This is a genomic window from Streptomyces sp. WM6386 (assembly GCF_000972385.1).
Classification (GTDB): Bacteria; Actinomycetota; Actinomycetes; order Streptomycetales; family Streptomycetaceae; genus Streptomyces.
The window spans coordinates 1-55930 of record NZ_JXTE01000035.1; the positions used below are offsets into that span (position 1 = coordinate 1).

The 55930-nt window shown below is 70.3% G+C and carries 54 protein-coding genes and 1 tRNA gene (1 of these 55 cut by a window edge); 27 read left to right on the plus strand and 28 right to left on the minus strand.

The window, feature by feature from the left end; translation table 11 throughout:
* Positions 1 to 416, minus strand: a 416-nt coding sequence (locus TN53_RS21735; RefSeq protein ID WP_046260258.1) for an SLATT domain-containing protein, incomplete at its 3' end; no start/stop codon positions are given.
* Positions 417 to 660: 244 nt separating this feature from the next.
* On the opposite strand from TN53_RS21735, the gene TN53_RS21740 reads away from it, so the two are divergent.
* The 3 genes from TN53_RS21740 to TN53_RS21750 are packed head-to-tail and all read left to right on the plus strand — an operon-like array spanning position 661 to position 2309.
* On the plus strand, positions 661 to 999 hold the full coding sequence (locus TN53_RS21740) for a YbaB/EbfC family nucleoid-associated protein (protein WP_046260322.1): 339 nt from the start codon (positions 661 to 663) through the stop codon (positions 997 to 999).
* A gap of 58 nt (positions 1000 to 1057) precedes the next feature.
* On the plus strand, positions 1058 to 1657 hold the full coding sequence (gene recR, locus TN53_RS21745; RefSeq protein ID WP_046260259.1) for a recombination mediator RecR: 600 nt from the start codon (positions 1058 to 1060) through the stop codon (positions 1655 to 1657).
* On the plus strand, positions 1650 to 2309 hold the full coding sequence (locus TN53_RS21750; RefSeq protein ID WP_046260260.1) for a DUF5063 domain-containing protein: 660 nt from the start codon (positions 1650 to 1652) through the stop codon (positions 2307 to 2309). Before recR ends, TN53_RS21750 begins: the two co-directional genes overlap by 8 nt.
* An 85-nt stretch (positions 2310 to 2394) precedes the next feature.
* Here TN53_RS21750 and TN53_RS21755 read toward each other — a convergent pair whose 3' ends face one another.
* Positions 2395 to 3114: a sulfite exporter TauE/SafE family protein gene (locus tag TN53_RS21755; RefSeq protein WP_046260261.1), complete on the minus strand. Its 720-nt coding sequence runs from the start codon at positions 3112 to 3114 to the stop codon at positions 2395 to 2397.
* 249 nt (positions 3115 to 3363) lie between these two features.
* Between TN53_RS21755 and TN53_RS21760 the strand changes: the two genes are divergently transcribed.
* The 3 genes from TN53_RS21760 (at position 3364) to TN53_RS21770 (ending at position 5595) form a co-directional block, all read left to right on the plus strand.
* Complete coding sequence (locus TN53_RS21760) at positions 3364 to 4509, plus strand: NB-ARC domain-containing protein (RefSeq protein ID WP_052745275.1); 1146 nt, start codon at positions 3364 to 3366, stop codon at positions 4507 to 4509.
* A 237-nt stretch (positions 4510 to 4746) separates the two neighbouring features.
* The gene (locus tag TN53_RS21765) at positions 4747 to 4929 is read left to right on the plus strand and encodes a hypothetical protein (RefSeq protein ID WP_046260262.1); all 183 of its coding nucleotides are present in this window, start codon (positions 4747 to 4749) and stop codon (positions 4927 to 4929) included.
* Positions 4930 to 5088: 159 nt separating this feature from the next.
* On the plus strand, positions 5089 to 5595 hold the full coding sequence (locus TN53_RS21770) for an SgcJ/EcaC family oxidoreductase (RefSeq protein ID WP_046260263.1): 507 nt from the start codon (positions 5089 to 5091) through the stop codon (positions 5593 to 5595).
* Here the strand turns inward: TN53_RS21770 and TN53_RS21775 are convergent.
* From TN53_RS21775 to TN53_RS21790, 4 genes are read right to left on the minus strand one after another with little or no spacing between them, the layout of a single operon-like run.
* Positions 5561 to 6949: a sensor histidine kinase gene (locus TN53_RS21775; protein WP_046260264.1), complete on the minus strand. Its 1389-nt coding sequence runs from the start codon at positions 6947 to 6949 to the stop codon at positions 5561 to 5563. The two genes, TN53_RS21770 and TN53_RS21775, sit on opposite strands and share 35 nt — an antisense overlap.
* The gene (locus TN53_RS21780; RefSeq protein ID WP_046260265.1) at positions 6946 to 7635 is read right to left on the minus strand and encodes a response regulator transcription factor; all 690 of its coding nucleotides are present in this window, start codon (positions 7633 to 7635) and stop codon (positions 6946 to 6948) included. Before TN53_RS21780 ends, TN53_RS21775 begins: the two co-directional genes overlap by 4 nt.
* Positions 7636 to 7695: 60 nt before the next feature.
* Positions 7696 to 8886 carry a cytochrome P450 gene (locus TN53_RS21785; protein ID WP_046260266.1) on the minus strand — a complete coding sequence of 397 codons (1191 nt, stop codon included), beginning with the start codon at positions 8884 to 8886 and terminating at the stop codon, positions 7696 to 7698.
* Positions 8873 to 9595 (minus strand): tRNA-dependent cyclodipeptide synthase, encoded by a 723-nt coding sequence (locus TN53_RS21790; RefSeq protein ID WP_234441666.1) that lies wholly within the window; start codon positions 9593 to 9595, stop codon positions 8873 to 8875. The genes TN53_RS21785 and TN53_RS21790 overlap by 14 nt, the downstream gene beginning before the upstream one ends.
* Before the next feature lie 284 nt (positions 9596 to 9879).
* Here TN53_RS21790 and TN53_RS21795 point away from each other — a divergent pair, with 284 nt between their 5' ends.
* From TN53_RS21795 to TN53_RS21810, 4 genes are all read left to right on the plus strand, one after another.
* The gene (locus tag TN53_RS21795; protein WP_046260267.1) at positions 9880 to 11157 is read left to right on the plus strand and encodes an aspartate kinase; all 1278 of its coding nucleotides are present in this window, start codon (positions 9880 to 9882) and stop codon (positions 11155 to 11157) included.
* Entirely contained in the window at positions 11157 to 12221 is a 1065-nt protein-coding gene (locus TN53_RS21800; protein WP_046260268.1) for an aspartate-semialdehyde dehydrogenase, read from the plus strand. The genes TN53_RS21795 and TN53_RS21800 overlap by 1 nt, the downstream gene beginning before the upstream one ends.
* 406 nt (positions 12222 to 12627) lie before the next feature.
* Positions 12628 to 13305: a SigE family RNA polymerase sigma factor gene (locus TN53_RS21805; RefSeq protein WP_095046635.1), complete on the plus strand. Its 678-nt coding sequence runs from the start codon at positions 12628 to 12630 to the stop codon at positions 13303 to 13305.
* Between the two features lie 125 nt (positions 13306 to 13430).
* Positions 13431 to 14477, plus strand: a complete 1047-nt coding sequence (locus TN53_RS21810; RefSeq protein ID WP_046260270.1) for a hypothetical protein — start codon at positions 13431 to 13433, stop codon at positions 14475 to 14477.
* Between the two features lie 48 nt (positions 14478 to 14525).
* On the opposite strand, the gene TN53_RS21815 is transcribed toward TN53_RS21810, so the two are convergent.
* Positions 14526 to 15323: an SURF1 family protein gene (locus TN53_RS21815; protein ID WP_046260271.1), complete on the minus strand. Its 798-nt coding sequence runs from the start codon at positions 15321 to 15323 to the stop codon at positions 14526 to 14528.
* A 43-nt stretch (positions 15324 to 15366) separates the two neighbouring features.
* A complete protein-coding gene (locus TN53_RS21820; RefSeq protein WP_046260272.1) occupies positions 15367 to 15741 on the minus strand; it encodes a nuclear transport factor 2 family protein in 375 nt (124 codons plus the stop codon).
* Between the two features lie 109 nt (positions 15742 to 15850).
* Between TN53_RS21820 and TN53_RS21825 the strand changes: the two genes are divergently transcribed.
* Positions 15851 to 17674, plus strand: a complete 1824-nt coding sequence (locus TN53_RS21825; protein ID WP_046260273.1) for a S9 family peptidase — start codon at positions 15851 to 15853, stop codon at positions 17672 to 17674.
* A 323-nt stretch (positions 17675 to 17997) separates the two neighbouring features.
* On the opposite strand, the gene TN53_RS21830 is transcribed toward TN53_RS21825, so the two are convergent.
* Positions 17998 to 19911 carry an NAD-binding protein gene (locus tag TN53_RS21830; RefSeq protein ID WP_046260274.1) on the minus strand — a complete coding sequence of 638 codons (1914 nt, stop codon included), beginning with the start codon at positions 19909 to 19911 and terminating at the stop codon, positions 17998 to 18000.
* 223 nt (positions 19912 to 20134) lie between these two features.
* Here TN53_RS21830 and TN53_RS21835 point away from each other — a divergent pair, with 223 nt between their 5' ends.
* Together TN53_RS21835 and TN53_RS21840 are read left to right on the plus strand one after the other, a co-directional pair.
* On the plus strand, positions 20135 to 21184 hold the full coding sequence (locus TN53_RS21835) for a permease (RefSeq protein WP_046260275.1): 1050 nt from the start codon (positions 20135 to 20137) through the stop codon (positions 21182 to 21184).
* Positions 21181 to 21882, plus strand: a complete 702-nt coding sequence (locus TN53_RS21840) for a TIGR03943 family putative permease subunit (protein WP_046260276.1) — start codon at positions 21181 to 21183, stop codon at positions 21880 to 21882. The genes TN53_RS21835 and TN53_RS21840 overlap by 4 nt, the downstream gene beginning before the upstream one ends.
* 3 nt (positions 21883 to 21885) lie before the next feature.
* On the opposite strand, the gene TN53_RS21845 is transcribed toward TN53_RS21840, so the two are convergent.
* Positions 21886 to 22731, minus strand: a complete 846-nt coding sequence (locus tag TN53_RS21845) for a helix-turn-helix domain-containing protein (RefSeq protein ID WP_046260277.1) — start codon at positions 22729 to 22731, stop codon at positions 21886 to 21888.
* A gap of 99 nt (positions 22732 to 22830) precedes the next feature.
* Here TN53_RS21845 and TN53_RS21850 point away from each other — a divergent pair, with 99 nt between their 5' ends.
* Complete coding sequence (locus TN53_RS21850) at positions 22831 to 23592, plus strand: NAD(P)H-dependent oxidoreductase (RefSeq protein WP_046260278.1); 762 nt, start codon at positions 22831 to 22833, stop codon at positions 23590 to 23592.
* Between the two features lie 12 nt (positions 23593 to 23604).
* Here the strand turns inward: TN53_RS21850 and TN53_RS21855 are convergent, their stop codons facing one another.
* The 5 genes from TN53_RS21855 to TN53_RS21875 all read right to left on the minus strand — a co-directional run bounded on the left by TN53_RS21855 (position 23605) and on the right by TN53_RS21875 (position 26936).
* Positions 23605 to 24285 carry an O-methyltransferase gene (locus tag TN53_RS21855; protein ID WP_046260279.1) on the minus strand — a complete coding sequence of 227 codons (681 nt, stop codon included), beginning with the start codon at positions 24283 to 24285 and terminating at the stop codon, positions 23605 to 23607.
* Positions 24286 to 24341: 56 nt separating this feature from the next.
* A complete protein-coding gene (locus TN53_RS21860; RefSeq protein WP_046260280.1) occupies positions 24342 to 24626 on the minus strand; it encodes a zinc-ribbon domain-containing protein in 285 nt (94 codons plus the stop codon).
* Positions 24627 to 24775: 149 nt separating this feature from the next.
* A tRNA-Pro gene (locus TN53_RS21865) sits at positions 24776 to 24849 on the minus strand.
* 42 nt (positions 24850 to 24891) lie between these two features.
* A complete protein-coding gene (locus TN53_RS21870; protein ID WP_046260281.1) occupies positions 24892 to 25689 on the minus strand; it encodes a Pr6Pr family membrane protein in 798 nt (265 codons plus the stop codon).
* A 320-nt stretch (positions 25690 to 26009) separates the two neighbouring features.
* Positions 26010 to 26936, minus strand: a complete 927-nt coding sequence (locus tag TN53_RS21875) for a metallophosphoesterase (protein ID WP_046260324.1) — start codon at positions 26934 to 26936, stop codon at positions 26010 to 26012.
* A 110-nt stretch (positions 26937 to 27046) separates the two neighbouring features.
* Between TN53_RS21875 and TN53_RS21880 the strand changes: the two genes are divergently transcribed.
* A complete protein-coding gene (locus TN53_RS21880) occupies positions 27047 to 27514 on the plus strand; it encodes a GatB/YqeY domain-containing protein (protein WP_046260282.1) in 468 nt (155 codons plus the stop codon).
* Between the two features lie 84 nt (positions 27515 to 27598).
* On the opposite strand, the gene TN53_RS21885 is transcribed toward TN53_RS21880, so the two are convergent.
* Complete coding sequence (locus tag TN53_RS21885) at positions 27599 to 29854, minus strand: transglycosylase domain-containing protein (protein WP_046260283.1); 2256 nt, start codon at positions 29852 to 29854, stop codon at positions 27599 to 27601.
* A gap of 514 nt (positions 29855 to 30368) precedes the next feature.
* Here TN53_RS21885 and wblA point away from each other — a divergent pair.
* Positions 30369 to 30707, plus strand: a complete 339-nt coding sequence (wblA, locus tag TN53_RS21890; RefSeq protein ID WP_046260284.1) for a transcriptional regulator WblA — start codon at positions 30369 to 30371, stop codon at positions 30705 to 30707.
* Between the two features lie 32 nt (positions 30708 to 30739).
* On the opposite strand, the gene TN53_RS21895 is transcribed toward wblA, so the two are convergent.
* Together TN53_RS21895 and TN53_RS21900 are read right to left on the minus strand one after the other, a co-directional pair.
* Entirely contained in the window at positions 30740 to 32068 is a 1329-nt protein-coding gene (locus TN53_RS21895; protein ID WP_046260285.1) for an ArsA family ATPase, read from the minus strand.
* Complete coding sequence (locus tag TN53_RS21900; protein ID WP_046260286.1) at positions 32065 to 33042, minus strand: ArsA family ATPase; 978 nt, start codon at positions 33040 to 33042, stop codon at positions 32065 to 32067. Before TN53_RS21900 ends, TN53_RS21895 begins: the two co-directional genes overlap by 4 nt.
* A gap of 127 nt (positions 33043 to 33169) precedes the next feature.
* Here TN53_RS21900 and TN53_RS45340 point away from each other — a divergent pair, with 127 nt between their 5' ends.
* From TN53_RS45340 to TN53_RS21915, 4 genes are read left to right on the plus strand one after another with little or no spacing between them, the layout of a single operon-like run.
* A complete protein-coding gene (locus TN53_RS45340) occupies positions 33170 to 33328 on the plus strand; it encodes a DUF4177 domain-containing protein (protein WP_003967454.1) in 159 nt (52 codons plus the stop codon).
* Entirely contained in the window at positions 33325 to 33792 is a 468-nt protein-coding gene (locus TN53_RS21905) for a RidA family protein (RefSeq protein ID WP_046260287.1), read from the plus strand. The genes TN53_RS45340 and TN53_RS21905 overlap by 4 nt, the downstream gene beginning before the upstream one ends.
* Before the next feature lie 54 nt (positions 33793 to 33846).
* On the plus strand, positions 33847 to 34716 hold the full coding sequence (locus TN53_RS21910; RefSeq protein WP_046260288.1) for an NUDIX hydrolase: 870 nt from the start codon (positions 33847 to 33849) through the stop codon (positions 34714 to 34716).
* Entirely contained in the window at positions 34713 to 35543 is an 831-nt protein-coding gene (locus TN53_RS21915; protein ID WP_046260289.1) for an MBL fold metallo-hydrolase, read from the plus strand. Before TN53_RS21910 ends, TN53_RS21915 begins: the two co-directional genes overlap by 4 nt.
* Before the next feature lie 36 nt (positions 35544 to 35579).
* Here TN53_RS21915 and TN53_RS21920 read toward each other — a convergent pair whose 3' ends face one another.
* Positions 35580 to 36401, minus strand: a complete 822-nt coding sequence (locus tag TN53_RS21920) for a nucleotidyltransferase domain-containing protein (RefSeq protein WP_046260290.1) — start codon at positions 36399 to 36401, stop codon at positions 35580 to 35582.
* A gap of 238 nt (positions 36402 to 36639) precedes the next feature.
* Positions 36640 to 37314: a Crp/Fnr family transcriptional regulator gene (locus TN53_RS21925; protein WP_046260291.1), complete on the minus strand. Its 675-nt coding sequence runs from the start codon at positions 37312 to 37314 to the stop codon at positions 36640 to 36642.
* 276 nt (positions 37315 to 37590) lie between these two features.
* Between TN53_RS21925 and nth the strand changes: the two genes are divergently transcribed.
* The 3 genes from nth to TN53_RS21940 all read left to right on the plus strand — a co-directional run bounded on the left by nth (position 37591) and on the right by TN53_RS21940 (position 40564).
* Entirely contained in the window at positions 37591 to 38535 is a 945-nt protein-coding gene (nth, locus tag TN53_RS21930; RefSeq protein ID WP_046260292.1) for an endonuclease III, read from the plus strand.
* Between the two features lie 91 nt (positions 38536 to 38626).
* Positions 38627 to 39316 carry an NUDIX hydrolase gene (locus TN53_RS21935; protein ID WP_046260293.1) on the plus strand — a complete coding sequence of 230 codons (690 nt, stop codon included), beginning with the start codon at positions 38627 to 38629 and terminating at the stop codon, positions 39314 to 39316.
* 48 nt (positions 39317 to 39364) lie between these two features.
* Positions 39365 to 40564, plus strand: a complete 1200-nt coding sequence (locus TN53_RS21940; protein WP_046260294.1) for a MarP family serine protease — start codon at positions 39365 to 39367, stop codon at positions 40562 to 40564.
* 13 nt (positions 40565 to 40577) lie between these two features.
* On the opposite strand, the gene TN53_RS48395 is transcribed toward TN53_RS21940, so the two are convergent.
* The 6 genes from TN53_RS48395 to TN53_RS21965 form a co-directional block, all read right to left on the minus strand.
* On the minus strand, positions 40578 to 40760 hold the full coding sequence (locus tag TN53_RS48395) for a hypothetical protein (RefSeq protein ID WP_095046639.1): 183 nt from the start codon (positions 40758 to 40760) through the stop codon (positions 40578 to 40580).
* A 261-nt stretch (positions 40761 to 41021) separates the two neighbouring features.
* Positions 41022 to 41948: an alpha/beta fold hydrolase gene (locus TN53_RS21945; RefSeq protein WP_046260295.1), complete on the minus strand. Its 927-nt coding sequence runs from the start codon at positions 41946 to 41948 to the stop codon at positions 41022 to 41024.
* On the minus strand, positions 41945 to 42433 hold the full coding sequence (locus tag TN53_RS21950) for a phage holin family protein (protein ID WP_046260296.1): 489 nt from the start codon (positions 42431 to 42433) through the stop codon (positions 41945 to 41947). The genes TN53_RS21945 and TN53_RS21950 overlap by 4 nt, the downstream gene beginning before the upstream one ends.
* Before the next feature lie 75 nt (positions 42434 to 42508).
* Positions 42509 to 43945 (minus strand): Na+/H+ antiporter NhaA, encoded by a 1437-nt coding sequence (nhaA, locus tag TN53_RS21955; protein WP_046260297.1) that lies wholly within the window; start codon positions 43943 to 43945, stop codon positions 42509 to 42511.
* 154 nt (positions 43946 to 44099) lie between these two features.
* The gene (acs, locus tag TN53_RS21960; RefSeq protein WP_046260298.1) at positions 44100 to 46058 is read right to left on the minus strand and encodes an acetate--CoA ligase; all 1959 of its coding nucleotides are present in this window, start codon (positions 46056 to 46058) and stop codon (positions 44100 to 44102) included.
* 356 nt (positions 46059 to 46414) lie between these two features.
* On the minus strand, positions 46415 to 48868 hold the full coding sequence (locus TN53_RS21965) for a bifunctional SulP family inorganic anion transporter/carbonic anhydrase (protein WP_046260299.1): 2454 nt from the start codon (positions 48866 to 48868) through the stop codon (positions 46415 to 46417).
* A gap of 298 nt (positions 48869 to 49166) precedes the next feature.
* Here TN53_RS21965 and TN53_RS21970 point away from each other — a divergent pair, with 298 nt between their 5' ends.
* Entirely contained in the window at positions 49167 to 50438 is a 1272-nt protein-coding gene (locus TN53_RS21970; RefSeq protein WP_046260300.1) for a lipoprotein, read from the plus strand.
* 46 nt (positions 50439 to 50484) lie between these two features.
* Here the strand turns inward: TN53_RS21970 and TN53_RS21975 are convergent, their stop codons facing one another.
* On the minus strand, positions 50485 to 51465 hold the full coding sequence (locus tag TN53_RS21975; protein ID WP_046260301.1) for an ATP-binding protein: 981 nt from the start codon (positions 51463 to 51465) through the stop codon (positions 50485 to 50487).
* Between the two features lie 101 nt (positions 51466 to 51566).
* Between TN53_RS21975 and TN53_RS21980 the strand changes: the two genes are divergently transcribed.
* Complete coding sequence (locus TN53_RS21980; RefSeq protein WP_046260302.1) at positions 51567 to 52391, plus strand: hypothetical protein; 825 nt, start codon at positions 51567 to 51569, stop codon at positions 52389 to 52391.
* Between the two features lie 363 nt (positions 52392 to 52754).
* Here TN53_RS21980 and TN53_RS21985 read toward each other — a convergent pair whose 3' ends face one another.
* A complete protein-coding gene (locus tag TN53_RS21985; RefSeq protein WP_046260303.1) occupies positions 52755 to 53588 on the minus strand; it encodes an HAD family hydrolase in 834 nt (277 codons plus the stop codon).
* Positions 53589 to 54173: 585 nt separating this feature from the next.
* Here TN53_RS21985 and ssd point away from each other — a divergent pair.
* Together ssd and TN53_RS21995 are read left to right on the plus strand one after the other, a co-directional pair.
* Positions 54174 to 55277 (plus strand): septum site-determining protein Ssd, encoded by a 1104-nt coding sequence (gene ssd / locus TN53_RS21990; RefSeq protein WP_046260304.1) that lies wholly within the window; start codon positions 54174 to 54176, stop codon positions 55275 to 55277.
* A gap of 113 nt (positions 55278 to 55390) precedes the next feature.
* Positions 55391 to 55930, plus strand: the start of a protein-coding gene (locus TN53_RS21995) for a TadA family conjugal transfer-associated ATPase (protein ID WP_046260325.1). It continues 633 nt past the right edge of the window; only the first 540 of its 1173 coding nucleotides appear in the window; the start codon lies at positions 55391 to 55393; its stop codon lies beyond the right edge, outside the window.

The following is a 55930-nucleotide window of genomic DNA, read 5'->3' on the forward strand; positions in this document are numbered from 1 at the left end:
GCCTGCGCGGTGGCCACATCCCTTATCCACCCGGACGTCACCCCGAAGAACCGGTCCACGGCCACGCACGCGACAGCGACCAGCAGCGCCAGATACCCCCAGCCCGCGCCCCCGCCGACGACCCCCGTGAGGTCCAGCAGAGGCAGCGCGGCACCGGCCACCGCCCCGACCGCGGCCCCGCACCGCAGGGCCCGCGCACCCCGCCGCTTCCACACCCGGTCCGCGAGGTACCACGCGGCGGTGTCGAGCGCCCCGCGCTCCACCCACCGGTACAGCTCGTCGAGACGGAGCGCGGGCTCGCCCCAGTCCCCGAGCGGAAACGTCCGTCCCGTCAGGTCGCCCGGCCGCGGCCCGAGCGCCTCCCCACCCCGCCCGTCCTGAGGCGGACCCTCGGGCTGCATCTCCGGCTGACCCACCCGGCACTCCCTACTGATCACGGCCGATCACGCTGTGTGACGCATGGTGCTGACGCGCCGGGTCTTTCCTACCGCCCAATGGGTGGCGAAGGGACGGCTTTCACTCCTTTTCCGCCCGGAAGTGGGCCTTGATCAGGTATAGGACTCGACAACATCTCACTCGAAAGAGTGCCGGAGCGATGGCTGCGTGGAGCACGTAGGCTCATCAGAGGACAAGACACAGACCTATGAGCGGGAGCTGATCGTGATCCCCGGTGGTGGCCAGCCCAACATGCAGCAGCTGCTCCAGCAGGCCCAGAAGATGCAGCAGGACCTGGCGAACGCGCAGGAGGAACTGGCGCGGACCGAGGTCGACGGACAGGCGGGCGGCGGCCTGGTCAAGGCGACGGTCACCGGCTCCGGTGAACTCCGCGCCCTGAAGATCGACCCGAAGGCGGTGGACCCGGAGGACACCGAGACCCTCGCCGACCTGATCGTCGCGGCCGTACAGGCGGCCAACGAGAACGCCCAGGCACTCCAGCAGCAGAAGCTGGGCCCGCTGGCCCAGGGCCTGGGCGGCGGCATTCCGGGCCTGCCTTTCTAAGAAGGGCGTCCGCCAACTACCGTACGTACCCAAGGAACCCAGGAAGGGTGGCAGTCCGTTGTACGAAGGCGTGGTGCAGGACCTCATCGACGAACTGGGCCGGCTGCCCGGCGTCGGTCCCAAGAGCGCCCAGCGGATCGCCTTTCACATCCTGCAGGCGGAACCGACGGACGTACGACGGCTCGCGCAGTGCCTGATGGAGGTCAAGGCGAAGGTCCGCTTCTGCGCGATCTGCGGAAACGTGGCACAGGAAGAGCTGTGCAACATCTGCCGCGACACCCGCCGCGACCTCTCGGTCATCTGCGTGGTGGAGGAGCCGAAGGACGTGGTGGCCATCGAACGCACCCGCGAATTCAGAGGCCGCTACCACGTGCTCGGCGGAGCGATCAGCCCCATCGAGGGTGTGGGCCCGGACGACCTGCGTATACGAGAACTTCTCGCGAGGTTGGCCGACGGGACGGTCACGGAGCTGATCCTGGCCACGGACCCGAACCTGGAGGGCGAGGCCACGGCCACGTACCTCGCCCGCATGATCAAGCCCATGGGCCTCAAGGTCACCCGCCTGGCCAGCGGCCTCCCGGTGGGTGGCGACCTGGAATACGCGGACGAGGTGACCCTCGGCCGCGCCTTCGAGGGGAGACGACTCCTAGATGTCTGACGCCACACTGCACGCGACTGCCCACAACCCGGACGACTTCGCGGTCCAGATCGCGGACCAGGTGGAGAGCTTCCTGGTGGCCGTCACCGAGGTGGCAAGGGGCGACGAGCCGGACTCCGCCGTGCCCTTCCTCCTCCTGGAGGTCTCCCAGATCCTCCTGGCCGGCGGCCGCCTGGGCGCCCACGAGGACATCGTCCCCGACGAGCGCTACGAGCCCGACACGGGCCCGGACGCCGACGTGGACGACCTCCGCGAGAACCTGGCGAGGCTGCTGGACCCGATCGACGTCTACTCGGAGGTCTTCGACCCCTACGAGCCCCGCAAGGCCCCGGTCCCGGCCCGTATCTCCGACGACCTGACCGACGTCATCACCGACCTCCGCCACGGCATGGCGCACTACCGCGCGGGCCGCACCACGGAGGCCCTGTGGTGGTGGCAGTTCTCCTACTTCTCCAACTGGGGCTCGACGGCGTCCGCGACGCTGCGCGCCCTCCAGTCGGTGGTCGCGCACGTCAGGCTGAACCAGCCCCTGGAGGAACTGGACGGCCTCGACACGGACCAGGCCGTGGGCGACGAAACCCTGGAGTTCGAGGCCGGCAAGGTGATGGTGGAGGAGATCGCCGAGCCCCTGGGCATGCGCCCGGTGAAGTGACCCGGCAATTGGCAGTTCCGTCCCACGTCTGGGGGCGACCCCAGGTGGCCGGCGCCTCCGTGGGACGAATCCGCCAATCCCCGGCCTATACGCTCCACAGGCCCTTGGTTATCGCCGTGATGCCGCCTGTCAGGGCCAGTAGCAGCACCAGGCGGCGGGCCCGGTGCTCCGGGATGCGGGCGGCTAGGCCCCTGCCGATCAGGGCGCCGGTGAGCATCGCCGCGGCCACCCAGCCCCATCGCGTCCCGCTCAGTTCCGGCAGTCCGTTCGCCGCCACGGAGAAGGCGTTGACGACGACGCCGTAGAACATCGCGTTCGGTACGAACTCCCGTATCGTCCAGCCCGCGTTGAGGGCGTACAGGGACACCGGCGGGCCGCCCACCCCCGCCGCCGCGTTCATGAACCCGCCCGCCGCTCCCGCCGCGACCGCACCCGGCGTGCCGCGCAGCGCCGGCACCTGCGCACCCCGCATCACCAGCAGCACGGCGACGGTGACGAGCCCGCCCATCACCAACAGCAGGACAGGCTCCGGCAGTTGACGGGTCATCCAGGCCCCCGCCGGTACCGTGCACGCCGCCGCCACGCACAGCGGCACCATCGAGCCCGGACGTACCTGACGCCAGCCACCCGCCAGCCCCACCACACTGATCGCCCCGGCCGCGCAGTTCGCGAGGACGACCCCCTCCGCCGGTCCGAGCAGCAGCACGAGCGCGGGTACGGCGACCAGGGCGAAGCCCATGCCGGTGAGCCACTGGACGGAGGAGCCGAGCAGCACGATCCCCGCGAGAAGTACGTCGGCTGTCATGGTTCGGCACCCTCTCCTCGGCAACCCGCTGCGTCCGCGTCGGTCCGGGCGCAATGATGACCGTATGACGGGGCGGTCGAGGGTGGTCATGCGGGTGGGGGCGGTTCTGGCGGATGGTGCCCTGTGAACGCGGAGGCGTCCGGGCAGCGGGGCATCGCTGCGGCGCGGTCCATTCGGCAGGCGCTCAGCGGGGACGGTTCGGTCGCGATGTACGCCGAGACGTCCTGGGCGTTGCCGCCGTAGGCGTTCGTGCTGCCGGAGTCGGCGCCCGAGCCACTGGTCAACCTGCCCGACAGGACGGCGCTGTTCGTGGGGCGCGAGCGTGAACTCGGGCTGCTGGACGAGGCGTTCACCGCGGCCGGGGGCGTCGTCGTCCAGGCGGTGCACGGTCTCGGCGGCATCGGCAAGTCGACGCTGGCCGCGCGCTGGGCGGCGGGGCACGTCGGGTCGTACAACCCGGTCTGGTGGATCACCGCGGAGACGCCCGCCGACCTCGACGCCGGGCTCGCGGAGCTGGCGGTGGCGTTGCAGCCGGCGCTGCGGGACGTGCTGTCGCGGGAAGCGTTGCGGGAGCGGGCCGTTCAGTGGCCGGCGAGGCGGGAGGGTTGGCTGCTGATCCTGGACAACGTGTCCGACCCGGCGGACGTGAAGGCGCTGCTGGGGCGGGCCACCGGTGGACGGTTCCTCATCACCACACGGCGGGCGACGGGGTGGCACAAGGTGGCTTCACCGTTGTCGCTGGATGTACTGGAGCCGGCGGAAGCGGCAGAGCTGTTCGAGCGGATCGACGGGCCGGGTGAGGATGTCGAGGCGCTGTGCGGGGAGTTGGGGTACCTGCCGCTGGCCGTGGAACAGGCGGCGGCCTACTGCGCGGAGGCGGGCATCTCGGCCGGCCGGTACCGGGAGTTGCTGGCCGCGTATCCGGAGGAGGTCTTCGCCCAGTCCGCGGAGGGGACGGACCAGACCCGTACGGTCGCCAGGGTGTGGCGGATGTCGCTGGACCGGCTGGCGGACACGCCGTTGGCCGGGCGGATTCTGGGGATCATCGCGTGGTGGGCGCCGGAGGGGATTCCGCGGGCGTATCTGGAGTCGATGGGCACTGCGGTCGAGGTGACGGAGGCGCTTCGGCGGCTGGCCGCGCACAGTCTGGTCAAGCTGCATGAGACGGCACGATCTCGGTGCATCGGCTGGTGCAGGCGGTGGCGCGGGCGGAGGCCGGCGCGGGGCATGAGGCGGCCGACGTGCTGGTCAGAAGCAGCACCGTACTCAGCGGCCTCACTGCGGACCTGCTGTGGCTCACACACATGGAGGCGATGGCCCACCGCACGGACCCGGAATCCGATGCCGAGGATGAGGCCTGGCTGTACCAAATGGGCGGACTCAGCACTCGGATGACGACAGCCGCGCGGTGGAACTGCATGTGCGGTCCGTGGCCGCCGCGGAGCATGCGCTAGGGCCCTTGCACGAGGCGACGCTCTCCATGCGCCGGGATTTGGCACCCCTCCTCACCCCGCCCGAGGTGTAGCCCCCTACACCTCGCCCTGGGGAGGCCACCCCATCGTCCGGACCCTCGCGCCACGGGATCGTTGATCTCACCAGGTCACCACCCCCGTACCGAAGGATCCGAACCCCATGAAGAGCCTCCTCTCCTCCAAGCCCGTCCTCTGGTTCCTCTTCCTCTTCAACGCCGCCGTAGCCGCGGTCGCCCCCTTCGTCGTGGACGGCACGCAGGGCGTGATGACCGCTGTGGGAATGGGTGTCGTGGCCGCAGGTGCGGGTGTCAGCCTGGTGCGGGACCGGGCCACCTCTCGGTGATCGGGACGTCACACTCCGCGAGTTGGATCACCCCTGGACGTCCCCTGTACGACGCCTGCACGGCCCCTAACCGGTGTCACGCGAGTCTGGAGTCACTTCCTCCACAGGAACCGCAGACAGAGCGGAGGAAGCAACCACCTCGCCCGCACTGGAGATGACATGACCCGTCGCCCGATAACCAAGCGTGTAGCCGTCGTCACCGCCGGTGCCCTCGTCGCCGTCGGCACCTTCGCCGCAGGCGTCGGCGTCGCCGGACCGGACAAGCAGAGCGGCAAGAAGCCCACCAAGGCGGAGATCGCCGCCCAGTTCGACGGCTGGAACAAGGCCCTGCGGACCGGCGACGCCGAGACCGTCGCCGACCGGTACGCCAAGGACGCCGTCCTGCTGCCCACCGTCTCCAACAAGGTCCGCAGCGACCGCGCCGGCATCGTCGACTACTTCGAGCACTTCCTGCTGAACAAGCCGGTCGGCAAGAAGATCGAGACGCACATCAACATCCTCGACAACAACTCCGCCCTGGACGCCGGCGTGTACAAGTTCACGCTGACCGACCCGGACACCGGCGCCAAGCGTGTCGTCGAGGCCCGCTACACCTACGAGTACGAGAAGCGGAACGGCGAGTGGAAGATCGTCAACCACCACTCTTCGGCGATGCCCGAAGGCTGACCCGTACCACCAGCCCACCCCCGGGCGCGTCCCCGAGCGTCACCGTCCCGCCGTCGTCGGTCACCAGCTGCTTGACGACGGCGAGGCCGAGCCCGGACCCGGAGCGCCCGGTCAGGCCCTGACCGCGCCAGAAGCGGTCGAAGGCGCGGGACTTCTCCGCGTCGGACATGCCCGGTCCCTGGTCGAGGACCGACAACAGGGTCTCCTCGCCCCGCGGTTCGACCCGGACGGTGATCGTGCCCCCGTCCGGTGACACCTCCAGGGCATTGGAAAGCACGTTGTCCAGCACCTGGTCCAGATGACCGGGGCTGGCCAGCACAAGCAGCCGGCCGTCGGCGGTACTCCCCCCAAGCGCGATGGTGACTCCGCGCTCGTCGGCGGCCGGCCTCCACACGTCCAGACGTTCCTCGATGATGTCCGCCAGCAGCAGCGGCTCCGCGGCCGTGACCTTCGCCTCCGCCCGCGCCAGCACCAGCAGCCCGTTGACCAGACGGCTCATCCGGACCACCTCGGCGGTCGCCTGCTCCACGTCCTCCCGTACGAACTCGTCGTCGACGCCGTCCGCGATGTTGTCAAGGGACAACCGCAACGCCGTGAGAGGGGTGCGCAGTTGATGGGAGGCGTCCGCCACGAAGATCCGCTGCGAGGCGACCAGCGTGTCGAGACGTTCCGCACCCTGGTTGAGGGTGCGCGCCAGCGTCTGGGTCTCCGGCGGGCCCGTCACGGGGGAGCGCGCGGTGAGGTCGCCGTCGCTGAACTTGCTGGCCATGGCGTTCAGTTCACGCAGGGGAGCGGTGATCCGGCGGGCGGCGAACGCGCCGATCGCCGCGGCGGCCGCGAGCACGAGCACGGCCAGCGCGGCCCGGAAGCCCCAGATGTTCCACAGCCTGGTGGTCATGCCCGAGGTCGCGTACACGATCCGCACGACCCCGACGACCGGCCCCTTGCCGCTCTCGCCGTCGGCCGTCGGCTGGTACGCGGGGACGGTGATCACCAGGTGCTTGCCCCAGATGAACTTCGAGCCCCAGTCGGTGGTGGCCTCCCCGTCCTCCAGCGCGGTGGTCAGCGCCTTGTCCCGCGCGGCGTCGGGGAGATCGGGCGCACAGGTGCGGTCGCCGCCCTTCGTGTACAGCTCGACGTCGTCGTGGTACGCCTCGGCCATCTGGTTCAGCGCGTTGCACGAGGCGCCGTCGCCGGAGCCCAGCAGCTGAGCCATGGTCTGGGCCTCGCGGAACACCGACGCCTCGGTGTCGCCCCGCAGTTGGTCGGTGAGCGTGAACGCCACCGGCACGGTGAACAGGGCGATGGCCACCGCGACGAGCAGGATGTAACTCCGGATGAGCTGGCGGTTCATGAAGCGTCACTACCGCCGTCGACGATCAGCCGGAAGCCGACCCCCCGCACCGCCTCGATCGTGATCGCGCCCGCCAGCTTCCGCCGCAGCGCCGCCACATGGACGTCCAGGGTCTTCGTCGGCCCGAACCAGTTCGCGTCCCAGACCGCCTCCATGATCTGCTCGCGCGACATCAGCGCCCCCGGCTCCTCGGTGAGGAAGGCCAGCAGGTCGTACTCCTTGGGCGCCAGCGCGACCTCCGCGCCGTCCAGGTGGACCCGGACCGCCTTGCGGTCGATCGTGAGACGGTCGCCGTAGCGGTCGGGACCGGCGGGCTCGGCGGACGACGTACGCGGCTGGGCCCGCCGCATCACCGCCCTTATCCGCGCGATGACCTCCCGGACCCCGAACGGCTTGGAGACGTAGTCGTCCGCGCCGAGTTCGAGGCCGACCACCCGGTCCGTCTCGTCGCTCCGCGCGCTGATCACGATGATCGGCACGTCCCCGCGCTCGCGCAGCGCCCTGCACACGTCGAGACCGTCGGTGTCGGGCAGCCCGAGATCGAGGAGTACGACGTCGTAGGGCTCCTCGTGCTTCAGCGCCGCCCCGCCCGTGGCGACCCAGGTCACCTCGAAGCCGTAGCGCAGCAGTCCGCGCCGGAGTGACTCGGCGACCGGTTCATCGTCTTCCACCAGCAGTACGCGCACACGGCGAACCCTAATGCTTGAAATTTAAGACGACCGCCCGCCGAGCCCCTCAACACGCGGCTACCACATGACCGGCAGCCGCTCCGGGATCCGCTTCATGAACCCCGTCCGCCACACCAGTTGCTCGACCGGCACGGCGAGAGCCAGCCGGGGCATGCGTTCCAGCAGCACCGACAGGGCGATCTCGGCGTGGCTGCGGCCCAGCGCCGTGGCGGGGCAGTAGTGCCGGCCGCCGCCGAAGGAGAGGTGCGCGGCGCTGTCGGCGCGGTCGAGGTCGACGGTGTGCGGGTCGGGGAAGGCGGCCGGGTCGAAGTTCGCGCCCTCGACCAGCACCAGCACCAGTTCGCCCGCCACCACCTGCACGTCCCCGAGGACCACATCCTCCAGCGCCAGCCTCGGCAGCCCGTCCCCGATGGACAGATTGATCCGCAGCAGCTCCTCCACGGCCGCCGGAATCCGCCCGGGGTCCGCGACCAGTTCGGCCTGGAGCCCGGGGTGCTGGATCAGCGCCAGCAGGGCCATGGTCAGGAACCCGGCGGTGGAGATGACGCCCGCCCCGAACATCGTGACGCCGACCGTCGCGAGCATCTCGTCGCTGAGGTGCGCGTAGTCGGGGTCCGTGCGCAGGGCCGCCAGCTCGGCCATCAGGCCCGTCGTCGCCGGGTCGTCCAGCCGTTCGGTCATGTACGCGATGTCGCGGTCCCAGTTGAGCCGGGCGCCCGTGACCGGACAGGCGGAGTTCATGAACGCGATGTCCAGGCTCCGCATCAGCCTCGGCGCGTCCTCCCGCGGGATGCCGAGGATCCGGCAGTGCATGCCGGCCGAGTACGGATCGGCGAAGCCGGCCCGCAGGTCGGCCGGGGCGCCCTCGCGGCCGAGACCGTCGACGAGCTGAGCGGCGTAGGACCGCATCCAGTCCACCAGCCCGGGGGACTTCGGATTGAGGGCCTTCAGTACGGCCTTCCGCAGCCCGGCGCCCGTGATGTTCCCCATGTTGTTGACGACCTCGGGCGGGATCGTCAGCGCGTACTGGCGGGGCACACCCGGCGCCGAGGTGTCCTTCAGGCTGAACCGCGGGTCTTCGAGGACCTGCTTGCACAGGTCGTACGACGACACCAGCCAGGCCTCGTCGCCGGCGATGGTGCGGACCCGGCGGACGGGGGAGGACTCGCGCAACTCCTCGACCTCCGAGGGGAGCCGGTCGCCGCGCCAGGTGAACGGGAAGTCGATGAGGGTCTCAGCGGACGTCAACGTGCACCTCCTGCGCCGGCGTGACGATCGCGTGGCCCTGGTTGCGCGAGGCGCGCAGACCCGCGCCGGGCGCGTACAGCAGCTCGGCCATCGGCAGGAGCTGGTGGTAGCAGTTCAGGGAGGACGGCACGCCCAGGATGGCCGGGGTGTCCAGGAAGAGCGGGGCCTCGGCGCAGACGTACGCCATGCAGACCTCGCGCTGGGCCTCGGTGACGCTCTCCGCCTTGCCGGCGAGGAAGGTGCCGACGAGCTGTTCGCAGGTCGTGCGGAACTCCTCGTCGGTGCCGAGGCGGGCGGTGAGGTGCTCGTGCAGGTCGCGGTACGCCGCATTGACGCGGAAGTCCGACATGGCGTGGGCCCGTAGACGGGTGCCGCCGGGGTCGACGGCCCGGACGGCGCCCAGCACCTTGGCCCGAACGCCGCGCAGGTTCTTCACCGCCTTGCGGCGCGCGTCGTCGGCCGGATAGCCGGAGGCCTCGTACATCTCGGCCACATGCAGATCGGTGTGGACGAAGTCCACCCGCTCGAAGTGGGCGAGCCCCCAGCGGGCCAGGTCCAGGACCCGGCGGGCGGAGAAGTAGCTGTTGCCGGGGGAGACGCCGATGACGGCGTGGTCGCCGGCGCTGCGGATGACCTCGCAGTGGGGGGTGAAGGGCCGTACCTCGAAGAGGTCGGTGGGGGTGACGTGCTGGATCTCTGAGACGGTCACAGTCGTCAAGGAAGGAGAGTCCTTCGCGTCGCTAGTCCCGGGGGAGCCGAGTGCTCCTGGTGTGGCGACGACGACGTGAAGTTATCGGGCGGCTACGGAGAGCGTCAACGGGTGACCTGGCCCACTTTGCCGAGTGTTCACCGTGGGGATGGGCAGGGTCGTGCTGGGCGTCCGGGTCTCACCATGTGGTTTCACGAAGGTCGATTTCGGACGCTCGTTAGACTGAGCCGACCGCAGTACATATACGTATGTGCGGATAGTGACTGACTGAGCGAGGAGCGCACGTGGGCCTTGTCGTGCAGAAGTACGGAGGCTCCTCCGTAGCCGATGCCGAGGGCATCAAGCGCGTCGCCAAGCGAATCGTGGAAGCGAAGAAGAACGGCAACCAGGTGGTTGTCGTGGTTTCCGCGATGGGCGACACGACGGACGAGCTGATCGATCTCGCCGAGCAGGTATCCCCGATGCCGGCCGGCCGTGAGTTCGACATGCTGCTGACCGCCGGAGAGCGTATCTCCATGGCCCTGCTGGCCATGGCGATCAAAAACCTGGGCCACGAGGCCCAGAGCTTCACCGGCAGCCAGGCAGGCGTCATCACCGACTCGGTCCACAACAAAGCGCGGATCATCGACGTCACGCCCGGCCGTATCCGGGAGTCCCTGGACCGGGGCAACATCGCCATCGTCGCGGGCTTCCAGGGCGTCAGCCAGGACAAGAAGGACATCACCACGCTGGGCCGCGGCGGCAGCGACACCACGGCCGTGGCACTGGCCGCCGCCCTCGACGCCGAGGTGTGCGAGATCTACACCGACGTGGACGGCGTGTTCACCGCCGACCCGCGCGTGGTGAAGAAGGCGAAGAAGATCGACTGGATCTCCTTCGAGGACATGCTGGAGCTGGCGTCGTCCGGCTCCAAGGTGCTGCTCCACCGCTGTGTGGAGTACGCCCGTCGCTACAACATCCCGATCCACGTCCGGTCCAGCTTCAGCGGACTCCAGGGCACGTGGGTCAGCAGCGAACCGATCAGGACAGGGGACAAGCCGGTGGAGCAGGCGATCATCTCCGGTGTCGCGCACGACACCTCCGAGGCCAAGGTCACGGTCGTGGGCGTGCCGGACAAGCCGGGCGAGGCCGCCACGATCTTCCGCACGATCTCCGACGCCGAGATCAACATCGACATGATCGTGCAGAACGTGTCCGCCGCCTCCACCGGTCTGACGGACATCTCCTTCACGCTGCCGAAGACCGAGGGCCGCAAGGCCATCGACGCGCTGGAGAAGAACAAGGCCGGCATCGGCTTCGACTCCCTGCGCTACGACGACCAGATCGGCAAGATCTCCCTGGTCGGCGCGGGAATGAAGACCAACCCGGGCGTCACCGCCTCCTTCTTCGAGGCGCTCTCCGACGCGGGCGTGAACATCGAGCTGATCTCGACCTCCGAGATCCGCATCTCGGTCATCACGCGCGCCGACGACGTCAACGAGGCCGTCCGCGCCGTGCACACCGCCTTCGGGCTCGACTCCGACAGCGACGAGGCCGTCGTCTACGGGGGCACGGGACGCTGATGGCCGGGACAGGGTCCGTGCGACCGACGCTCGCGGTCGTGGGAGCGACCGGAGCCGTCGGTACGGTCATGCTCCAGATCCTGTCCCAGCACGCGGACATCTGGGGCGAGATCCGTCTGATCGCCTCGCCGCGCTCGGCCGGCCGCAAGCTGGCCGTGCGCGGCCAGCAGGTCGAGGTGGTGGCCCTGACGGAGGAGGCCTTCGACGGGGTCGACGTCGCCATGTTCGACGTACCCGACGAGGTCTCCGCGCAGTGGGCGCCGATCGCCACCGCGCGCGGTGCCGTCGTCGTGGACAACTCGGGCGCCTTCCGGATGGACCCGGAGGTGCCCCTCGTCGTCCCCGAGGTCAATCCGCACGCGGCGCGGGTCAGGCCGCGCGGGATCGTCGCCAACCCCAACTGCACGACCCTGTCGATGATCGTGGCCCTCGGCGCGCTGCACGCCGAGTTCGGGCTGCGTGAGCTGGTGGTGTCCTCGTACCAGGCGGTGAGCGGCGCGGGCCGGGCCGGCGTCGAGACCCTGCGCCAGCAGCTCTCGCTGGTCGCCGGCACGGAACTGGGGACCCGTCCCGGAGACGTACGGCGGGCCGTGGGCGACAACACCGGGCCGTTCCCGGAGCCGGTCGCGCTCAATGTCGTCCCGTGGGCCGGGTCGCTGCGCGAGGACGGCTGGTCGTCGGAGGAGATGAAGGTGCGGGACGAGTCCCGCAAGATTCTCGGCCTCCCCGCACTGCCCGTCGCGGTCACCTGCGTACGGGTTCCGGTCGTCACCACGCACTCGCTGACCGTCCACGCCCGCTTCGAGGGCGAGGTCACCGTCGCCAAGGCGCGTGAGATTCTCGCCACTGCGCCGGGCGTCGTCCTGTTCGACGACCCGGCCGCCGGGGAGTTCCCGACCCCCGCCGACGTGGTCGGCACCGACCCCACGTGGGTGGGCCGGGTACGCCGGGCGCTGGACGACCCGACCGCCCTCGAACTGTTTGTTTGCGGCGACAACCTGCGCAAGGGCGCGGCCCTCAACACCGCGCAGATCGCCGAGCTGGTGGCGACCGAGTTCATGTGACGTTTCCCGGAATTCCTTCCGTGAGCCGGAAAAGCACTGGCCTGCGGACAGTCGCTTTGTAGGATCTGTGAGCGACTTGTGGTGCGGACGATGGTCCGGACCACTTGATCCGAGCCGCCTCGGCGTCCGAAAATTTGCCTCCCCGCTCTCCGCAACCGCGCGAAGGGCGGGGAGCGTCTTTGCGAACGCCCTTCAGGGGGTGCGGGGATGCTTCAAGGGGCGTGGGGACGCCCCGAATCATTCAGGACACAGGGGAAGAGCGGGTAGGCATGAGGGCGCTTGACGCACGGTCAGTAGTGCTGCCTGACACAAGACGGAAGGCGGTCTCGTGCGGCATGCGGCCGTCCGACGCAAAAGTGACGCCCGGCACGTACAACCCTTACGGGGGTAGGCGTGTCCAACTGGCGTGGCAGAGGTTCTCGATTTCACAGCGGTCTCGCGCGGTACGGCCCTCCGGCCACCGCGCCCCACGGCCGTACGACCCCGCAGGGCCGGCACGCCCGGTGGCATGCCGGTGATCGCGCCGATGCCCGCAGCGCGGCCTACCCGCATACCCAGTCAGCGTGACGGTGCCGAGGACGTGGCTGCCGCAGGCACCACCGTCGACCACCTCACCGAGACCTACCGGGCGCACTACCGCTCGTTGCTCGGTCTCGCAGCCCTTCTCCTCGACGACACCGCCTCCTGCGAGGACGTCGTCCAGGAGGCCTTCATCCGCGTCCACTCCGCGCGCAAGCGCGTCCGCGACCCGGAGAAGACGCTCGCGTATCTGCGCCAGACCGTCGTCAATCTCTCCCGCTCGGCCCTGCGCCGCCGCATCCTCGGACTCAAGCTGCTGTCCAAGCCGATGCCGGACATGGCGAGCGCCGAGGAGGGTGCGTACGACCTGCTGGAGCGCGACTCGCTCATCAAGGCGATGAAGGGACTCCAGCGCCGCCAGCGCGAGGTCCTCGTCCTGCGGTACTTCGCGGACATGACCGAGGCACAGGTCGCCGAGACGCTCGGGATATCCCTGGGCTCGGTGAAGGCGTACGGCTCCCGTGGCATCGCCGCCCTCCGGGTGGCCATGGAGGCACCGGCATGAGCGGCCCAGGAGAGCACGACGGGCGGCGCCACGCGCATGTCCCGCACGAGCCTTATGAGTGGCGCGAGCCGGGTAGTGCGGACGCGCCGCACAAGCCGAAGCAATCAACTGCTGGGAACCGAACTGTGAACCACGGCCTCGACGACCAGAGCCCCTCGGGAGGGCTCGACTCGGACGAGCTGGCACTGCGCCGCATGCTGCAGCACGCGGTCGAGGAGATCGAGCCGCGCGACGGCACGCTCGACCATCTGCGCACCGCGGTACCCGCCCGACGGGCCCGCAAGCGGCAGGCCCTGGTCGGCATGGCGGCCGCCGCGCTCTTCGTCGGTACCGCCGTCCCGGCCCTGCTGCACGTCTCGGGCGCCACCGGCTCCGACGCCGACCCCTTCAACGCCGGCCACTCCTCGCAGACCCAGGGCGGCGCGAGCCAGGGCAAGGGCCCGGACGGCGGCGAGAGCACCTCCGGCGGTTCCGCCGGCAAGGTCGAGGACAAGGACAAGGGCAGCTCGAAGGAAGACGACAAGGACAAGGGCACCGGCACCGGCACCGGGGGCAGCGACAGCTCCGGTCCCTCGGCCACCAGCACGGCGGGTGTCCCCGCGTGCACGGCCACGGACCTCGGTACACCGACCGCCAGCGTCGACCCCGCCGACTCGGCCGGCGCGGTGTACGGCACGTTCACCTTCACCAACGGCTCGACCGCGGCCTGCCTGGTCACCGGTCCGGGCACCGTGGTCCCGACCACGTCGGGCGCGGCGGACCCCACCAAGGTCGCCCCACAGCGGCATGTCTCCGGTGACGCGGCGGTCTCCCTGCCCGACCCGTCCCTCGAACTCGCCTCCCTGAGCCTGCAGCCCGGCTCCTCCTACATCGTGAGGTTCGCCTGGGTCCCCTCGGAGACCTGCCCCGTGGACAGCGGCAGCGACGGCGGCTCCACCGGCGGTCCCACCACCACACCCAGCCCCACCGAGAACTCCGGAACCACGGAGGGCACCTCCACGGGCGGTGACACCGGGACCTCCACCCAGCTGATGACGGCGGACGGCACGGTGGACGGCAGCGTGACGATCACCGGCACGGCCGAGGGCGGCGCCCCGTCGACGTCGGCGACGCTGACGAACGCATGCGCGGGCACGGTGTACTGGACGGGTGTGCTGACGCCGACGGCGTAGCACGGGCGGCGTGGAGCCGGTGCGGCAGGAGACCGGTCGGGCTCGGCGTCACACCGACGCGGGCTGATCGCCCGACGCCGGCTCCGGCTCGGGCAGCAGCCCGAGTTCGGCATCCCGCACGAACTCCACCTCGCGCCGGATCAGCCGGAACCACATGAAGACCACGAACCCGGCGAAGACGAACCACTCGCCGGTGTAACCGAGGTTCTGGAACGCCTTGAGATTCAGCCCGGTGTCCGGAGCCGCGGCCGCGGGCACCGCCTTCATCCCCGAGTCCCCGGTGTTGAGGGTGACCCAGGCGTCGTACACGTCGTACGACACGAGGTTCACCAGCGAAGCCGCGCTGATCGCCGACGTCTGCCCGGCCGGCAGCCCGCCCTGTGCACTGACCCCGTTCTCACCGGGCTGCTCGGACGCCTGCAGGGCCCCCGTGACGGTGACCTCGCCCGAGGGCGCGGCCGGAGCCTTCGCGGCGTCCGCGGTCCCCGGCAGCCATCCCCGCACCACGGGCAGTGCCTTGCCGCCGTCGGTCCGCAGCAACGTCAGCACGTAAGAGCCGGGCTTGCCGTCCAGCTCCCGCCCCGGTACCAGCAACTGCTTTCCGTACCGCCCGGTCGCGGTGGCCTGCGCCCCGGACGTCTCCTTGTCCACCGGCAGCAGGTCGGCCAGCGGCCGCGCGGCATCCCCCGCGTCGGTCGCGACCTGCGAGGTCGCCCGGTCGTGATCCGCCATCCGGTCCTCGAACCGGCTCAGCTGCCAGGACCCCATGAACACACAGAAGGGGATGGCGAGCAGCACGAAGACGTTGATCCCCCACCAACGGGGCGTCAGCAGAAACCGGTACACACCTCAACGGTACGGGGCAGTCCGCGAGCTGTGGCCCGCGGGGTCAGTACCTCTCGACGAGATGCTCCCGCCCCGCCGGCGGCTCGTACGGCTCCGGCCAGAAGTCGGTCATGGCGGATATCCGGCCGTGCTCGTCCCCGGTGAAGAACGCGATGGCGTACATCTCCTCCAGCCCCACCGTGAAGTGGGCCCAGGTGACCACCTGCCCCGGCTCGGCGACGATCCGCTCGATCCGCAGATGCCAGTCACCCGGATACTCCCGGTTGAACCGCACGAACTGTTCTCGCCCGCTGATCCGCTCACGTGTCTGCGGCAGCGTGTACACCACGTCCTCGGCCAGCGTGCCGGCGAACGCGTCCCAGTCCCGGGCCTCGGCGGTGGCCCAGAAGGTCTCGACCGTCTTGCGCAGATCTGTCATGCGGTCGAGTCTGCACCCGGCCACTGACAACGGGGCCCCGCGGTGGAGGTTGTCCACAGGCTGGGGGCCTCGGCGGCGCATTGTCGGCGGGGCCAGGCACTATGGGGCCATGACTGAGAGCAACGGGTCCGTCTCGCCCGAGCAGAACGAACCGACGCCGGACTGGGAGAAGCGCTTCCGGGCGCCCCGGGTGTCCCTGCCCGACTGGGCGGAGGACGCACCTGACCGCTCCCTGTTCGTGTCGAACGCGACGGGGACGTACGAGCTGTACGCCTGGGACCGCGCCACGGACGAGCAGCGCCAGGTGACCGACCGGCCGAACGGCACGACGGACGGCGTGCTCTCCCCGGACGGCGCGTGGATCTGGTGGTTCGACGACAAGGACGGCGACGAGTTCGGTGTCTGGCGCCGGCAGTCGTTCGCGGGCGGCGAGGACGACCTCGCGGCACCGGGCCTGGACGCCTCCTACCCGGCGGGCCTCGCCCTCGCCCGGGACGGCCGTACGGCGGTGGTGGGCCGCTCCACCGACGAGGACGGTACGACGATCTATGTCGCCCGCGAGGGCGAGCAGCCGGTGGAGATCTACCGCCACCGCGAGTCCGCGGGCGTCGGCGACCTCTCCCACGACGGCTCGCTGATCGCCCTGGAGCACACCGAGCACGGCGACGCGATGCACTCGGCCCTGCGGGTGGTCCGCCCCGACGGCACGGCGGTCGCCGACCTCGACGACACCAAGGACGGCACCCAGGAGCTGGGCCTGGAGGTCCTGGGCTTCGCCCCGGTCGACGGCGACCCGCGCCTGCTGATCGGCCACCAGCGCCGGGGCCGCTGGGAACCCCTGGTGTGGGACGTCTCGACCGGCGAGGAGACCGACCTCGCCCTCGACCTGCCCGGTGACGTGAGCGCCGAGTGGTACCCGGACGGCACCGGTCTGCTCATCGCGCACAGCTTCGAGGCCCGCAGCGAGTTGTTCCGCTACGACCTGGCGACCTGCGAACCGGTGCGGATCCCGACCCCGCCCGGCTCGGTCTCCGGCGCGACCGCCCGCCCCGACGGCAGCGTCGAGTACCTGTGGTCCTCGGCCGCCGAACCGTCGACGGTCCGCTCGACGACGGGCCGTATCGTCCTGGACCCGCCGGGCCCGAAGTCCCCGGGCTCGGTCCCGGTGGAGGACGTCTGGGTGGAGGGCCCGGGCGGCCGCATCCACGCCCTGGTCCAGAAGCCGCGGGGCGCGACCGGCCCCCTGCCCACGGTCTTCGACATCCACGGCGGCCCGACCTGGCACGACAGTGACGCGTTCGCGGCCGGCCCGGCGGCATGGATCGACCACGGGTACGCGGTGGTGCGGGTCAACTACCGCGGTTCGACGGGCTACGGCCGTGCGTGGACGGACGCCCTGAAGCACCGGGTCGGTCTGATCGAGCTGGAGGACATCGCGGCGGTCAGGGAATGGGCCGTGAGCACGGGCCTGGCCGACCCCACCCGTCTGATCCTGACCGGCGGTTCCTGGGGCGGTTACCTCACCCTCCTCGGCCTCGGCACCCAGCCCGACGCCTGGACCCTGGGCATCGCGGCCGTCCCCGTCGCCGACTACGTCACGGCGTACCACGACGAGATGGAAGCCCTGAAGGCCATGGACCGCACCCTCCTGGGCGGCACCCCGGAAGAGGTCCCCGAACGCTTCGAGGCGAGCTCCCCGCTCACCTACGTCGACCAGGTCAAGGCCCCGGTCTACATCTCGGCCGGCGTCAACGACCCCCGCTGCCCCATCCGTCAGATCGACAACTACGTCAAGCGCCTGGAGACCCGCGGCGCGGTCCACGAGGTCTACCGCTACGACGCGGGCCACGGCTCACTGGTAGTGGACGAACGCATCAAACAGGTATCGCTGGAACTGGACTTCGCAACCCGCCACCTGCCCCCGACCCCCTGACCCACCCGACCCCCTGACCCACCTGAACCCCGGACGCATCGTCCCCGGCGCCGAACCGGTCGAGGGGGGCCGGACCGGCACCGAGGGACACCCCAGCCGCGCCGCGCCGCCCGTCCGGGGGTTCGAGGACAGGGCTTTTGCCGTCCCGATCCCCCACCACCCGCGCCGCATCCTCCAGCCCGTCCGGCGTTTGAGGACGAGGCCCCTTCAGGGCCGTTGGGGGTCTGGGGGCGGAGCCCCCAGGGAGCGGGGTCGAAGGGGCGGCGCCCCTGGAGGATGGGACGGGTAGGGGCGGCGGGGGCGAAACAACCCACCGCACACCCCTACGTTCCGGCCCGCTCCCGAGCCCGCCGCCCCAACAACTCCGCCAACCCTCGCCGAGTAGCCGCCAACACCACCCGATCCGCCCCCTTCAGTACATACGTATCGGGCAGATCCCACACCAACCCCGACGGCGCCCCGACCTCGTCGTACGCCCCCTCCACAGCAGACTCCTCCCGCCGCCCGGAGTACGCCGTATCCAACGCCAACACCCGCCACGCCCCCGCCCGAAACGCCTCCCCGACCGTCCTCCCCTCCAACTGCGGATGCCCACCCACCTCGACCGCCGCGAACAACAACACCCGCCGCTCCACCGGAATCGCCCCCAGAATCTGCCGCCCCATCATCGCCCCGGCAAACGCGGGCGCAGCCAGATGAGACACACTCCGACTCCGAGTGGAGGCCTGCGGATGAGCCGCCCGCAACGTCCGGTACACCGCGGTGGCGAAGTCGTCGTCGTACAGCCGCAGCACCACCCGAAGATCCGGCCGCACGGACCGCGCATACAACGCGGCCTCCAGATTCGTCGTATCCGCACTGGTCACCGCCAACAACGCATGCGCCCGATGCACCTTGGCAGCCTCCAGCACCCCTTCCTGAGTGACATCCCCGAGCACCACAGGCACCCGCAGCCGCCGAGCGGTGGCAAGCCCGCGGGCCTCGGGATCGGACTCCACGCACACCACGGGGATGTTCAGCTCCCGCAACCGCGTCAGCACCCGAGTGCCGATCTTCCCCAGCCCGAGCAGCACCACATGCCCACCCAGCCCCCGCGGCGGCTTGCGCAACGTGGACGCGGTCCGAAAGGTACCCAGCGCCTCGAGCACCGCGGCCAGCAGCACCGGCAGCAACAACAACCCGACCAGCCCGGCGAGAAGTTGCAGGACCTGACGCCCGGTGGACGCCCCGAGCGCGGGATCGTTGATGGCGAAGAGATCGAGAAGGGTCATGTACGTGGCGTACAGCGGATGCTCCCCGGTCACCACCGTCAGCGCGACGGCGAGCGCGGCCACACACCCCACCAGCCCGGCCAACGACCACCGCAGCCGCCGCGAGAAGAGCGAGGCGAACGGCGGCACGACACTGCGCCCCGGAGACATGGAGGGCGCCGCGTACGACACCTGCTCCAGCACCACGGTCCCGCGCTCACCGGCCGCCCGTACCGCCGCGGCGTCCGGCAGCAGCTCCGGCCCCTGCTCGGCACCGCCCGGATCGGCACCGTCGGGCCCCGCGGTGCCGTTACCGCTCGCGGACAGCAGCGCCAGCGTGGCCCGCCCGGAGCCCCCGCCCCCCGGCGGCAGCTCCACCGCCCGCAGCAACAGGCCGTCCGTCTGCACGACCTTGCTCGTCCCGGCGACGGCACTGGCCACCAGCGCCGGCGCGGCGGTGTCGGCGTCGGACAGGACGGTCGTAGACGCATCGAAACCGGCCCCGGACCCGGAGTCGGACCCGGAGTTGGCATCTGAGCCGTCCCCGGACGCCAAGGCCGACGCCTGATCGAGGAGTTCCTCGATGTACTGCCCCAACCGCCGGTTGTAGAGCCGCAGTACGAGCCGCAGCCGGGGATTGAGCCGGCGGGCGGTCAGCGCGGCACGGATGTTGGTCTCGTCGTCGTCGTACACGAGCGCCAGCGCGGCGGCCCGCTCCACCCCGGCGTCGGCGAGCACGGCCTCGGTCGCCTCGGCGGCCTCCAGCAGCCGTTCACCACCGGCGGGTTCAACCACCCCCGCCCGGCCACCGGCGGCACTCACCATCCGGTCCAGCAACGCCGCCGAAGCCGCCCGCGCCCGCCCCACCACCGGCGGCCGCACACTCCGCACGGACGCGGGCACGACAAGCGTGACCTGCTCCCCGTACACGCCCCGCAACTCGGCTGCCAGCCGATGCGCGAGCCCGTCGTCGCCGCAGACCACCATGTGCGTGGCGGCGGCACCCTGTTGACCTTGATTCGGAACGCTGCCCACGAGGGGAAAGAGTGCCTTACCGGGGCGGGGGGTTCCAGGAGGGGGCCGGTCAGCGGCACCGCTTCTCGCGATTCGTAAGGTTCCCGTCATGATCCGGCGTCGAGTTGAGCAATGGCGCCAGAATGCCCGTATGGGAGGAAAGGCACCGCACACCGAGCCCGGAGGTATCGCGCCCGTGGCCCTCACCAAAGCCGCGCCGAACCGGCCCGACGCCACCCCGAGCCCACCCGACGCCACGCGCGGCGAGCCGAAGGCCCCGCATCCGGAGGACCAGGCCCGCCACCTCAACTCCCCCCTCCTGCTCACGATGCTCCTGCTCCTGGTGCTGCTCATGCAGGGCCCGATCCGCGGGCTGCTCGCCGCCCCGGTGATGCAGAGCTGGATGACGGTGTTCGTGGCCGTGGTCGTCCAGGCGCTCCCCTTCCTCGTGCTCGGTGTGATGCTGTCGGCGGCGATCGCGGTGTTCGTACCGGCGTCGTTCTTCGCCCGCGCGCTCCCGAAACGCCCCGCCCTGGCGGTCCCGGTCGCGGGCGTGGCGGGCGCGGTGCTGCCCGGCTGCGAGTGCGCGTCCGTCCCGGTGGCCGGAGCCCTGGTCCGCCGGGGCGTCGCCCCCGCCGCGGCCATCGCCTTCCTTCTCTCGGCCCCGGCGATCAACCCGATCGTGCTGACGGCGACGGCGGTCGCGTTCCCGAACAACCCCGAGATGGTCCTGGCCCGTTTCGTCGCCAGCCTGTTCGTGGCGTGCGCGATGGGCTGGCTGTGGCTGCGCCTCGGCCGTACCGACTGGCTGCGGCCGCCGGCCCGCGCGTCGTACGAGGGGCAGGGCAGGGGAGCGGCGTTCTGGGGGTCGGTCCGGCACGACGTGATGCACGCCGGCGGTTTCCTGGTCGTCGGCGCGATGGCGGCGGCGACGCTGAAGGCGGTCGTACCGCAGGAGTGGCTGCGTGCGGCGGCGGGGAACCCGTTCGTCTCCGTGCTCGCCCTCGCCGTACTGGCCGTCCTGCTGTCGATCTGCTCGGAGGCGGACGCCTTCGTCGCCGCGTCCCTGTCCCAGTTCTCGCTCACCGCACGACTCGCGTTCCTGGTGGTCGGCCCGATGATCGACCTGAAGCTGTTCGCGATGCAGGCCGGCACCTTCGGCCGCGGCTTCGCGCTGCGCTTCGCGCCCGCCACCTTCGTCCTCGCCGTCCTGGTGTCGGTGCTGACCGGGGCGGTGCTGCTGTGAACCGGCACGCGCAGTCGGCGGTCATGTTCCTGCTCGGCGCGACCCTGCTGCACGCGGGCAGCACCGACCTGTACCTCAGATACGTCAAGGCGGGCCTGCGCCCGCTGCTGTTGCTCGCCGGCGCGGTCCTGATCGCGGCGGCGGTGGCCACGCTCTGGTACGAGCGGCGCGGCGGCCACGCGGAGCATCATCACGAGCCCCGGGTCTCCTGGCTTCTGGCCCTCCCCGTCCTCGCCCTCGTCCTGGTCGCCCCGCCGGCCCTCGGCTCGTACAGCGCGATGCGCACGGGTACGGCCCTGCAGCAGGCGTACGGCTATGAGGACCTGCCCGCCAAGGGACCGCTCCGCCTCGGCGTGGCCGACTACGCGGGCCGCGCGGTCTACGACCACGGGCGGTCCCTGAAGAACCGCGAGCTCAAGGTCACCGGCTTCGTCGCCCTGGACCGAGCGGGCCACCCCTATCTCGTCCGCATGGCCCTCAACTGCTGTGCCGCCGACGCCCAGCCGGTGAAGGTAGCCCTCACCGGCACGATCCCGCCGGTCCTGCGGCCGGACGCCTGGCTGGAGGTCACCGGCACCTACACGCCCCAGCGGACCAAGGACCCGGTGAACAACGGCCCGATCCCGTATCTGTCGGTCACCTCGTCGCGGCCGGTGAAGGCGCCCGCGGACCCGTACGACGAGACCTGGAACAAGTGACGCTCACGTCAGGCGCGCGAGGGCGACGGCCTCCGCGGTGCCCTCCTCCGCGCTGAACACATGCAGCACGAGCCCTGACTCGCCCGGCCCGGCGGGCACATGCAGCGTCTCGAAATCCAACTCCAGCAACCCTGCGACGGGATGCCGCAGCCGCTTGCGCCCGGCGGAGCACATCGTGACCACACCGGAGTCCCAGACCCGCCGGAAGTCACCACTGCCAACGGCCAGTTCGGCGATCAGCGCGCCCAACTCACCGTCGCCCGGATACCGCCCGGCGGAGACCCGCAACTGCCCCACCGCCTCGGCGGCCCGGTCCTCCCAGTCGGGATACAGGTCGCGGGCGGCGGGATCGAGGAAGAGGAAGCGCGCGTTGTTGGGATCGCGCCGCCCCGGCACGTCGAGGCCGCCCATGAGCGCGGCCCCCAGCCGGTTCCAGGCGACGACATCGAGACGGTGGTCGGTGGCGAAGACGGGCAGCCGGTCCATGGCGTCGAGCGCGCGCCGCAGCCCGGGCCCGATCCGGGTGGCCGGCACGGGCTCGTGCCGCCCGGCGGCGAGGGTGTCGAGATGCCGCCGCTCCGCCGCGTCGAGACCGAGCGCCCGTGCCAGCGCGTCCAGCACCTCGGCGGACGGCTGGGTGGCCCGCCCCTGCTCGAGACGGACGTAGTAGTCCACGCTGATCCCGGCGAGCTGCGCCAACTCCTCGCGCCGCAGCCCCTGGACCCGGCGCCGCTTGTTCCGCACGCCCCCGGCCGCACCGCCGATCCCCGCCTGCTCCGGCGCGACCCGTCCGCGACGGGCCCGCAGAAACCCACCGAGGGCCCGCTGACCGTCGTAGCTCACATCCATGAACTCCAGTATGCGTGGCACTGCCAATACCAGGATTGACGATCCACCGGTCGAAGGGGGTTCTGGCTGGGGCCGGGGGAGCCGGGCGAACCTGACGGCATGAAGAAGATCCTGATCGTCAGCGCCCACCCCGATCCCCGTTCCCTGAACAGCGCGTTGACGACGTTCGCGGCGGACCACCTGCGCGCGGCGGGCCACGAGGTACGGCTCTCCGACCTCTACGCGATGAAGTGGAAGCCGACCGTCGACGCCGACGACTACCCCGACCACGCCCCGGACCACCGCCTGCACGTCATGTCGGTATCCGAACAGGCCACGCTGGGCGGCCACTTGTCTCCCGACATCGCCGCGGAGCAGGAGAAGATCCGCTGGTCGGACGCGGTCGTCCTGCAGTTCCCGATGTGGTGGTTCTCGGCACCGGCGATCCTGAAGGGCTGGATCGACCGGGTCTTCACCGGCGGCTTCGCCTACGGTCCTCAGGTCCCGCCGCCGTACGCCGAGAGCGCGTTGACGGGCCGCCGGGCCCTGCTGTCGTTGACGCTGGGCGCCAGGGAGACGTCCTTCTCGGACCGGGGCATCCACGGCCGCCTCACGGACGTACTGCACCCCCTGCAGCACGGTCTGTTCTGGTTCACGGGCATGACCCCGCTGGAGCCCTTCGCGATCTACGACGCCAACGAGCTGCCAAAGGACCGCTTCCAGGCGGCCCGAGAGGCGTACGCGAGGCGCCTGGACACCCTGTTCACCGCCGACACGGTCCCCTTCCGGTCGTTGACGGGCGGGGACTACGACCGAGGCATGCGGCTGCTGCCGGGCAGGGAGCGACCGGGGACGGCGGGCCTGGACCTGCACGTTCGCTAGCCGGCGACTCCGTCAGTCGGTGACCAGGGCGAGAGTGAACCCGTCGTACCCCTTGGACCCGACGGTCTGGATGGTCGTGGCGCTCAACTTCGGGTGCTCGGCGATGAGTTCGGTAAACCGGCGGACCCCCTGCACTCGGGGGTCGTCGCTGTCCGGATCGGTGACGGCGCCGTCGCGCACGACGTTGTCGCCGACGATGACACTGCCGGGCCGGGTGAGCTCCAGGGCCCACCGCAGATACTCGGGGTTGGACGGCTTGTCGGCGTCGATGAAGACGAGGTCGAAGGGCCCGGCTCCCTCGTCGGCGAGGACGGGCAGTGTGTCGGCAGCCTTCCCGACCCGGAGGTCGACGAGATGACCGACCCCGGCCCGCTCCAGACTGGCGGCGGCGACCTCGGCGCACCGCTCATCGGCCTCCAGGGTGACCAGCCGCCCGCCCTCGGGCAGGGCACGGGCGAGCCAGATGGTGCTGTAGCCCGCGAGGGTGCCGATCTCCAGGACGGAACGGGCCCCCTGGATCCGGGCGAGCAGGTGCAGCAACTTCCCCTGGTTGGCGGCGACCTGGTGCGCGGGCAGCTCGGCGGCCTCGCTGTCGCGGACCGCGGCGAGCAGCGCGTCGTCCTCCTCCACGAGCAGCCCGTCGAAGTAGTCGTCGACGGCGGTCCAGGTCTGCTGCGACGTCCCCTGCGGCACAGTGGGTTCCCTTTCGATACGGAGTGAGTTCCGTAAGGGAACGTACCTGAGATCGCTCAGTGCTGGTAGGGCTGCTGCTGCGGCGGCCCATACGTCTGCTGCCCACCCACGGCCTGCACCTGCAGCTGCTCCGCCTGCTCCTTGGTGATCTTCTGCTCCGCACCGCAGAAGGTGCACTGCGTCGAGAACTTCGTCGAGAACGGGAAGAGCGGCACGAAGAACAGCGTGAACTTCGTGACCCGCTTACGCAGCGTGTGGGCAGCGGGGTTGCCGCACTGGCCACAGACGAGGGTGAGTATCGCGAGCTGGTAGAGGTAGCCCTTGGTGCCGAAGATGATCACGCGGGGTCCTTTCAGGGTGGTGTCTGCCTGTCTGCCTGCCGACAAAGGTTACGGCCGACCTCTGTGGACCTCGGCGCGCGAGCCACCCCCAACAAAACAGGTGAGGCACCTAGGAACATTCCTAGGTGCCTCACCTGATGTCTCGGCTGTCGGGGTGGCGGGATTTGAACCCACGACCTCTTCGTCCCGAACGAAGCGCGCTGCCAAGCTGCGCTACACCCCGATGTCGCTGCTTGTCCTGCTTGTCGCGGCGACGACGTTTACTTTAGCCCACTGGTGGCTGGAGACGAAATCCGGTTTTCGCGCGGTGGTGGGCGCGGTGGCGGACGGGGTTCGGGCGGGCGTGGTCGAGGGCTACGAGGAGGATGGCGAGGGCGTAGAAGGCGAGGCCGAGGAGGAGGGCGTTGCCGAGGACGCTCTTGTAGCCGTGGAGGTCGACGTCGAGGAAGGGGTAGAGGTAACGGGCCGGGGTGCCGGGGAGGAGCAGTTCGCCCCGGGTGAAGGAGAAGGCCAGATAGGCCAGGGGGAAGAGGAGCCAGGTCGCCGCCCGGCGGAGGTGGAAGCGGCCGGGTGCGGTCAGGAACAGCCAGTCCACGACCGCCGCGATGGGGAGCCCCGTGTGGAGGGCGTGGTTCGCCAGGGACTGCCAGCCGGTCGGGGGAGTCGTCTCGCCCGTCATCGAGAACGGGGTCGTCGTGTCGGCCAGGAGCAGGTGGTACACCGAGCCCGTGATCAGGACGTAGAGGAGCGTCGCGCCCGTCAGTGCGGCCGGCAGCGGGCGGCGGGCGCTCCACGCGCGCTTCGCCGACAGCACGGACACCAGCGCCAGCAGGATCGCGCTCTGGATCGAGAAGTAGCTCAGCACACGGGTTGGGCTGCCGAGGAGCAGATCGATCGTCACGGTCGCCGCGGCCGCGAGAGCGACCAGCAGGCGGTACGTGGCGGCCAGGGGGCGGCGTATGGGAGCCACCACCGCCGTGGCGGGGACGGGGGAGGGCAGCAGCGCGGGCATGCCCGGGATCGCGGGAAGATCCGGGATGTCCCTGGGTATCGGGGCGGTCATGTCCTCACGCTAAGCACCCCCGACAAAAGGGGCGATACGGGCGGGCCGTGCGGGTTACCCCACGGCCCGTGCACCAGCGCCCGTGCACCAGCGCCCGTGCACCAGCGCCCGTGCACCAGCGCCCGTGCACCAGCGCCCGTGCACCCGAGCCCGTGAACCCGGGCCCATGCACCCGAGCCCGTGAAACCCGCGCACTCGTGCACCCGAGCCCGTGCACCCGAGCCCGTGGACCCGAGCCCGTGGACCCGCCCACCCGCCCCCGCGCACCCATGCCCCCGACCCCGCGCCCCCAACCCCGCGCCCCCCCCCCCGCCCGAAAGCTACCCCCGCGCCACCAGCGTCAGCAGCGTCGCCTCCGGCGGACACGCGAACCGTACCGGCGTGTAGCGGTTCGTCCCGCACCCCGCCGAGACGTGCAGATACGACGTCCTGCCCTCGGCCGTGTGCGTCGACAGACCCTTCACCCGTTCCGTGTCCAGATCGCAGTTGGTGACCAGCGCCCCGTAGAAGGGGATGCACAGCTGCCCGCCGTGCGTGTGGCCGGCGAGGATCAGCGGGTAGTCGTCGGCCGCGTAGGCGTCGAGGACGCGCAGATACGGCGCGTGGACCACGCCCATCGAGAAGTCCACGGAGGACGACGGGCCGCCGGCCACCTCCGCGTACCGGTCGCGCTTGATGTGCGGGTCGTCCAGGCCGGTCAACTCGATCGACACGCCCTCGACCTTCAGGGTGCCGCGGGTGTTGGTCAGGTTGAGCCAGCCCGCGGTGTCGAAAGCGTCCCGCAGGTCCTCCCACGGGTTGTGGACCACGCCCACGGCGGGCGGGTTGCCGTTCAGACCGTGGCGGCCGCTCGTCTTCTCCAGCAGATAGCGGGCGGGGTTGCGGGGCCTGGGGCCGTAGTAGTCGTTGGAGCCGAAGACGTACGCCCCCGGGAACTCCATCAGCGGCCCCAACGCGTCCAGGACCTCCGGTACGCCCTCCGGGTCCGACAGGTTGTCGCCCGTGTTGATCACGAAGTCGGGGCGCAGGCCCGCCAGCGAACGCAGCCAGCGCTGCTTCTTGTGCTGACCGCCGACCATGTGGATGTCGGAGACCTGGAGCATGCGCAGGGGACGCATTCCGGCAGGGAGAACGGGGACCGTCACCCGTCGGAGGCGGAAGGAGCGGGCTTCGAAGCCCGCCGCGTACACCAGACCGGCGGCGCCAGCCGCCGCGATCGACAGAGGTACTCCGTATCGCGCGCGCATGGGTCCCATCGTGTCAGACCCGGCAAGTACCCCGTCCCCCGCCGTCCTTTGGAGCCGACCCCCTTAAATCGATGGGCGTCCGGCCTTGCGCACCTGCGAGAATCAGTCACATGACCACCAAGCTCAAGTCGAAGCTGCAGGAAGACCTCACCGCCGCGATCAAGGAGCGCGACGAGCTCCGCTCCTCGACGCTGCGCATGACGCTCGCCGCGATCACCAAGGAGGAGGTCGCGGGCAAGGAGAAGCGCGAGCTCTCCGACGACGAGGTTCTCAAGGTGATCACCAAGGAGGCCAAGAAGCGCCGCGAGGCGGCCGACGCCTTCGCCGAGGGTGGTCGTGCCGAGTCGGCCGAGCGGGAGAAGGCGGAGGGCGAGCTCCTCGCCACGTACCTGCCCAAGCAGCTGTCCGACGAGGAGCTGACCGACATCGTCGCCCAGGCCGTCCAGGAGGCGAAGGCGGCGGGCGCCGAGGGGCCGCGGGCCATGGGCGCCGTCATGAAGATCGTGAACCCGAAGGTCGCGGGCCTGGCGGAGGGCGGCCGAGTCGCCGCCACCGTGAAGAAGCTGCTGGCCGGCTGACCGACCGCGCCGAACGGCGAACGGCCCCTTCACCGTCGTACAGAGATCTCTGTACGACGGTGAAGGGGCCGTTTCGTCTAGTGGCTAGCCGTTGCGGCCGCCGTTCCCGTTGTTGCCCTGGAACAGGTTCTCCGGGATCGAGAAGGTCGGGTTCGGGAAGGCCCCGCCGTCCGTGCCGCCGTTGTTCTGGCCGCCGTTGTCGTCGCCGTTGTCCCCGTCGCCGTTGCCGTTTCCGTTCCCATTGCCGTTCCCGTCGCCGCGGCCCGGGTTGTCTTCCGGGATGTCGACGAAGTTGAACTGCGGGGCGTCCTTGCCCGCGAGGGCGCCGGTCATGGCGTCCTTCCAGATCGGGCCCGGGACCTTGCCGCCGTAGACGAGGTCGTTGTACACGCCGCCGATCGTGATGTTCTTCATCTCGACCTTCTGGGAGGCGCTGCCGACCCAGACCGCGCCCGACAGGTTCGGCGTGTAGCCGACGAACCAGGCGTTCTTGCGGGAGTCCGTCGTACCCGTCTTACCGGCGTTGTCACGGTCGGAGAGGCCCGCCGTCTGGCCGGTACCGGAGTCGACCACGCCCTTGAGGAGCTGGTTGACGGTGTCCGCGGTCGTCTCGGACATGGCGCGCGAGCAGGTCGACTTGGGGACCTCCAGCGACTTCTGCTGCTGAGCGACCTTCTGGGTGATCGACTCGATGGCGATCGGCGTGCAGTACATGCCGCGGGAGGCGAAGGCTGCGTACGCGGTCGCCATCGTCAGCGGGGAGATGCCCTTGGAACCCAGCGCGATCGCGGGGACCTCGGGCAGCTTGTCGCCGTTGCCCTGCACGACCTGGAGCTTGTTGGTCATGTTGACCACGGGGCACAGACCGATGTCGGAGATCATCTGCACGAAGTAGGTGTTGACCGACAGCTCCATCGCCTTGCGCAGGCGGTAGGGGCCCTTCTCCGACTCCGACTCGTTCTCCAGCTTCTCGCCGTTCAAGTTGACCCACGGCTTGCTGTCACAGGTCTGGACGGGGCTCGGGTACTCCATCTGGTACGGCGACGAGTACTCCTGGTTGGCCGGCCGGCCCTCCTCCAGCGCGGCCGCCGCGACGAACGGCTTGAACGTCGAACCGGTCGGGAAGCCGTAGTTGGAGCCGCCCATGCCGTAGCCGACCGAGAAGTTGAGCTCGGTCTCGTTCTTGCCGTAGCCGTACGGCTTCGACTGGCCCATGCCGACGATCTTGCCGGTGCCGGGCTCGACGAGGGTGGCCGCGGCCGCGACCTTGTCCGACTTGTAGACGTGGTCCTTGAGCGAGGCCTGGACCGAGTCCTGCGCCTGCGGGTCGAGGGTGGTCTTGATCGTCAGACCGCCCTGGTTCCAGACCTTGGCGCGGTCCTCCTTGGTCTTGCCGAAGACCGGGTCGCTCTTGAAGACGGCCTCGACGTACTTGCAGAAGAAGCTGGCGCCCTTCACGGCGGTGATGCAGCCGTTCTTGGGCTGGCTGACCTTCAGGCCGAGCTTCTCCTCCTGGGCCTTGGCGGCTTCCGCGCGGGAGACGTCGCCGACCTCGGCCATGCGCTGGAGCACGATGTTGCGCCGCTTGGTGGCCTCGGCCTCGTCGTTGATCGGGTCGTACCGGCTCGGTGACTGGACGATGCCCGCGAGCAGCGCCGACTCGGCCAGCGTGAGGTCCTTGGCGGACTTGGAGAAGTAGCGGTGGGCCGCGGCCTCGACGCCGTAGGCCTGCTGGCCGAAGAACGTGATGTTCAGGTAGTTCTCGAGGATCTTCTTCTTGCCGAGCTCCTCCTCGACCTGAATCGCGTACTTCAGCTCCTTGATCTTGCGGCCGAGGGTCTGCTGGGTGGCCTGCGCGACCTTCGTCGGGTCGTCGCCGGCCTCCTCGACAAAGACGTTCTTCACGTACTGCTGGGTGAGCGTCGAGGCGCCTTCGGCGACCCCGCTGCTCTGGACGTTCTTGTTGAGCGCGCGCAGCACGCCCTTCAGGTCCACCGCGCCGTGCTTGTAGAAGCGCGAGTCCTCGATCGCGACGATCGCCTTCTGCATGTACGGCGCGACGTCCTTGAGCTCGACGACCGTGCGGTCGCGCGAGTACACCGTGGCGATCGTGCCGCCCTTGGCGTCCAGGATCGTGGTGCGCTGGCTCAGCGGCGGCGTCCTGAGGTTGGCCGGGAGCTCGTCGAAGCTCTCCACCGACCCCTTCGCCGCGAGACCGAGCGCACCGAAGGCGGGCAGCGCGATACCGGCCAGCACCGCACCCGAGAGCACGCTGACACCGAGGAACTTGGCGGCCTGCTGGGCGGGGGACAGACCGCCACCGGAGCGCTTCTTCGACATGGGGGCAGCCTAATCCGTACTCATGAGCGTTCGGAGGGAGCGCTTGCTCCTCGGGATGTTCGGCAGGCCCGCCGGGGTGTTCGGCATGCTCTTCGAGCGCATGGCAAAGAGAGCGCCTACCTTCTCATTCGCCGGACACGCGCGCAGGCCTTGGCCTAAGCTGCTCTCAACTGTCACAGCAGTGCGGCCACGTATCAATACGTCCGGCGACCCCGAATCGTTCCGGAGGTTCCCCAACTTTTTGATGGGGACGTGTCCGAATCCGCCTTGTGTGTCACCTGGTGCCCGTTGTGACTCAACTGAACTGTCCCGCTTTGCCGGGATGATCACGCATGTCGCCAGCTCACTCCCCCGGGTGATCTGCCGCTTACGCATAGTCCGTTCGGGCCATTCAAGATTGGGCCCGAAGGGGGTGTTGCGCTGTGCCCACCTTCCGTAACGTCCTCAACTGGCGGCGGTGAATATGCCGCTGCCGCCGTGGGGGAGCCTCGATTCGGGAGAGGACGGCGCCGGTATGGGCTGGGTAACCGACTGGAGTGCGCAGGCGGCCTGCCGCACTACCGATCCAGATGAGCTGTTCGTTCAAGGAGCAGCGCAGAACAGGGCCAAGGCGGTGTGCACCGGATGCCCGGTGCGTACGGAGTGCCTGGCCGACGCGCTCGACAACCGCGTCGAGTTCGGCGTGTGGGGAGGCATGACGGAGCGGGAACGCCGTGCGCTGCTGCGCAGGCGGCCCACCGTGACCTCCTGGCGCCGGCTCTTGGAGACCGCGCGTACGGAGTACGAGCGAGGGGTCGGCATTCTGCCCCTCGACGACGATGAGGTGTACGAGCACTACGCGGCGGTGAGCTGAGGGCGAGACCCCTGGGGACCCGTCCGCGTGGCTCAGCCGTCCGCGGTCTCGGGCAGCTCCGGCCGACCGGCCGCGAGCCGTGTTCCGATGTCTCGCAGCCCCGCGAGGTCGTGTACGTCGCCGGGCAGCGCGGCCACCTCTGCCACCGCCACTTCGGGGTGGAGCGCGGTGAAGCGGTCACGCGTGCGCTGCTCGCGGGAGAGCAGCCGCATACGCTCGGCATGCAGTCTCAACAGACCTGCGGTGAGTTGTTCGACGGTCCGGTCCGCGGCGGGGGAGCCTTCGGCGGACACCGGAACGGATGCGTGGTCGGACGCGGAGGATTCTGAACTGCCGTCTGTGTCGGGAGAGTTACGAACTCCAGCTTTCCCGTCCTCCTGATCGACAATGCGGGACTCCTCAAGATTTTCCGCGGCGGCGAGTGCCCGCTCGGCCGACAGCCGGGCGGCGCCGCTGCCGTGGACCCGGTTGAGCACCAGTCCCGCGAGCGGCATGTCCTCGGCGGCCAGCCGCTCCACGAAGTACGCGGCCTCCCGCAGCGCGTCCCGCTCCGGCGCCGCGACCACCAGGAACGCCGTGCCGGGCGCCTGGAGCAGCTTGTACGTCGCGTCCGCGCGCGTGCGGAAGCCGCCGAACATCGAGTCCATGGCGGACACGAAGGTCTGGACGTCCTTGAGGAGCTGCCCGCCGAGCAGCTTGCCGAGGGTGCCGGTCATCATCGACATTCCGACGTTCAGAAACTTCATCCCCGCGCGCCCGCCGAGCTTGGCCGGGGCGGTGAGCAGCCGGATCAGCTTGCCGTCGAGGAAGGACCCGAGCCGCTTGGGCGCGTCCAGGAAGTCCAGCGCGGACCGGGACGGCGGGGTGTCCACGACGATGAGGTCCCACTCGTCGCGGGCCCGCAGCTGGCCCAGCTTCTCCATCGCCATGTACTCCTGCGTGCCCGCGAAGCCCGCCGAGAGCGACTGGTAGAAGGGGTTGCCGAGAATCGCGGACGCCCGCTCGGGGTCCGCGTGCGCCTCGACGATCTCGTCGAAGGTGCGCTTCATGTCGAGCATCATCGCGTGCAGCTCGCCGTCGCCCTCGACGCCCTTCACACGGCGTGGGGTGTTGTCGAGGGAGTCGATGCCCATGGACTGGGCGAGCCGGCGGGCCGGGTCGATGGTCAGGACGACGACCTTCCGGCCGCGCTCGGCGGCCCTGAGGCCCAGCGCCGCCGCGGTCGTGGTCTTGCCGACGCCGCCCGAGCCGCAGCACACCACGATGCGTGTCGCCGGATCGTCGACCAGCGGATCCAGGTCGAGCATGCGCGCGGGGGAGAGGCGGTGCTGCCTGGCCTGCCCCTCGACGTCCGGACTCATGACATCCCCTGCTTCCGCAGTTCCGTGGCCAGCTCGTACAGACCCGCCAAATCCATGCCCTCGGCGAGCAGCGGCAGTTCGTGCAGCGGCAGGCCCAGTTCGCCGAGTACCGCGCGCTGTTCGTGCTCCAGCGCGTACCGCTCGGCGTACTCCTCGGCCTGGGCCAGGAGCGGGTCCACCAGCCGCTCGGCATGCCCGCCGCGCCGCGCCCCGCCGAGCCCGGCGGCGGACAGCGACTGTGCGAAGGAGGAACGAGTGGTGCCCCGGACGAGTTCCAACTCGTCCGCGTCCAACACCTCCGGACGCACCATGTTCACGATGATCCGCCCCACCGGCAGCTTCGCCGCCCGCAGTTCGGCGATCCCGTCCGCGGTCTCCTGGACGGGCATCTCCTCCAGCAGCGTCACCAGGTGCACGGCCGTCTCCGACGACTTCAGCACCCGCATCACCGCCTGTGCCTGATTGTGTATCGGCCCTATCTTCGCGAGCCCCGCCACCTCGTCGTTGACGTTGAGGAAGCGGGTGATGCGTCCGGTGGGGGGTGCGTCCATCACGACGTAGTCGTAGGCGAACCGCCCGGACTTCTCCTTGCGCCGCACCGCCTCGCACGCCTTGCCGGTCAGCAGGACGTCCCTGAGACCGGGCGCGACGGTGGTGGCGAAGTCGATGGCGCCGAGCTTCTTCAGGGCGCGTCCGGCTCCACCGAGTTTGTAGAACATCTGGAGGTAGTCCAGAAGGGCCAGTTCGGGATCGATGGCGAGGGCATACACCTCCCCGCCGCCCGGTGCGACCGCGATTTTTCTCTCCTCGTAGGGCAATGCCTCCGTCTCGAAGAGCTGTGCGATGCCCTGGCGGCCCTCGACCTCGACGAGAAGCGTGCGCTTCCCCTCGGTGGCCAGGGCCAGCGCGAGAGCCGCGGCCACCGTCGTCTTACCGGTGCCGCCCTTGCCACTGACGACCTGGAGCCTGCTCACGTCTTCGAGCGTAACCATTCGATGCGGGTACCAACCGGCAGGCTGTGGATACTGCGCTTTTCCGGGGGGTGGCCCCCGGACCCCCAGGAGCTAAGCCTGTGTGTGGTCAGCGGCTAAAGTCGGCCACATGACCAAGTGGGAATACGCAACCGTGCCGCTGCTCGTCCATGCCACGAAGCAGATTCTGGACACCTGGGGCGAGGACGGCTGGGAGCTCGTCCAGGTCGTGCCCGGGCCGAACAACCCCGAGCAGCTGGTGGCCTACCTGAAGCGGGAGAAGGCGTGAGCGCGGTCGAGGCGAAGCTCGCCGAGCTCGGGCTGACGCTGCCGGAGGTCGTCCCGCCGCTGGCCGCGTACCAGCCGGCCGTGCAGTCGGGCGTGTACGTGTACACCTCGGGCCAGCTGCCGATGATCGAGGGCAAGCTCCCGGTCACCGGCAAGGTGGGCGCGGAGGTCACCCCGGAGGAGGCCAAGGACCTGGCCCGCACCTGCGCGCTGAACGCGCTGGCGGCCGTCAAGTCGGTCGCCGGTGATCTGGACCGCGTCAAGCGTGTGGTGAAGGTCGTCGGGTTCGTGGCGTCGGCGTCGGACTTCACCGGCCAGCCGGGTGTCATCAACGGCGCGAGCGAGCTGCTGGGCGCGGTCCTCGGCGACAAGGGCGTCCACGCGCGCAGCGCGGTCGGGGTGGCGGTGCTGCCGCTGGACGCACCGGTGGAGGTCGAGGTCCAGGTGGAGCTCACCGAGGCATAGCCGCACCTCCGGGCACCTCTCGAACATTCACGCACCACGGGATAGCCTCCGCCCATGGCGAATGGGCAGTGGTTTCCGCAGGACTGGCCGGAACGTATCCGTGCGCTCGCCGACGGCACGCTCACCCCGGTCGTCCCCAAGCGCGCGGCCACGGTCATGCTCCTCAAGGACACCGCCGCGGGTCCCGTCGTGCACATGCTGCGCAGACGCGCCTCCATGGCCTTCGCCGGAGGCGCGTACGCGTATCCGGGCGGCGGCGTCGACCCTCGCGACGACGACCACCAGATCCGCTGGGCGGGCCCCACGCGCGCGTGGTGGGCCGAGCGGCTCGGCGTCGACGAGGCGCAGGCCCAGGCGATCGTCTGCGCGGCCGTACGTGAGACGTACGAGGAGGCGGGCGTCCTGCTCGCCGGGCCGGCCCCGGACTCGGTGGTCGGTGACACCACGGGTGCGGACTGGGAGGCGGACCGCGAGGCCCTGGTCGCGCGGGACGTGAGTTTCGCCGAGTTCCTGGAGCGTCGCGACCTGGTGCTGCGCTCGGACCTGCTGGGCGCCTGGACCCGCTGGATCACCCCGGAGTTCGAACCCCGCCGCTACGACACCTGGTTCTTCGTCGCCGCCCTCCCCGAGGGCCAGCGCACCCGCAACGCCTCCACGGAGGCGGACCGCACGGTGTGGATCGGCCCGGCCGAGGCGGCGGCCTCGTACGACAAGGGCGAACTGCTGATGATGCCGCCCACGATCGCGACCCTGCGCCAGCTGGCGCCGTACGACACCGCGGACGAGGCCCTCAGGGACGCCCCCGCCCGCGACCTGACCCCCGTTCTGGCCCGGGCCCGCCTGGACGACGACGAGATCGTCCTGTCCTGGCCGGGGCACGACGAGTTCACCAAGCACATCCCGACCGGTGGAGCCCCCGCATGACGGACGCCGCAGCCCTTCCCGGCCAGCCGAGGGGCGGGGTGCTTTCCGGACCCGCCACCCCGAGGGCCGTCAACGTCCTCGCGCCCAACGCGTCCGCGATGACCCTGGACGGCACGAACACCTGGATCCTCGCCGAGCCCGACTCCGAGCTGGCCGTCGTGGTCGACCCCGGGCCGCTGCACGAGGGGCATCTGCGCAACGTCGTGGACACCGCAGAGAAGGCCGGCAAGCGCATCGCCCTGACCCTGCTGACGCACGGTCACCCGGACCATGCCGAGGGCGCCGTGCGGTTCGCCGAGCTCACGGGCACGAAGGTGCGGGCGCTGGACCCGGCGCTGCGGCTGGGCGACGAGGGGCTTGGCGCCGGGGACGTGGTCAGGGTCGGCGGCCTGGAGCTGAGGGTCGTGCCGACGCCGGGGCACACCTCGGACTCCCTGTGCTTCCATCTCCCGGCCGATCAGGCGGTCCTGACGGGTGACACGGTCCTGGGACGCGGTACGACGGTCGTGGCGCACCCTGACGGCCGCCTGGGCGACTATCTGGACTCCCTGAGGCGTCTGAGGTCCCTCACGGTCGACGACGGCGTCCACACCGTCCTCCCGGGCCATGGACCCGTCCTGGAGGACGCACAGGGGATGGTGGAGTTCTATCTCGCCCACCGCGCTCATCGGCTCGCCCAGGTGGAGACAGCCGTGGAGGACGGGTATGCGACGCCGGGCCAGGTCGTCGCGCACGTGTACGCGGACGTGGACCGGTCCCTGTGGCCGGCGGCGGAACTGTCGGTGCGGGCGCAGCTGGACTATCTGGAGGAGCACGGGCTGATCTAGCGGGGCGGTCCGCTTCCGCGTCACGCGCGCGTACGCCTAGTCCGGGCGCGGCGCCTTCACCCCGTGCACGCGCGTGTACTCCTCCGCCAGCCACGGCCCGAGATCGTCGATGTACGACATGAGCACGTCCCGGTCGCCGCGCGGCGCGTACCCACGCACCGCCGCCGCCCGCAGGTGCGCGGCCCGCTCCGGGTAGTACGCGCCGAACGCCTCCGCCATCTCCGTCAGATCGCTCGTCCAGCCGTTCCAGCGGGGCATGACGAGGGTGAAGCCGGTGCGGACGAGGTGGCGGGACATGAAGCGCACGAGGGGACGCAGAGCCTCCTCCGAGCCGCCCGCGCGGGAGATCCGCTCGCGCCAGCGCGGCAGCAGCAGGGCGAGGTCGCCGTTGGTCTCGCGGGCGAGCCGTGAGTCGGGGCGGTAGCGCGGCAGGTACTCGGCGAGGTCGTCGCCGAGCAGCGGGGTGCACAGGCAGGCCACGAACCACCCCATGTCGTACGTCTCCGCCTCGCTCAGCAGCCGTGCCCGGCTGTGGAGCAGCGTCGCGGACCCGTCGATCTCCGGGAACTCCTTGTCCAGCGCTGTGTCGAGCGCCCGGGCCGCCTCGCGGTCCGCGTCCGTCGGTTCCTCGTGCAGGGCGACGAGCAGGTCGAGGTCGCTGCGGCCCACGCGCGCGGTGCCGCGCGGGACCGACCCGTAGAGGTACGCGCTGTGCAGTCGTGCCCCGAACACGTCCAGCAGCCGGTCCCGCGCCACGGCGACGACCGGACGGAAGGCGTGCGGCACGCGCGCGAGGGATCCTTCGCGCTCGAGGTAGCCCTGGACGTCGAGACCCTTGCGTAGAACGGTTTCGGCCATGGGTTCACTGTGCCGCCACAAGGGGGCGGGAGCAGCGGATTTACGGCGCGGCCGAACGGGCGTCGGTCTCTGTTGCGCCGGTCCGGGAAATCTCAGCCCGTCCGGCGATTGAGGACGAGGCCGTTCAGGCCGAAGGGGGGTCTGGGGGCGCAGCCCCCAGGACAGCGGCGGCGGCATAAGTCGGGGCCCGCCTCATGATGAGACGGGCCCCCAAACGGAGTACGGCCGAGACCGAGCGTCAGCGAGAGCGCTTTGCGAGTCGCTCCACGTCCAGCAGGATCACCGCGCGGGCCTCCAGGCGGAGCCAGCCGCGCTGGGCGAAGTCGGCGAGGGCCTTGTTGACCGTCTCGCGGGAGGCGCCGACCAGCTGGGCGAGCTCTTCCTGCGTGAGGTCGTGGACGACGTGGATGCCTTCCTCGGACTGCACGCCGAAGCGGCGGGAGAGGTCCAGGAGTGCGCGGGCGACTCGGCCGGGAACGTCCGAGAAGACCAGGTCGGACATCTGATCGTTGGTCTTGCGCAGCCGGCGGGCGACGGCGCGCAGCAGCGCGGTGGCCACCTCGGGGCGGACGTTCAGCCAGGGCTGGAGGTCGCCGTGGCCGAGGGCGAGCAGCTTGACCTCGGTCAACGCGGTGGCGGTCGCCGTGCGCGGGCCCGGGTCGAAGAGCGACAGCTCGCCGATCAGCTCGCCGGGGCCGACGACGGCGAGCATGTTCTCGCGGCCGTCGGGGGAGGTGCGGTGGAGTTTGACCTTGCCCTCGGTGACGACGTAGAGCCGGTCGCCCGGGTCGCCCTCATGGAACAGGGAATCGCCGCGCGCGAGGGTCACCTCACTCATGGAGGCGCGGAGCTCCGCGGACTGCTCGTCATCGAGCGCCGCGAAGAGCGGGTTGCGCCGCAGAACGTCGTCCACGAGTTCTCTCCTTGTCGACCTGCTCAGGGGATCTTGCTCCCCCTTGGTACCAGGGGACCGTGTTCCCCATTTTGCCGGACGGTCCAAACAGTGTGATCTGTCACAAGGATGCCGCACAGGTGTCCCGAGGTAAGCGGCAGGGGTCCAATCGGGGGCCGATCTCCCGGGTCCGGGGCGATTGTCGGTGCCGGGCTTTAGGCTGGCCGGGTGTCCAAATCGCCGGTGAGAGCACAGGCCAAGGGGGCTGGGCGGGTGGTTGTACGTCGAGATTCCGCTGTGGGCGAACAGGGCCCCGGTGGCGGAAAGAAAACGGCAAATGTGACAAAGAAGGCTGCAGTGAAGAAGGCTCCGGCGGTGGTGAAGCAGGCGGCCGAGAAGAAGGTCCCCGTGAAGAAGGCCGTGGCGGGAAAGGTTCCGGCCAAGACCGTCGCCGTCAAGCCGGCGAAGGCGGAGTCGCCCGCCGCGCTGGTGCGCCGGGCCCGCCGGATCAACCGCGAACTGGCCGAGGTGTTTCCGTACGCCCACCCGGAGCTGGACTTCGAGAACCCCTTCCAACTCGTGGTCGCCACGGTGCTGTCCGCCCAGACGACCGACCTGAGGGTCAATCAGACGACCCCCGCGCTCTTCGCCAAGTACCCGACCCCCGAGGACCTGGCCGCCGCCAACCCCGAGGAGGTCGAGGAGATCCTGCGTCCGACCGGCTTCTTCCGGGCCAAGACCAAGTCGGTCATAGGGCTGTCGAAGGCGCTGGTCGAGCAGTTCGGCGGCGAGGTCCCGGGCCGCCTCGAGGACCTCGTCAAGCTGCCCGGCGTAGGCCGCAAGACGGCGTTCGTCGTCCTCGGCAACGCCTTCGGGCGGCCCGGCATCACCGTGGACACGCACTTCCAGCGGCTGGTGCGGCGCTGGCAATGGACCGCCGAGACCGACCCCGACAAGATCGAGGCCGCGATCGGCGCGCTGTTCCCCAAGGGCGACTGGACGGACCTCTCGCACCACGTCATCTGGCACGGCCGCCGTATCTGCCACGCCCGCAAGCCCGCCTGCGGCGCCTGCCCCATCGCCCCGCTCTGCCCGGCGTTCGGCGAGGGCGAGACGGACCCGGAGAAGGCGAAGAAGCTCCTCAAGTACGAGAAGGGCGGCTTCCCGGGGCAGCGGCTCAACCCTCCGCAGGCCTACCTGGACGCGGGCGGGAAGGCGGCGCCGCCGCTGGGGGCCGGATGAGGGGCGCCACCAGGGGCACGGGCCGGCCGGCGCGGCTCCAGGAACGATCTCGGGTCGGCCGGGCGTTGGACTCGCAAGGACGGGGGTGGCGATGACGCGCGCGAGCAATGCACAGGGCGTGGCGCTCAGCAAGGAGGGTCTGCCGCAGTGGCTGGACCCGGTGGTGCGGGCGGTGGAGACGGTCGAGCCGGTGCAGCTGAGCCGGTTCCTGCCGCCGGCGAACGGGGCGGGGCGGCAGTCGGCCGTGCTGATCCTGTTCGGCGAGGGGGAGCGCGGACCCGAGCTGCTGCTCATGGAGCGGGCCAGCTCGCTGCGGTCCCATGCCGGGCAGCCCTCCTTCCCCGGCGGTGCCCTCGACCCCGAGGACGGCGACCCGAAGGCCGACGGGCCGCTCAGGGCCGCCCTGCGTGAGGCCGAGGAGGAGACCGGGCTCGACCCGGCGGGCGTGCAGCTCTTCGGCGTGCTGCCCAAGCTCTACATCCCGGTCAGCGGCTTCGTCGTGACCTCGGTGCTGGGCTGGTGGCGCGAGCCGACTCCGGTCGGAGTCGTGGATCCGAACGAGACGGCGCGGGTCTTCACCGTTCCCGTGGCGGATCTCACGAATCCCGACAACCGGGCCACGACCGTCCACCCCAGCGGCCACCGAGGCCCGGCATTCCTGGTCGAATCGGCCCTGGTCTGGGGCTTCACGGCCGGAATCATCGACCGCCTGCTGCACTACTCGGGATGGGAGCGCCCCTGGGACCGGGAGAAGCAGGTCCCGCTCGACTGGCGGTCATGACAGGGTGTCTGCCGTGTTGTGTCGTGTGATGAGGCGAGGCCTGAACCGGTGAACGTGCTGGACATCCTGTTGCTGGTCGCCGCCGTGTGGTTCGCGATCGTCGGCTACCGCCAGGGCTTCGTCGTCGGCATCCTGTCGGTGATCGGCTTCATGGGCGGTGGTCTTGTCGCCGTCTACGTGCTGCCCGTCGTCTGGGACGCCCTCACCGACAACTCGGAGGTCAGCACGACCGCCGCCGTCGTCGCGGTCGTCGTCGTCATCGTCTGCGCCTCCGTCGGCCAGGCCCTGACCACCCACCTCGGCAACAAGCTCCGCCGGTACATCACCTGGTCCCCGGCCCGCGCGCTGGACGCCACCGGCGGCGCCCTCGTCAACGTCGTCGCGATGCTCCTCGTGGCGTGGCTGATCGGCTCCGCCCTCGCCGGCACCACCCTGCCGACCCTGGGCAAGGAGGTCCGTAACTCCAAGGTCCTCCTCGGCGTCGCGCGGGCCCTGCCCGACCAGGCCAACACCTGGTTCGCTGACTTCTCCTCGGTCCTCGCGCAGAACGGCTTCCCGCAGGTCTTCAGCCCGTTCTCCAACGAGCCGATCAACGAGGTCCAGCCGCCCGACCCGGCGCTCGCGGGCAGTCCGGTCGCCACCCGGGCCAAGCGGTCCATCGTCAAGGTCATGGGCACCGCCCAGAGTTGCGGCAAGGTCCTCGAAGGCACCGGCTTCGTCTTCGGCGAGCGCCGCGTCATGACCAACGCGCATGTCGTGGGCGGCGTCGACGAACCCACCGTCCAGATCGGCGGCGAGGGCAGGAAGTACGACGCGACGGTCGTCCTCTACGACTGGGAGCGCGACATCGCCGTACTCGACGTACCGGATCTCAAGGCGCCCGCCCTCGAGTTCACGTCCACGGACGCCAAGAGCGGCGACGACGCGATCATCGCGGGCTTCCCGGAGAACGGCGCGTACGACGTCCGGGCCGCGCGCGTGCGCGGACGCATCCCGGCCAACGGACCGGACATCTACCACCGCGGCACCGTGCACCGCGATGTGTACTCCCTCTACGCGACCGTCCGCCAGGGCAACTCCGGCGGCCCGCTGCTCACCGCCGAAGGCGAGGTGTACGGCGTGGTCTTCGCGAAGTCCCTGGACAACGCCCAGACCGGATACGCGCTGACCGCGGACGAGATCCAGGAGGACATCGCCAGGGGGCGCACCGCGAACCAGCAGGTGGACAGCGACAGCTGCGCGCTGTGAGGTGTGGGGTGCGTCAGCCTCGGGGGTGACGCAGCCGTACCGAGACCCAGCGGGCCCGGCGGCGCAGAATATGCGGAATGCCCACTCGGAGGTCCGTGCCCTGCATCTGCGGGGCCCCTCCTCGTTGGTGGGGGCTCAGACCATGGCCCGAGCGGCGATTGCGTGCTGCGTCACTGTAGTCGTGCGTCCAGCCCATACCCCGACGTGTGCCCCTGCCCCAAGGTCGATAACCGCCCCCAGGGCCCCCAATTGGCCTATGCGCCGGGCAAGTGGCTGTTCGTCGGACAGGTGTTCAAGTCCGGATACCGGGCGCGTTCACACGGTCACCGATCGGGCTCGGGGTCCTTCAGCCAATTGATCAGTTCTGTCGTGAAAGCGACCGGATCCTCCTCGTGCGGACCGTGCTTTCCCGGGGGCTGACCCCCGGACACCCAGCCGATCTCAGCGCTGACGTCCCTCACCGATCGGGCTCGGGGTCCTTCAGCCAGTTGATGAGCTCGGCCGAGAAGGCGACAGGGTCTTCCTCGTGCGGAAAATGCCCGAGTCCGTCGAACAGCCGCCAGCGGTACGGCGCTTCGACGTACTCGCCGGATCCGGCCGCGCTCCGCATCCGCAGCACCGGGTCCAGTGAGCCGTGCAGATGCAGCGTCGGCACCCGCACCGGGCGCTTCATACGGCGGTTGAACTGGATGCCGTCGGGGCGGGCCAGGGAGCGCACCATCCAGCGGTACGGCTCGATCGAGCAGTGCGCCGTCGACGGGATGCACATCGCGCGGCGGTACGTCTCCACCGCGTCGTCGTCCGGCAGGACCGGCCCTGACCAGTCCCGCATCAGCCGGGCGACCAGCGCGCCGTCGTCCGCGGTCAGCTGCCGCTCCGGGATCCAGGGGCGCTGAAACCCCCAGATGTAGGAGCCGGCGCGCGTCTGCTTGACGTCCGAGAGCATCGCCGAGCGCCAGCGCCGCGGATGGGGCATCGAGGCCACCGCGAGCCGCCGTACGAGCTTCGGACGCATCGCGGCCGCCGTCCACGCCAGATAGCCGCCCAGGTCGTGGCCGACCAGCGCGGCGTCCGGCTCGCCCAGGGAGCGGATCACGCCGGTGATGTCGAGGGCGAGGTTGGCCGGGTCGTAGCCGCGCGGGGTGCGGTCGCTGCCGCCGACGCCCCTGAGGTCCATGGCGACGGCCCGGAACCCGGCGTCGGCGAGCGCGGGCAACTGGTGCCGCCACGTCCACCAGAACTGCGGGAAGCCGTGCAGCAGCAGGACCAGCGGGCCGTCGCCCATCTCGGCGATGTGGAAGCGGGCGCCGTTGGCGGCCACCTCGCGATGGGTCCAGGGACCGTCCGGTCGTACTACTGAGGCAGGTGTGGCGGGGTCCGTCATGACGACGAGCGTGCCACAGCTTCGATGGCCTCCGGGACACGGTCCTGCGTCAGCTCCGGCCGCGGATGCGGCTTGGCGTTCTGCAGGACGCTCGCCGACTCCTTCATCGACGCGGCGGTCTTCTGCGCGCCGCCGCCCTTCTTCGCCTTCTTCGCGAAGACCACGCCGATCAGCGCCAGCAGGCCCGCGATGAGCACGTTCGCCGCGAAGGACAGCAGGAAGCAGACCGCCATGTTCCAGTCGCTCCAGGTGCGGATGCCGTACGCCAGGGCGAAGTTCAGCATCGGCAGCGAGAACACCAGCACCGCGCCGGCCACCGTGAAGGCGCCGCCGCTCGTCGCGCCGCGCTTCACGTCCCGCTTGAGCTGCGCCTTGGCCAGCGCGATCTCGTCGTGCACCAGCGCGGACATCTCGGTCGTCGCCGAGGCGAACAGCTGGCCGATGCTGCGTTCGGCGCCGACCGGGCTGCCGTCGGGTGCGCTCATCGCGTTCTCCCTGAATCTGCCGTGTGCCCGACTGGAAGTCTTGGGCCGGAAAGTCTTTTGTACCGTCCCGTCAGATCATGCCCGACGGTCGTCCTCCTCGCCTGCCCCGCCCGTCACTTCGGCAAGTCCCGCTCGCTCGGCGGCCTTGAGTTCGGCGATCCTGCGGTGTTCGGCGGCCTTGCTCTCGTGGATCGCGGCCATGCGCAGGTGGTACGCCGGGTCGTCCTCCTCGTAGATGTCCGGGATCCCGTCGAGGTCGTCGTCGCGCTCCTCGGCCTCGCACATCCGGCGGTACTTGCCGTTCCGGATCTTCAGCAGCACGGTGGCGAGGGTCGCCGCGATGAGCGAGCCCATCAGCACGGCCGCCTTGACCTCGTCGGTGAGCGCCGCGTCCCCGTCGAAGGCCAGCTCCCCGATGAGCAGCGACACCGTGAAGCCGATGCCGGCCAGGGTGGCGACGGCGAAGACGTCCGCCCACTCCAGGTCGTCGCTGAGCGAGGCGCGGGTGAATCGTGCCGTCAGCCAGGTCCCGCCGAAGATGCCGAGCGCCTTGCCGACGACGAGACCGAGGACCACACCGAGCGTCTCGGGCTTGGTGAACACATCGCCGAGCGCGCCGCCGGACACGGAGACACCGGCGCTGAACAGGGCGAACAGCGGTACGGCCAACCCCGCCGAGAGCGGACGTACGAGATGCTCGATGTGCTCGCCGGGCGAGTGCTCCTCGCCCTCCCGAGGGGTGCAGCGCAGCATCAGGCCCATCGCGACGCCCGCGATGGTGGCGTGGACGCCGCTGTTGTACATCAGGCCCCAGATGACGAGCGCGAGCGGCACGTACACGTACCAGCCGCGTACGCCCTTGCGCAGCAGCAGCCAGAAGACGACCAGGCCGATCACCGCGCCGCCCAGGGCGGCGAAGTCGATGTCCGCGGTGAAGAACACCGCGATGATCAGGATCGCGAAGAGGTCGTCGACGACGGCGAGGGTGAGCAGGAAGGCGCGCAAGGAGCTGGGGAGGGAGGTGCCGATGACCGCGAGCACGGCGAGTGCGAAGGCGATGTCGGTCGCGGTCGGGACCGCCCAGCCGTCGAGGGCGCCGCCGCCGGTGAGGTTGGTCAGGACGTAGACGAGGGCCGGTACGGCCATGCCGCACAGGGCCGCGACGACCGGCAGCGCGGCAGCCTTGGGGTCCTTGAGGTCACCGGCGACCAGCTCGCGCTTGAGTTCGATGCCGGCGACGAAGAAGAAGATCGCGAGGAGTCCGTCGGCCGCCCAGTGCGCGATCGAGAGGTTCAGGCCGAGAGCCTCGGGGCCGAGGTGGAAGTGGCTGACGCTCTCGTAGCTGTCGTGCAGCGCGGGGATGTTCACCCAGATCAGGGCGGCGACCGCGGCGACGAGGAGCAGGACACCGCCGACGGTCTCGGTGCGCAGCGCGTCCGCCACGAAGGTCCGTTCCGGCAGGGAGAGCCGTCCGAGGACCTTGCGGGTGGGGGTGGTGCGGGGCGCGGGCATCGGGGGACCTCCGGTCGGTGGGTAGGGCGGAGCTGCTCGCCGACCAGACTTCCCGGCACACCTATGGGGTCACGCTTGTTTTCCTTAGTTTACCTAAAAGGGGCGCCCGGCGCGTTTTCTCGCGCCGGGCGCCCCTTCTGGCGGGCTCGGTGGCTCAGTCCTCGCTGGGCGCGGCCGGCAGCTTCGCCTGGATGAGGTCCATGACCGTGGAGTCGGTCAGGGTGGTGACGTCTCCGAGCTGACGGTTCTCGGCGACGTCCCGCAACAGGCGGCGCATGATCTTGCCGGAGCGGGTCTTGGGCAGCTCGGCCACCGGGAGGACCCGCTTGGGCTTGGCGATCGGGCCGAGGGTGGCGCCGACGTGGTTGCGCAGGTCGTTGACGAGGCCCTCGTCCTCGGCGTTCGCCGTGCCGCGCAGGATCACGAAGGCGACGATGGCCTGACCGGTGGTCTCGTCGGCGGCACCGACGACGGCGGCCTCGGCGACCGACGGGTGGGAGACGAGCGCCGACTCCACCTCCGTCGTGGAGATGTTGTGGCCGGAGACGAGCATGACGTCGTCCACGCGCCCGAGGAGCCAGATGTCCCCGTCGTCGTCCTTCTTCGCCCCGTCACCGGCGAAGTACTTGCCCTCGAAGCGCGACCAGTACGTGTCGAGGAACCGCTGGTCGTCGCCCCAGATGGTGCGCAGCATCGACGGCCACGGCTCGGTGAGGACCAGGTAGCCGCCACCCCCGTTGGGAACTTCCCGAGCCTCGTCGTCGACGACGGTCGCGCAGATGCCGGGCAGCGGGGTCTGCGCGGAGCCCGGCTTGGTCTCGGTGACACCGGGCAGCGGCGAGATCATCATCGCGCCGGTCTCGGTCTGCCACCACGTGTCGACGATCGGCGTGAGGTCGGCACCGATGTGCTTGCGGTACCAGATCCACGCCTCGGGGTTGATGGGCTCACCCACGGAACCGAGGACGCGCAACGACGACAGGTCGAACTTCGCGGGGATGTCGTCGCCCCACTTCATGAACGTACGAATGGCGGTGGGCGCCGTGTACAGGATGGTGACCCCGTACTTCTGGATGATCTCCCAGAACCGGCCCTGGTGCGGGGTGTCCGGCGTGCCCTCGTACATGACCTGGGTGGCACCGTTGGCCAGCGGCCCGTAGACGATGTACGAGTGCCCGGTGACCCAGCCGACGTCGGCCGTGCACCAGTAGACGTCGGTCTCCGGCTTGAGGTCGAAGACGGCGTGGTGGGTGTACGCGGTCTGAGTGAGGTAGCCGCCGGAGGTGTGCAGGATGCCCTTCGGCTTACCCGTCGTGCCCGACGTGTAGAGGATGAAGAGCGGCTGCTCGGCGCCGAAGGCCTCGGGGGTGTGCTCGGCGGACTGCCGGTCGACGATCTCGTGCCACCAGACGTCACGGCTGTCGTTCCAGGCGACGTCCTGGCCGGTACGGCGGACCACGAGCACGTGTTCGACATTGCCCGCCTTGTCGGCGGCCTCGTCGACGGCCGGCTTGAGCGCCGACGGCTTGCCGCGGCGGTAGCCGCCGTCGGAGGTGATGACGACCTTGGCGTCGGCGTCCTGGATACGCGTGGCGAGCGCGTCCGCGGAGAAGCCGCCGAAGACGACGGAGTGCGCGGCGCCGATGCGGGCGCAGGCCAGCATCGCGACGGCCGTCTCCGGGATCATCGGCATGTAGACGGCGACCCGGTCACCCTTCTGAACCCCCAGCTCCAGCAGTGCGTTCGCGGCCTTGGAGACCTCGTCCTTCAGCTCCGCGTAGGTGATCGCGCGGCTGTCGCCGGGCTCGCCCTCGAAGTGGATGGCGACCCGGTCGCCGTTACCCGCCTCGACATGCCGGTCGACGCAGTTGTACGCGACGTTGAGCTCGCCGTCCTTGAACCACTTGGCGAACGGCGGGTTCGACCAGTCCAGCGTCTCGGTCGGCTCCTTGGCCCAGGTCAGCCGACGGGCCTGTGCGGCCCAGAAGCCGAGCCTGTCAGCCTTGGCCTGTGCATACGCCTCCGCCGTGACATTGGCGTTCGCTGCCAGGTCTGCGGGCGGCGCGAACCTGCGCTCTTCCTTGAGCAGGTTGGCCAGGCTTTCGTTGCTCACGACATCTCCCTTGCGGTGTTTTGCCGGGGCGACCGTTGTGTCCCAGGCCACAGCTCATCAGACCGGAGGGTGCGCTGACAAGCGCCGATGGAAAATTGGTTTAGACCTGTGGGCGCCGGGTCCGGCAGCCGGCGTCATTCGTACCCACGTACGCCGACCAGGCAGAGTTCATGTCCTGTAACGCCTTTCACACTTCCGCCCACGTATGGATGAAGCGCCACCGACGATGAGGGGAGACCGAGTGAAGGGATACGGGGTGGGCCGGCCGCGGTGGCCGCGCTCGCGGTGGTGCGGAACGGTGACGGCAAGCCGTACGGAACGGGCGACCACGGGAACCGGGGCCGCCCGTCCCTCCGTCACACCGACAGATCCGCCGCCTCCACATGGTCGAACAGCTCGTCCCCGCTCACCCCGGTGAGCAGATACGCCTGTGCCTCGCCCACGTGGAAGTACATCCCGTGCAGCTCCAACTCCCGCTTCCGCAGCGCCCGCGCCACCGACTCGTGCGCGCTCAGATGCTCCAGCTGCTGGACCACGTTGGTGAGAGACAGCTGCTCGACCGCGTCCGCGGGCGCCCGTCCGGCGAGGCGGGCCCATGGACGGCTGTCGTCGGCCATGCGCTCCAGGCTCGGCAGCCCGTGCCGCAGCCACCGCTTGAGCGGTGTCCGGGCGCCCCCGGGCTCGGAGTTGAGCAGCGCCTGCATGGCACCGCACCCCGAGTGCCCGCACACCGTGATGGACCGCACCTTCAGCACATCCACCGCGTACTCGATCGCGGCCGCCACCGAGTCGTCGCCGCTCTCCTCGCCGGGCATCGGAACCAGGTTGCCCACATTGCGCACCACGAACAGGTCGCCCGGACCACTGGAGGTGATCATCGAGGTGACCAGCCGTGAGTCGGCACAGGTGAGGAAGAGCTGCTCCGGGCGCTGCCCCTCGCGGGCCAGCCGGGCCAGCTCACCCCGCACCAGGGGAGCGGTGTTGCGCTGGAACGCGCTGATGCCACGCGCCAGTTCATGCCCGCTGGGACTGGACGGACCGGTCCTGCCCGTCCTGACAAGGCCACTGGAGTCGCTCGGGTGCCCGCCGGGCGGGGGCGTGGGCCGCGGGTCCTCGCACTGGTGGTTGCGCCAGGGCGTCCAGGGGCGGCAGCGGCAACCCGCTGAGGCGGTGCGGTCGGTGAACGCGGTGTCGGCCCCGATGCCGCTTCCGCTCCCGATCCCGAGCGCGGTGTGAGCGTCGGGGACATCCCCCGGCTCGACGATCCGGACCCCGGCGCGGCGGCCGGTCAGCTCGACGGTGCCGCCCTGCGCGGTGTGCGTGTTCTGCCAGTCCTGCAGTGCCTCGAACGCCGCGTGGTCCATGAAGGAGCCGTCCAACTCGACGACGACCCGGGCGCCTTGGGGCACGAGATGCAGGGACCGGCTGAGGCGGGGCACGGCGAGGAACGTCAACTGCCCTCGTACGTGTACGTGATGGACTCCTTCCTGCTCGTCGTGGGTGATACGGGTGCGGGCGAGGCGGTGCAGGGCGACGGCGACGGCCACGGCGATGCCTAGCACGACGCCCTCCAGGACGCCGAGGAACACCACGCCGAGGGTGGTGACGGCGTAGACCAGGACCTCTCGGTGGCGGGTCACCGTGCGGATGTGGTGCAGGGACACCATCTGGATGCCGACGGCCATCACCAGGGCGGCGAGCGAGGCGAGCGGGATGAGCTCGAGCACCGGGACCATCAGCAGCGCGGCGATCACTACGAGAACGCCGTGCAGCATCGTGGAGTTCCGGCTCACGGCACCCGCGTGCACATTCGCCGCACTGCGCACGGCGACACCGGCGACCGGGAGCCCGCCGAGCGACCCGGAGACGATGTTGGCGGCGCCCTGGCCGAGCAGCTCACGGTCCAGGTTGGAGCGTCTGACGCGGGTGGTCAGCTCGGGGCGGGCGGCGGCCATCTTGTCCACGGCGACCGCGCCGAGCAGCGACTGCACACTGCACACCAGCGTGGTGGTCAGCACGGCGGCGACCAGGCCGAGCACGGGACCGTCGGGAAGTCCGGCCAGGGCGTGGCTGCGCCACGAGGGCAGGTCGACCCTGGGCAGCGTCAGCCCGGCGAGCGCGGCGGTCGCGCTGGCTCCGGCGACGGCGACGAGCGCGGCCGGGATCCTGCGCAGCAGACGGCCGGCCCGGCCGGGGATGCGGGGCCAGAGCAGCAGCAGGACCAGGGTCAGCGCGCTCACCGACACGGCGGCGGGATGCACCTGGGCCAACTGGGCGGGCAGGGACTGGAGGTTGGCCAGGACGGAGCTCTGCGGAGTGCCGCCGAGGACGATGTGCAGCTGGGCGACGGCGATGGTGACGCCGATACCGGCGAGCATGCCGTGCACGATGGCGGGGCTGACGGCGAGCGCGCTGCGCGCCACGCGCAGGCAGCCCAGGCCCAGTTGGGCGAGGCCCGCGAGGACCGTGATGGCACAGGTCGTACGCCAGCCGTAGCGGTGGATCAGGTCGGCGGTGACGACCGTGAGTCCGGCCGCGGGGCCGCTCACCTGGAGCGGGGAGCCGCCGAGCCGGCCGGCGACGAGTCCTCCCACGGCGGCGGCGACGAGGCCGGCCTGGAGGGGCGCGCCGGTGGCGAGGGCGATGCCGAGGGACAGGGGCAGGGCGATCAGGAAGACCGCGATCGAGGCCGACACATCGGCGCCCGCGACGCGGAAGCGGCGGGGCCGGGACGGCGGTGGGCTGTGGGGTCGGTGGATGCGCTTGGTCCGACTCGAGTCGGTGGCGCGGGTGGGGACGCAGGCGGACATAGTTCCCGTCTCCTCCGGGGCGGCGCGGTCGCGGAACAGGTGGTCCCCCGCCATGGCGGGGGGTCGGGTCGCGGCCGTGGGTCACGGCGTGCAGCGGCGGGATGCATCAACGCTCGGTAAACGAATCGTAATTCAGAGTAAAGGCCAGGCATAGACTTTTCTGGCAAATGGCGCAATAAGTCACCCATCAGGGTGATGCAGATATTTCATCGGCTTGTCGTACTAATTCATTCCGGACCTCGTGCGAGCTTGACGGCGCTGTCGTTGGCCCCGAGAGAAGGAAGTAGGTGGGCGGAACATGGCCGCCACCCAGAGGATCGCCGCGGGCGCCGTGGTCGCCGCGGTCTGTGCCGCGTCGCTCGCCGGTTGCGCGCTCGGCACCGACGGTGCCGAGAAAGGGGCCGCCGGCCCGCAGAAGGCGAAGCCCGCCCAGGCGCCGCCCAAGAGCGCGGTCCGCCTGATCGGCGACGGCTCCACCGCGTACACCGGGGCACAGCCCCACCTGCCCAGGCCCGAGCGCATGAAGCCCGGTCAGAAGCCCCCGCAGTTCGTGGTGTTCTCCTGGGACGGCGCGGGCGAGGACTCCCAGAAGCTGTTCTCCCACTTCCGCAGGGTCGCCAAGGCGAACAACGCGACGATGACGTACTTCCTCAGCGGCGTGTACATGCTCCCCGAGGACAAGCGCGACCTCTACAAGCCCCCGCAGCACTCCCCGGGCCGTTCCGACATCGGCTTCAACGACGAGAAGGGCATCGCCGAGACCGTCAAGCAGCTGCGCGGGGCGTGGCTGGAGGGCAGCGAGATCGGCACCCACTTCAACGGCCACTTCTGCGGCAGCGGCGGCGGGGTCGGCCAGTGGTCCGTCGAGGAGTGGAAGGACGAGATCGCCCAGGCGAAGCAGTTCGTCAAGTCCTGGAAGACCACCACCGGCATGAAGAACGCGAGCCCGTTGCCCTTCGACTACGACAAGGAGCTCATCGGCGCCCGCACACCCTGCCTGGAGGGTCAGAAGAACTTCATGAAGGCCGCCCGTGAACTGGGCTTCCGCTACGACACCAGTGGCGTAAACGACCAGCTCTGGCCCAAGAAGAAGGAAGGTCTGTGGGACCTCTCGATGCAACTGGTGCCGTTCGTCGGGCACTCCTTCGAGCAGCTCACCATGGACTACAACTTCGCCGTGAACCAGTCGGGCACGATGTACGGCGACCCGAACAAGCACGAGTTCTGGGGCGACCAGATGCGTGACAGCCTGCTCAAGGGCTTCCACCGGGCCTACGACGGCAACCGCGCGCCCCTGATCATCGGCAACCACTTCGAGTCCTGGAACGGCGGCACCTACATGCGTGCCGTCGAGGAGACCATCGAACGGGTCTGCAACAAGCCCGACGTGCGCTGTGTCTCCTTCCGGCAGCTCGCCGACTGGCTGGACGCCCAGGACCCGCAGGCCCTGGCCAAGATGCGGACCCTCGGCGTCGGCGAGACCCCGAAGCAGAGCTGGGCGTCCTTCCTCTCGGGCCGCCCCGCCCCGGCCCCGAAGGGCGTGCCCGGAGCGCCGGCGGCCAAGCCGTGAGCCATAGGCGGTGAGCTGCGAGTGGTGAGCCCCGGGCGGTGAGCCGTCAGGCGTTCACCACGACGCTCTCGCTCAGTACGAACCCGGGGTCGACCTGCGCCGCCAGGTCGGCCCCGGTGCGCTCATTGCCCCAGGACTGGGCGTTCTTCAGGTGGAAGTGCACCATCTGGCGTGTGTAGTGCTCCCAGTCGCGCAGGTCGTACGTCGAGTCGACCGCGCTCTGCAACCGGCGCAGGGAGCTGCGGTTGACGTCCTCCAGAAGCTCGAACCGGGGCGGCCGGCCCTTCTCCATGGCGCGCACCCAGTCCGAGTGCCCGACCGTCACCAGCAGGTCGTCCCCGACCTCGGCGCGGAGGAAGTCGAGGTCGTCCTGCCCCTGCACCTTGTTGCCGACGACCTTCAGGACGACGCCGAAGTCGCGGGCGTACTCCTTGTACTGGCGATAGACGGAGACCCCCTTCCGGGTCGGCTCGGCGACGAGGAACGTCATGTCGAAGCGGGTGAACATGCCGGAGGCGAAGGAGTCCGAGCCCGCGGTCATGTCCACCACGACATACTCGTCACGCCCGTCCACCAGGTGGTTCAGGCACAGCTCCACCGCTCCCGTCTTGGAGTGATAGCAGGCGACCCCCAGGTCGGCATCCGTGAAGGGGCCGGTGACCATCAAACGGACGGTACCGCCGTCGAGTTCCACCGGCCGGGCGCAGGCGTCGTACACCGGATTGTCCTCGCGCACCCGCAGCAGTCGTGAGCCCTCGCCCGGCGGGGTCGTCTTGATCATCGTCTCGGTGGAGGCGATGCGCGGGTTGGTGCCGCGCAGGTAGTCCTTGATCAGCGGCAGTCGCTCACCCATCGCGGGCAGTGCCGCGGCCGCCGCCTCGTCGAGACCGAGAGCGGCGCCCAGGTGCTGGTTGATGTCGGCGTCGACGGCGACGACGGGTGCGCCGGTGGTGGCGAGATGGCGGATGAACAGGGACGACAGGGTGGTCTTGCCGCTGCCGCCCTTCCCGACGAAAGCAATTTTCATGTTCACGAAGGGTAGTGGCGCGAAAGCTGTAAGTGGCAGGCGGGCGTGAAGAAGACCACTCCTTCGTGGGGTGGGCGCTGCGGGTGCGTAATGTCGTACTCATGAGTACGACAGGCGCGACCGCTGATCCGCTCGCCGCCCTGGGCTCCCTGCCCGGCGTGGCCGACTCCGTGGAGTCCGTGCGCAAGGCCGTGGACCGGGTCTACGGGCACCGGATCATGCGGCGCCGCAGCACCGCGGTCACCTCCGAGGCGGCCCTGCGCGGCGCCCGCGGCTCCGCGGCGCTGTCCGGCGCCGACTGGGCCCTCGAAGAGGTGCGCCGCCGCTCCGACTTCAGCGGCGACGACGAGGCGCGCGTCGTGGGCGCGGCCCTGAGGCTGACCGCCGAGGCGGGCCAACTGCTGTCCATCTGGCGGCAGTCGCCCCTGCGCGTCCTGGCCCGCCTGCACCTGGTGGCGGCCGCGACCAACCGTGACGAGGTCGGGCGCCCGCGTCAGGCGGGTGAGCCGGTCGACGAGCCGCTGATCGAGCTCGCGGCGCCCGAGGCGACGGAGGTGCACGGCCGGCTGGAGGGCCTGTCCGAGCTGATCATCGCGGGCGGTTCCGCCCCGGCCCTGGTGACGGCGGCCGTCGTGCACGGCGAGATCCTCGCGCTGCGGCCCTTCACCTCCCACAACGGTCTCGTCGCGCGCGCGGCCGAACGCATCGTCCTGATCGGCAGCGGCCTCGACCCGAAGTCCATCTGCCCGGCGGAGGTCGGCCACGCCGAGCTGGGCCGGGCCGCCTATCTGGCGGCGCTCGACGGCTATGTCTCCGGAACCCCGGAGGGCATGGCCGCCTGGATCGCGCATTGCGGCAAGGCGGTCGTGCTCGGGGCGCGCGAGTCGACGGCGGTGTGCGAGGCGCTGCAGCGCGGAGCGGCGTAACTGTAGTTACAGAAAAGGCCCTCCTCGGGGAGGGCCTGAACAGGGTTGCGGCGGTACGAGGACTCGTACCGCCGCTGGCATGTTCACCGGGTTACCAAGCGTCCTCGAAATATGCCCATCAGGTCGGGACTTTGCCCGTCACCTGGTGCGGCTGGCCCGTAATCGACGGGTCGACGTCGCGTGGGTGCCCGATTCTCATGCGCGGTCCGTGGGGCCAAATGCGTTATTAAGGTGATCCTTTCGGATGTCCTTGGTCTCGCGGGCCGTTGACTCCTTTGTACTCCAGGACCCGGGCAAGCGGAAGTCCTGGCTGCAGTTCTTTACTTTTACTCTCAAACGGTCGCTAAACGGGCACCTTGTATGTCAGAGAACCGTCGCCCGGCGCCGGCTGGCGTACCAGACGAGGCCCGCGGTGGCCGCCGCCGCTCCTATGGCCGCCGCCGCGACGAGTGCCGGACGGGACGGTGCGGAGAACGCGGGGAGCCGCTGCTTGAGCCGGACCGGCCGGTGGAAATCGAGAATCGGCCACCCGCGCGCGAGTGCCTCGCGGCGCAGCGTGCGGTCCGGGTTCACGGCATGGGGGTGCCCGACGGACTGGAGCATCGGCAGATCGGTCGCCGAGTCGCTGTATGCGTAACAGCGCTCCAGGTCATACCCCTCGGACTCGGCCAGCTCCTTGATGGCCTCGGCCTTGGTCGGGCCGTACGCGTAGTACTCCACCTCGCCGGTGAAGCAGCCGTCCTCGCCCACGACCATCCGGGTCGCCACCACCCGGTCCGCGCCGAGCAGTTCGCCGATCGGCTCGACCACCTCGGCGCCCGACGTGGACACGATCACGACGTCGCGGCCGGCGGTGTGGTGCTCCTCGATGAGGGAGGCGGCCTCGTCGTAGATGATCGGGTCGATCAGGTCGTGAAGGGTCTCGGCCACGATCTCCTTCACCTGTTGGACGTTCCAGCCGCGCACGAGTGCCGAGAGGTACTCACGGGTCCGCTCCATCTGGTCGTGGTCCATACCGCCCACCAGGAAGACGAACTGGGCATACGCGGTACGCAAGGCGGCCCTGCGGTTGATCAGACCTCCTTGGTAGAACGACTTGCTGAAGGTGAGCGTGCTCGACTTCGCAATGACCGTCTTGTCCAGGTCAAAGAAGGCCGCTGTGCGGGGCAAGGAGTGGTTTTCCACGACCCTGAGCATAGGCGCAGCCCATTCGGCGTAAGGTGGGGCGCGTGGGTTTGCCTGAGAAGGCTCTCGGGTACACCATGGAAGTCACGGATCGTTCGCGACCGTGCTAACCCGGCCCGGCTCCTCCCCCCCCGAGTCGGCCGTGGAGACGACCCCCACTCTCCCCCCCGGTGGGGGTCGTCGCACGTCCGGGTGCGTTTCTTCCCTTCCTTCTGTGTCCCTGTGCGGCTCTACGGCCGTGTCGAGGCGGCTGCGGCCGCCTCTTTCGCATGTCCATGATCCGTCACTGTGCGTAGCTGTCGCACTGCGTTGCGGAAGTCGCACACATGGCAGTGCGACGGGCACCGGTATGGGTGACGGCGATATTCACAACGGCTGAGTTGTCCACAGTTATCGACCAAGATCCACAAGATTTCCGGCATCGCTGCACCGTGATTCCAGCGCGGCCCGCCGACACCGACTCGATGGCTGGTTCCGGTTAGTCGGCCGCGTTTGGCCGGTTCGTATCGGCCGTTCATATGAAGGCCGGTTGCCGGTTCTTCACACGTTTGGGAATCGCGAGGCCCTGGAGGTCCTCGCGAGATGCAGCGAAGGGGGATGGAAATCGTGGCCGCAGCCGTCACACACGATCCGCCGCCCGCCGCCGAAGGGCGACAGGGCGGGCCGTTGATCGTCACCGAAGACCCGGTGCTCCTCGACGACCTGCTGCGCCTGTGCGCGGCGGCCGGCGCCACACCCGAGGTCCATCCGGGGGTGCCGGAACCGAGAGGCCGCTGGGAGGCCGCACCGCTCGTCCTGGTCGGCGACGACGCCGCGCGGCGCGTGCGCGGAGCCACCCGCAGAGGCGGAGTGGTCCTCGTCGGACGGGACCAGGACGACTCCGGGGTCTGGCGCCGGGCCGTCGAGATCGGCGCCGACCATGTCCTGATGCTGCCCGACGGGGAGCAGTGGCTGGTCGACCGGATCGCCGACGTCGCCGAGGGCGTCGGCCGGCCCGCCCTCACCGTCGGCGTCATCGGCGGCCGCGGCGGGTCCGGGGCATCCACCCTCGCCTGCGCGCTTGCCGTCACCTCCGCGCGGGAGGGACTGCGCACCCTGCTCGTGGACGCCGATCCGCTGGGTGGCGGACTCGACGTACTCCTCGGTGGCGAGACCGCGGAGGGCCTGCGCTGGCCCGCGTTCGCCGCCTCGCGCGGCCGGGTCGGCGGCGGTGCCCTGGAGGAGTCGCTGCCTCAGCTGCACTCCCTGCGGGTCCTCAGCTGGGACCGCGGCGACTGCGTCGCCGTCCCGCCGCAGGCCGTCCGCGCGGTGCTCGCCGCGGCCCGCCGCCGGGGCGGCACGGTCGTCGTCGATCTGCCGCGCCGCATCGACGACGGCATCGCCGAGACCCTCGCCCAGCTCGACCTCGGCATCCTCGTGGTCCCCGCCGAACTCCGCGCCGTCGCGGCGGCCGGGCGGGTGGCCTCCGCAGTCGGGATGGTCGTGCGCGATCTGCGCGTGGCGGTCCGAGGGCCACATGCGCCCGGGCTCGACGACCGGGAGGTGGCGCGACTGCTCGGACTGCCGCTGGTGGGCGAGGTGCCCCTGGAAGCGGGGCTGCTGCGGCCGCATGAGAGCAGGACGCCGCCGGGCGCCGGGCGGGGGCCGCTGGCGCGGTTCTGCAAGGAGTTCTGGGAGCGGGCGTTGGTGGAGGCGGCATGAGTACCTACTCCGACGAGGTGGGCCGGGCGTTGTTCGGCGCAGGGCGGGCCGAGGGCTCGGTGGCGATCAGGGCCGGTGCGGCGTCCGCGGTGGGGCGGTCGGGCGGGGCGGACATGGCCCCGCCGTTGCTCGACGGCGTACGGCAGTGGCTCGCCGAGAGCGGGGCCGAGCCGACGCCCGCGCGGGTGGCACAGGCGCTGCGGGAGCAGGGGCGGGTGCTCGGTGACGCCGAAGTCCTCGGGGCGGCCGAGCGGTTGCGCTCCGAGCTGGTGGGCAGCGGCCCGCTGGAGCCGCTGCTCGCCGACCCTCGTGTGACCGATGTGCTGGTGTCGGCACCGGACCGGGTCTGGGTGGACCGGGGAGGCGGGCTCGAACTCACCACGGTCGCGTTCCCCGACGCCGCCGCCGTACGACGCCTCGCGCAGCGCCTGGCCGCGGTGGCCGGACGCCGGCTGGACGACGCGCGGCCCTGGGTGGACGCCCGGTTGCCCGACGGGACACGGCTGCACGCGGTGCTGCCGCCGGTGGCCGTCGACTGCACCTGTCTGTCGCTGCGGGTCGTACGGCCGCGAGCGTTCACTCTCGACGAGCTGATGGCGGCGGGCACTGTGCCGCCGGGCGGGGACCGGGTGCTGCGGGCGCTGATCGAAGCA

Excerpts from the sequence above, each read along its gene's own strand:
- TN53_RS21750 (WP_046260260.1), top strand. The coding sequence starts at position 1,650 with ATGTCTGACGCCACACTGCACGCGACTGCCCACAACCCGGACGACTTC.
- TN53_RS21755 (WP_046260261.1), bottom strand. The coding sequence starts at position 3,114 with ATGACAGCCGACGTACTTCTCGCGGGGATCGTGCTGCTCGGCTCCTCC.
- TN53_RS21765 (WP_046260262.1), top strand. The coding sequence starts at position 4,747 with ATGAAGAGCCTCCTCTCCTCCAAGCCCGTCCTCTGGTTCCTCTTCCTC.
- TN53_RS21770 (WP_046260263.1), top strand. The coding sequence starts at position 5,089 with ATGACCCGTCGCCCGATAACCAAGCGTGTAGCCGTCGTCACCGCCGGT.
- TN53_RS21775 (WP_046260264.1), bottom strand. The coding sequence starts at position 6,949 with ATGAACCGCCAGCTCATCCGGAGTTACATCCTGCTCGTCGCGGTGGCC.
- TN53_RS21800 (WP_046260268.1), top strand. The coding sequence starts at position 11,157 with ATGGCCGGGACAGGGTCCGTGCGACCGACGCTCGCGGTCGTGGGAGCG.
- TN53_RS21820 (WP_046260272.1), bottom strand. The coding sequence starts at position 15,741 with ATGACAGATCTGCGCAAGACGGTCGAGACCTTCTGGGCCACCGCCGAG.
- TN53_RS21825 (WP_046260273.1), top strand. The coding sequence starts at position 15,851 with ATGACTGAGAGCAACGGGTCCGTCTCGCCCGAGCAGAACGAACCGACG.
- TN53_RS21830 (WP_046260274.1), bottom strand. The coding sequence starts at position 19,911 with ATGGTGGTCTGCGGCGACGACGGGCTCGCGCATCGGCTGGCAGCCGAG.
- TN53_RS21845 (WP_046260277.1), bottom strand. The coding sequence starts at position 22,731 with ATGGATGTGAGCTACGACGGTCAGCGGGCCCTCGGTGGGTTTCTGCGG.
- TN53_RS21850 (WP_046260278.1), top strand. The coding sequence starts at position 22,831 with ATGAAGAAGATCCTGATCGTCAGCGCCCACCCCGATCCCCGTTCCCTG.
- TN53_RS21870 (WP_046260281.1), bottom strand. The coding sequence starts at position 25,689 with ATGACCGCCCCGATACCCAGGGACATCCCGGATCTTCCCGCGATCCCG.
- TN53_RS21875 (WP_046260324.1), bottom strand. The coding sequence starts at position 26,936 with ATGCGCGCGCGATACGGAGTACCTCTGTCGATCGCGGCGGCTGGCGCC.
- TN53_RS21880 (WP_046260282.1), top strand. The coding sequence starts at position 27,047 with ATGACCACCAAGCTCAAGTCGAAGCTGCAGGAAGACCTCACCGCCGCG.
- TN53_RS21885 (WP_046260283.1), bottom strand. The coding sequence starts at position 29,854 with ATGTCGAAGAAGCGCTCCGGTGGCGGTCTGTCCCCCGCCCAGCAGGCC.
- wblA (WP_046260284.1), top strand. The coding sequence starts at position 30,369 with ATGGGCTGGGTAACCGACTGGAGTGCGCAGGCGGCCTGCCGCACTACC.
- TN53_RS21895 (WP_046260285.1), bottom strand. The coding sequence starts at position 32,068 with ATGAGTCCGGACGTCGAGGGGCAGGCCAGGCAGCACCGCCTCTCCCCC.
- TN53_RS45340 (WP_003967454.1), top strand. The coding sequence starts at position 33,170 with ATGACCAAGTGGGAATACGCAACCGTGCCGCTGCTCGTCCATGCCACG.
- TN53_RS21910 (WP_046260288.1), top strand. The coding sequence starts at position 33,847 with ATGGCGAATGGGCAGTGGTTTCCGCAGGACTGGCCGGAACGTATCCGT.
- TN53_RS21915 (WP_046260289.1), top strand. The coding sequence starts at position 34,713 with ATGACGGACGCCGCAGCCCTTCCCGGCCAGCCGAGGGGCGGGGTGCTT.
- TN53_RS21920 (WP_046260290.1), bottom strand. The coding sequence starts at position 36,401 with ATGGCCGAAACCGTTCTACGCAAGGGTCTCGACGTCCAGGGCTACCTC.
- TN53_RS21935 (WP_046260293.1), top strand. The coding sequence starts at position 38,627 with ATGACGCGCGCGAGCAATGCACAGGGCGTGGCGCTCAGCAAGGAGGGT.
- TN53_RS48395 (WP_095046639.1), bottom strand. The coding sequence starts at position 40,760 with ATGGGCTGGACGCACGACTACAGTGACGCAGCACGCAATCGCCGCTCG.
- TN53_RS21945 (WP_046260295.1), bottom strand. The coding sequence starts at position 41,948 with ATGACGGACCCCGCCACACCTGCCTCAGTAGTACGACCGGACGGTCCC.
- TN53_RS21950 (WP_046260296.1), bottom strand. The coding sequence starts at position 42,433 with ATGAGCGCACCCGACGGCAGCCCGGTCGGCGCCGAACGCAGCATCGGC.
- nhaA (WP_046260297.1), bottom strand. The coding sequence starts at position 43,945 with ATGCCCGCGCCCCGCACCACCCCCACCCGCAAGGTCCTCGGACGGCTC.
- TN53_RS21965 (WP_046260299.1), bottom strand. The coding sequence starts at position 48,868 with ATGTCCGCCTGCGTCCCCACCCGCGCCACCGACTCGAGTCGGACCAAG.
- TN53_RS21970 (WP_046260300.1), top strand. The coding sequence starts at position 49,167 with ATGGCCGCCACCCAGAGGATCGCCGCGGGCGCCGTGGTCGCCGCGGTC.
- TN53_RS21975 (WP_046260301.1), bottom strand. The coding sequence starts at position 51,465 with ATGAAAATTGCTTTCGTCGGGAAGGGCGGCAGCGGCAAGACCACCCTG.
- TN53_RS21980 (WP_046260302.1), top strand. The coding sequence starts at position 51,567 with ATGAGTACGACAGGCGCGACCGCTGATCCGCTCGCCGCCCTGGGCTCC.
- TN53_RS21985 (WP_046260303.1), bottom strand. The coding sequence starts at position 53,588 with ATGCTCAGGGTCGTGGAAAACCACTCCTTGCCCCGCACAGCGGCCTTC.
- ssd (WP_046260304.1), top strand. The coding sequence starts at position 54,174 with ATGGAAATCGTGGCCGCAGCCGTCACACACGATCCGCCGCCCGCCGCC.